The organism is Neobacillus niacini NBRC 15566, assembly GCF_001591505.1.
Lineage (GTDB): Bacteria > Bacillota > Bacilli > Bacillales > Cytobacillaceae > Neobacillus > Neobacillus niacini.
Genome location: NZ_BCVA01000031.1, coordinates 1 through 57671, shown reverse-complemented (window position 1 = coordinate 57671; position 57671 = coordinate 1). Strand labels below are relative to the sequence as shown.

42 protein-coding genes are annotated in these 57671 nt (G+C 40.1%); 37 read left to right on the top strand and 5 right to left on the bottom strand.

What is annotated here, in order from left to right:
- The first annotated feature begins 389 nt into the window (after positions 1 to 389).
- The 9 genes from BANA01_RS19750 (at position 390) to BANA01_RS19710 (ending at position 13329) form a co-directional block, all read left to right on the top strand.
- Positions 390 to 2660 (top strand): helix-turn-helix transcriptional regulator, encoded by a 2271-nt coding sequence (locus BANA01_RS19750; protein WP_063254372.1) that lies wholly within the window; start codon positions 390 to 392, stop codon positions 2658 to 2660.
- 306 nt (positions 2661 to 2966) lie between these two features.
- On the top strand, positions 2967 to 3953 hold the full coding sequence (locus BANA01_RS19745; RefSeq protein WP_082799601.1) for an ABC transporter permease: 987 nt from the start codon (positions 2967 to 2969) through the stop codon (positions 3951 to 3953).
- 8 nt (positions 3954 to 3961) lie between these two features.
- Positions 3962 to 4834, top strand: coding sequence for a carbohydrate ABC transporter permease (locus BANA01_RS19740; RefSeq protein WP_063254371.1), 873 nt, complete (start codon positions 3962 to 3964; stop codon positions 4832 to 4834).
- A gap of 81 nt (positions 4835 to 4915) precedes the next feature.
- On the top strand, positions 4916 to 6451 hold the full coding sequence (locus BANA01_RS19735; protein ID WP_063254370.1) for an extracellular solute-binding protein: 1536 nt from the start codon (positions 4916 to 4918) through the stop codon (positions 6449 to 6451).
- Positions 6452 to 6539: 88 nt separating this feature from the next.
- On the top strand, positions 6540 to 8432 hold the full coding sequence (locus BANA01_RS19730; RefSeq protein WP_063254369.1) for a DUF2264 domain-containing protein: 1893 nt from the start codon (positions 6540 to 6542) through the stop codon (positions 8430 to 8432).
- Positions 8432 to 9634 (top strand): glycoside hydrolase family 88 protein, encoded by a 1203-nt coding sequence (locus tag BANA01_RS19725; protein WP_063254368.1) that lies wholly within the window; start codon positions 8432 to 8434, stop codon positions 9632 to 9634. The genes BANA01_RS19730 and BANA01_RS19725 overlap by 1 nt, the downstream gene beginning before the upstream one ends.
- Before the next feature lie 26 nt (positions 9635 to 9660).
- The gene (locus tag BANA01_RS19720) at positions 9661 to 10299 is read left to right on the top strand and encodes a YesL family protein (protein WP_063254367.1); all 639 of its coding nucleotides are present in this window, start codon (positions 9661 to 9663) and stop codon (positions 10297 to 10299) included.
- Between the two features lie 40 nt (positions 10300 to 10339).
- On the top strand, positions 10340 to 12031 hold the full coding sequence (locus tag BANA01_RS19715) for an alpha-L-fucosidase (protein ID WP_063254366.1): 1692 nt from the start codon (positions 10340 to 10342) through the stop codon (positions 12029 to 12031).
- 23 nt (positions 12032 to 12054) lie between these two features.
- Complete coding sequence (locus tag BANA01_RS19710; protein WP_063254365.1) at positions 12055 to 13329, top strand: Gfo/Idh/MocA family protein; 1275 nt, start codon at positions 12055 to 12057, stop codon at positions 13327 to 13329.
- Positions 13330 to 13754: 425 nt separating this feature from the next.
- Here BANA01_RS19710 and BANA01_RS19705 read toward each other — a convergent pair whose 3' ends face one another.
- Together BANA01_RS19705 and BANA01_RS19700 are read right to left on the bottom strand one after the other, a co-directional pair.
- Entirely contained in the window at positions 13755 to 14438 is a 684-nt protein-coding gene (locus tag BANA01_RS19705; RefSeq protein WP_063254364.1) for a response regulator transcription factor, read from the bottom strand.
- A gap of 39 nt (positions 14439 to 14477) precedes the next feature.
- Entirely contained in the window at positions 14478 to 15980 is a 1503-nt protein-coding gene (locus tag BANA01_RS19700) for a sensor histidine kinase (protein ID WP_063254363.1), read from the bottom strand.
- A gap of 113 nt (positions 15981 to 16093) precedes the next feature.
- Between BANA01_RS19700 and BANA01_RS19695 the strand changes: the two genes are divergently transcribed.
- The 10 genes from BANA01_RS19695 to BANA01_RS19650 all read left to right on the top strand — a co-directional run bounded on the left by BANA01_RS19695 (position 16094) and on the right by BANA01_RS19650 (position 34512).
- The gene (locus tag BANA01_RS19695; protein ID WP_063254362.1) at positions 16094 to 17395 is read left to right on the top strand and encodes an ABC transporter substrate-binding protein; all 1302 of its coding nucleotides are present in this window, start codon (positions 16094 to 16096) and stop codon (positions 17393 to 17395) included.
- 74 nt (positions 17396 to 17469) lie between these two features.
- The gene (locus BANA01_RS19690; RefSeq protein ID WP_063254361.1) at positions 17470 to 18369 is read left to right on the top strand and encodes a carbohydrate ABC transporter permease; all 900 of its coding nucleotides are present in this window, start codon (positions 17470 to 17472) and stop codon (positions 18367 to 18369) included.
- A 44-nt stretch (positions 18370 to 18413) separates the two neighbouring features.
- Positions 18414 to 19295 (top strand): carbohydrate ABC transporter permease, encoded by an 882-nt coding sequence (locus tag BANA01_RS19685; RefSeq protein WP_063254360.1) that lies wholly within the window; start codon positions 18414 to 18416, stop codon positions 19293 to 19295.
- Between the two features lie 20 nt (positions 19296 to 19315).
- Positions 19316 to 22723, top strand: a complete 3408-nt coding sequence (locus BANA01_RS19680) for a polysaccharide lyase family 8 super-sandwich domain-containing protein (protein ID WP_063254359.1) — start codon at positions 19316 to 19318, stop codon at positions 22721 to 22723.
- 15 nt (positions 22724 to 22738) lie between these two features.
- Positions 22739 to 24154 (top strand): sulfatase family protein, encoded by a 1416-nt coding sequence (locus BANA01_RS19675; RefSeq protein ID WP_063254358.1) that lies wholly within the window; start codon positions 22739 to 22741, stop codon positions 24152 to 24154.
- A gap of 208 nt (positions 24155 to 24362) precedes the next feature.
- Positions 24363 to 25562: a glycoside hydrolase family 88 protein gene (locus BANA01_RS19670; RefSeq protein WP_063254357.1), complete on the top strand. Its 1200-nt coding sequence runs from the start codon at positions 24363 to 24365 to the stop codon at positions 25560 to 25562.
- 24 nt (positions 25563 to 25586) lie between these two features.
- Positions 25587 to 26180 (top strand): YesL family protein, encoded by a 594-nt coding sequence (locus BANA01_RS19665; RefSeq protein WP_063254356.1) that lies wholly within the window; start codon positions 25587 to 25589, stop codon positions 26178 to 26180.
- 12 nt (positions 26181 to 26192) lie between these two features.
- Positions 26193 to 28823 (top strand): polysaccharide lyase 8 family protein, encoded by a 2631-nt coding sequence (locus BANA01_RS19660; protein WP_063254355.1) that lies wholly within the window; start codon positions 26193 to 26195, stop codon positions 28821 to 28823.
- Between the two features lie 69 nt (positions 28824 to 28892).
- The gene (locus tag BANA01_RS19655; protein WP_063254354.1) at positions 28893 to 30401 is read left to right on the top strand and encodes a sulfatase family protein; all 1509 of its coding nucleotides are present in this window, start codon (positions 28893 to 28895) and stop codon (positions 30399 to 30401) included.
- A gap of 241 nt (positions 30402 to 30642) precedes the next feature.
- Positions 30643 to 34512, top strand: coding sequence for an endo-alpha-N-acetylgalactosaminidase family protein (locus BANA01_RS19650; protein WP_235847184.1), 3870 nt, complete (start codon positions 30643 to 30645; stop codon positions 34510 to 34512).
- Between the two features lie 70 nt (positions 34513 to 34582).
- On the opposite strand, the gene BANA01_RS19645 is transcribed toward BANA01_RS19650, so the two are convergent.
- The gene (locus BANA01_RS19645) at positions 34583 to 35449 is read right to left on the bottom strand and encodes a helix-turn-helix domain-containing protein (protein WP_063254353.1); all 867 of its coding nucleotides are present in this window, start codon (positions 35447 to 35449) and stop codon (positions 34583 to 34585) included.
- Positions 35450 to 35619: 170 nt separating this feature from the next.
- Between BANA01_RS19645 and BANA01_RS19640 the strand changes: the two genes are divergently transcribed.
- The 17 genes from BANA01_RS19640 (at position 35620) to lacD (ending at position 55260) form a co-directional block, all read left to right on the top strand.
- Positions 35620 to 36957: a carbohydrate ABC transporter substrate-binding protein gene (locus BANA01_RS19640; protein ID WP_063254352.1), complete on the top strand. Its 1338-nt coding sequence runs from the start codon at positions 35620 to 35622 to the stop codon at positions 36955 to 36957.
- A gap of 77 nt (positions 36958 to 37034) precedes the next feature.
- On the top strand, positions 37035 to 37925 hold the full coding sequence (locus tag BANA01_RS19635) for a carbohydrate ABC transporter permease (protein ID WP_063254351.1): 891 nt from the start codon (positions 37035 to 37037) through the stop codon (positions 37923 to 37925).
- Between the two features lie 14 nt (positions 37926 to 37939).
- A complete protein-coding gene (locus BANA01_RS19630) occupies positions 37940 to 38821 on the top strand; it encodes a carbohydrate ABC transporter permease (RefSeq protein ID WP_063254350.1) in 882 nt (293 codons plus the stop codon).
- A gap of 37 nt (positions 38822 to 38858) precedes the next feature.
- Positions 38859 to 39026, top strand: coding sequence for a DUF6903 family protein (locus BANA01_RS29995; RefSeq protein ID WP_169803725.1), 168 nt, complete (start codon positions 38859 to 38861; stop codon positions 39024 to 39026).
- Between the two features lie 39 nt (positions 39027 to 39065).
- The gene (locus tag BANA01_RS19625; RefSeq protein ID WP_063254349.1) at positions 39066 to 41609 is read left to right on the top strand and encodes a beta-galactosidase; all 2544 of its coding nucleotides are present in this window, start codon (positions 39066 to 39068) and stop codon (positions 41607 to 41609) included.
- Positions 41610 to 41721: 112 nt separating this feature from the next.
- Positions 41722 to 42453 (top strand): GntR family transcriptional regulator, encoded by a 732-nt coding sequence (locus BANA01_RS19620; protein WP_063254373.1) that lies wholly within the window; start codon positions 41722 to 41724, stop codon positions 42451 to 42453.
- Positions 42454 to 42768: 315 nt separating this feature from the next.
- Positions 42769 to 43815, top strand: coding sequence for a LacI family DNA-binding transcriptional regulator (locus BANA01_RS19615; RefSeq protein WP_063254348.1), 1047 nt, complete (start codon positions 42769 to 42771; stop codon positions 43813 to 43815).
- An 84-nt stretch (positions 43816 to 43899) separates the two neighbouring features.
- The gene (locus tag BANA01_RS19610) at positions 43900 to 45174 is read left to right on the top strand and encodes a Gfo/Idh/MocA family protein (protein WP_063254347.1); all 1275 of its coding nucleotides are present in this window, start codon (positions 43900 to 43902) and stop codon (positions 45172 to 45174) included.
- Between the two features lie 226 nt (positions 45175 to 45400).
- Positions 45401 to 46654, top strand: coding sequence for an ABC transporter substrate-binding protein (locus BANA01_RS19605; protein ID WP_063254346.1), 1254 nt, complete (start codon positions 45401 to 45403; stop codon positions 46652 to 46654).
- Between the two features lie 59 nt (positions 46655 to 46713).
- A complete protein-coding gene (locus BANA01_RS19600; protein ID WP_063254345.1) occupies positions 46714 to 47661 on the top strand; it encodes a carbohydrate ABC transporter permease in 948 nt (315 codons plus the stop codon).
- 89 nt (positions 47662 to 47750) lie between these two features.
- The gene (locus BANA01_RS19595) at positions 47751 to 48509 is read left to right on the top strand and encodes a carbohydrate ABC transporter permease (RefSeq protein ID WP_235847186.1); all 759 of its coding nucleotides are present in this window, start codon (positions 47751 to 47753) and stop codon (positions 48507 to 48509) included.
- Positions 48510 to 48795: 286 nt separating this feature from the next.
- The gene (locus tag BANA01_RS19590; protein WP_063254343.1) at positions 48796 to 50040 is read left to right on the top strand and encodes an anaerobic sulfatase maturase; all 1245 of its coding nucleotides are present in this window, start codon (positions 48796 to 48798) and stop codon (positions 50038 to 50040) included.
- 27 nt (positions 50041 to 50067) lie between these two features.
- Positions 50068 to 50937: an ROK family protein gene (locus BANA01_RS19585; RefSeq protein WP_063254342.1), complete on the top strand. Its 870-nt coding sequence runs from the start codon at positions 50068 to 50070 to the stop codon at positions 50935 to 50937.
- Between the two features lie 16 nt (positions 50938 to 50953).
- Entirely contained in the window at positions 50954 to 52120 is a 1167-nt protein-coding gene (locus BANA01_RS19580; RefSeq protein WP_063254341.1) for an SIS domain-containing protein, read from the top strand.
- 19 nt (positions 52121 to 52139) lie between these two features.
- Positions 52140 to 53306, top strand: a complete 1167-nt coding sequence (nagA, locus tag BANA01_RS19575) for an N-acetylglucosamine-6-phosphate deacetylase (protein WP_063254340.1) — start codon at positions 52140 to 52142, stop codon at positions 53304 to 53306.
- The gene (gene lacC / locus BANA01_RS19570) at positions 53303 to 54238 is read left to right on the top strand and encodes a tagatose-6-phosphate kinase (protein WP_063254339.1); all 936 of its coding nucleotides are present in this window, start codon (positions 53303 to 53305) and stop codon (positions 54236 to 54238) included. The genes nagA and lacC overlap by 4 nt, the downstream gene beginning before the upstream one ends.
- A gap of 14 nt (positions 54239 to 54252) precedes the next feature.
- A complete protein-coding gene (lacD, locus tag BANA01_RS19565; protein WP_063254338.1) occupies positions 54253 to 55260 on the top strand; it encodes a tagatose-bisphosphate aldolase in 1008 nt (335 codons plus the stop codon).
- Positions 55261 to 55308: 48 nt separating this feature from the next.
- On the opposite strand, the gene BANA01_RS19560 is transcribed toward lacD, so the two are convergent.
- Together BANA01_RS19560 and BANA01_RS19555 are read right to left on the bottom strand one after the other, a co-directional pair.
- A complete protein-coding gene (locus BANA01_RS19560; protein WP_063254337.1) occupies positions 55309 to 55851 on the bottom strand; it encodes a chromate transporter in 543 nt (180 codons plus the stop codon).
- Between the two features lie 18 nt (positions 55852 to 55869).
- Entirely contained in the window at positions 55870 to 56481 is a 612-nt protein-coding gene (locus BANA01_RS19555) for a chromate transporter (protein ID WP_063254336.1), read from the bottom strand.
- A gap of 157 nt (positions 56482 to 56638) precedes the next feature.
- Here BANA01_RS19555 and BANA01_RS19550 point away from each other — a divergent pair, with 157 nt between their 5' ends.
- Entirely contained in the window at positions 56639 to 57538 is a 900-nt protein-coding gene (locus BANA01_RS19550) for a LysR family transcriptional regulator (RefSeq protein WP_063254335.1), read from the top strand.
- Positions 57539 to 57671: the final 133 nt, after the last annotated feature.

Below are 57671 nucleotides of genomic sequence, written 5' to 3'. Positions count from 1 at the left end.
TTGTAATGATGTCACTACCAGTGTGTCCGTTATAATTGAGCCAAATGAAAGAATGCTAGGGTGCACTGAAAAATGGTCTTCTAGTAAGTTTTTCTTATGGATGTTATGATATAATTACCAGTAACTTTAACGCAGCATCAAAACCGTTCATGAAAAGCAACTTACTAATTTTTGAACGAACCCTCCTTAGTTTTTTTTTTTTGTAAGTGTTTTCACTGTAAACTAAATTAACATCATCAGTGGCGGAAATCAATTCTAAATTTTCAAAAAATACAAAATGGTAAATTACGCCTATTTCTCTTTAGTATGTATTCTGATATTTTCGTGAAAAGACGCCATACAAGGGAAATCTTACCGATCATTGCGTTAATAATATTAAGGAGGTAAAAATGAAAAAGAGAAAACTATTTTGGCAGATGCTGATGTACTTCGGTGTTTTTATTATTTTATTTTCCTCCGTTACCACCTTCCTTTTATACAAAGACAGCAGTGAAGTGTACCAAAAAGAGAGAAGTCAGCATCAGAAAATTCTGCTGGAGCAGGCGAAAGAAAGTATCGATACTAGAATCCAGGTAGCTTTTAATGCCTTGATGCAGCTGCAAAACAGCCAGGAATTTAAAGATTATATTAGGCCAAATCAAAAAAATGAATATTATTACCGAATGCTGCAAGTATTGAAACAGTTGAAAATCAATAATTCTGCCTTTGCTAATTTTGAATATAAAAGCGGGATACTGAATCTTGCAGATAACGTAGTCGTCACACAAGATTCAACGATGAACAAAGACTTGTTCTTTAAGGAATTAGGATTTTCTAAGAAGAATATTGCAGCACTAGAGGAATATGTACATAAATCAACCCCGCAATACGGCAATCATCAAGTCATGATCCTTTCGAACGAAAATAATAGTGATTATTTAACTTTAATTAAAAAGGAAACAAGTTTTCATAACGTAGAAACATTGTTCTTTATTTCTTTTTATGCAAAAAGCTTTTTTTCCTTTGTAGAAGGAGAGGGCAAGGAAGGCTTTGGCCTGGTAACAAAGGATGAAATAAAATATTTGCAGACCGACTTAGAATCCGCCAAGGTGGAGGAGATTCTTGCACCTAAGGAATTAGCTAAATTGGATAAGCTTAGTTTTGAACACGGTTCTGTCACATTGGGTAAGGCAAGGTATGATATTCATCTTACACAGTCAGATATTCTCAGTAATTTAAATTATGTTTATTTTTCACCGAAACCCGCTTTGATTACAGCGATGAAAGAGGTGTATGTAAAAGCCTTTTTGATTGGCCTTTCGTTGTTAGCAGCAGGAATTCTATTAGCAGCTTATTTTGTGAATCGGACGTATCGACCGATACAACATATCATTCATCATTTGTCCCAATACCAAAAATATGAAGGGAATGATGAACTTTCTTTTATAAAAAGTACGACCGATCAAATTAGCACAATGAATGAAAATCTGAAGCAGACCATCGAGCTCAATAGGCTGCCTCTCAAACAGCAATTCCTCAACGAAATGGTTGTAGGACCCATGAACCAAAAAGAGTTTACAGAAAAACTAAACCGCTTTCACCTAAAGGTCAAACAGGAGGACTTGAAGGTTATCATCATTGAGGTCGATTCCAATGTCGTGCTTCAGGAAAGACTTTCTAAAGAGGGGATCCTGACGGTAAAGCAGCAAATCCTTGGCATTCTTAAAAAGGAAATTGAGCCAATGTTTGCCTGTGAATTATTTGAATATGGCTATGAAAAAATCGTACTGATCATACATCAGGAAGATGTGGAAAATATTGTTTCAAAACTGGGAAAATTATTCTCCACGATGAACAGAGAATTAGAGCTTAATATTATTACAGCTGTTGGCCAGCCTGTTGCAAAATTGGAATATATCTATCATTCATTTGAAAGTGCACTGAAAATCTTAGAGAGTAAATTCGCCTTGGAGCGGAATACAGTCCTCTCCTACGAGGATTTTAAATATTTGGATCAGACCAACTTTTATTTTCCGTTTGAAGTCGAACGGAGCCTAATTCAGCTAGTTGTTCAGGGAAACATTGAAAAAGCGGAAATAATTCTGAATCGTGTTCTTGAAGAAAATTTACATTCTAAGAAGTTGACAAAGAATGCACTCTCCCAATTTGTATTTGCGATTAGAGGAACGATTAACCGGATATTGCAGGCGGCCAATAAAACATCAAAAGAGATTTTCGGTGATGAAATTTCCACTTTTCATTTTGAGCTTCAGCAAATTCATGATAAAGACCAACTAGAGGAAAGAATCCGTTTGATCTTTTCCGTGCTGTTAATGCAAATCAGTACGACGGAGAGTAAGGAAGAAACGTCAATTGCGACGAAGTTTTTGAAGTATATTCAGCAAAACTATGAAAAGGATATTTCTCTCCATGACCTCGCTGACGAATTTGGATTATCTACCAGCTATATCAGTACCATTTTTAAAAATCATACCGGTGAAAATTATAAAGATTACTTGAATAAATACCGAATATCCAAAGCACAAGAAATCTTAGAAAATAGAGAGATAAAAATAAAGGAACTGGCCGGAATGGTAGGCTTCAACAATGTAAACACATTCATCCGTACATTTAAGAGATATGTAGGACTGCCGCCGGGACAATATGAGAAAAGCAGTTAATTTTTTGGCATGGAGGGGATTTAAACATCCGGTTCATGCCTTTTTTTATTGGGCTGTCACGTTGATGGACGTGAAAATAGTATATTCATTTTTTTAAAATATCTACAAAACTTTCAAAATGGAAGAAAACAAAACCGCTACATCACTCGTTTTTTAAAAATTAAGTGAATATTCGCATATGTATCTTGAAAAATGAAGATAGAAACCTGACCATCGGTTTTTTATGATGAGAATTAACAGAGAGAAGGAGGGGGATTTTCATTTGGATGAAAGAAAGCGCATTCACTGGGAGTAAACGCGGGAAGGATGGTTGTAGTGAATAGTCCATTGTCAGAAGTAACAGAAACGAGTGTACAAGCAAACCGATCGGAATTTGCTTTGAAGCTGCAGGCCGTAAAAACGATTGTCTGGCGGGATAAATACCTCTATTTAATGTTAATTCCGTTTATTCTATGGTATTTAATTTTCGCATATAAGCCGATGTACGGTTTGCAAATTGCATTCAAAGATTATAGCTTATTTAAGGGGATAACAGAAAGTCCCTGGGTGGGTTTTGAAAATTTTGAACGTTTTTTTCGCAGTGAGTATTTTATCAGAAACTTAGTGAATACGTTTATGATCAATTTTTGGGGATTAATTTTTGCTTTCCCTGCACCCATTATTCTCGCATTACTGTTAAATGAAGTGAAAAATATGATGTTTAAAAAGACAGTTCAGACGATTACTTATCTTCCACACTTTATTTCAGTTGTCATCATCGCAGGTATCGTCACCAATTTTCTAGCGCCAACGAATGGGATTGTGAACATTATCATTGAAAAATTTGGGGGAGAAAAAATCAATTTTCTTGCGATGCCGGAATTCTTTCGCACCATTTATATTGGATCGATGCAGATTTGGAAGGATGTAGGCTATAGTGCCATTATTTATTTAGCGGCTATTGCCGGCATCAATCCGGCCCTTTATGAGGCAGCAAAAATGGATGGGGCGAACAGGTGGAAGCAAATGTGGCATATCACCCTTCCAGGCATGCTGCCAACGATTATGATTTTACTAATCTTAAATCTAGGCAGCTTTCTTGAAGTAGGTTATGAATCAATTATTCTGTTGTACCAGCCTGCTACCTATGAGACAGCTGATGTGATTAATACCTATGTTTACCGTGCGGGTCTTCAAGGCGGAAATTATGAGATAGGTGCAGCGGCGGGCTTGTTTAACTCTGTTGTAAGCTTAATTTTAGTAGTCCTGGCCAACCGTTTAAGTAAAAAAATGACGAACGTCGGATTATGGTAGGTGATGAGATGAAACGATCATTTTCTGAAAAACTATCGTCGATCTTTATTGCAACAATCCTAATTTTGCTATCCATTGTTTGTTTATATCCCTTTGTATATGTCTTTTCCGCTTCATTTAGTTCGGGAAACGCCGTCATTACGGGGGAAGTGTTACTGTTTCCGAAGGACATCACACTTGATTCCTATAAGTCGATCTTAGCAAAAGAGGGGTTATGGCAGGCTTATGGCAATACCGTTTTCTATACTGTAGCCGGAACGGCGTTTAGTATATTGTTGACCATTTGCGGGGCCTATCCCCTGTCGAAAAGCCGGCTAGTGGGCAGAACCTTTGTCGCTTTTTTTATAGCGTTTACCTTGTGGTTTGGTGCGGGGCTTATTCCGACTTACTTAAATTTTAAAGAATTGGGGTTACTGGACACAAGGACAAGTATCATTGTAGGATTTGCGGTTTCAGCCTTTCTGGTCATTCTCTTGAGAACTTTTTTTCAATCCATTCCTGATTCATTAGAGGAATCAGCTAAAATGGACGGTGCCAATGATTTGCAAATCCTGAGGCACATTTATTTGCCATTGTCCAAGCCTGCGTTAGTGACCGTAGGACTCATTTATGCTGTTGGTAAATGGAATAGTTACTTTTGGGCGATGGTTCTTTTAAACGATGAAAGTAAAATACCGCTGCAGGTACTGCTGAAAAAAATGATTGTCGAAATGAGTTTAAATGAGGAATTGACAGGTTCGATGAATGCCGCCAATGCAATGTCACAAGAAACGTTTATTTATGCCACTATTATTGTGTCGATCTTGCCGATTGTGTTGGTTTATCCCTTCCTTCAAAAATATTTTGTGAAAGGTACAATGATTGGCGGGATAAAAGAATAATTTTTTCATCGGGTAGTGAATGAATAGCATCTATAATGAAAGCTTTAGCAGGTAAAAACATGAAAATCGGGGGGCAATAAAATGAAGAAGAGAAAATTAATGGTTCCTTTACTTGCAAGTATGATGATGTTAGCAAGCGGGTGCAGTGATGCGGCTTCCACCAGCAACAAAGAGAAGGATTCGAAAAAAGATGGGAAAGTCGAAGAACTAAAGGTCTTTATGCATGCATCCAATGGGTATTTTATTTTCAATGACGATTGGGCCACTTTTAAAGAAGCTGCTGAAAAGACGGGAATCAAACTAAAAGGTACGGCACCAAAGTCGTCTACCAACAGTACAGAGGCGTTTAACTTGATGATCGCTTCTGGCGAAATTCCGGATTTGGTCCACGGTCAAAAGAAATACTTAAATAAATACGGAATGGAAGGCGCCTTTCTGCCGCTAAATGATTTAATCAAAAAGCATGCACCGAATATCCAAAAATACATGAAAGAGAAAAAGGATTTTTTAAAGGCAAATCAGGGACCAGACGGAAATCTTTATATGGTGCCTTATATTTCCGATGGGCTGGTAGCGGAAACGTATTTTATCAGGCAGGATTGGCTCGATAAGCTCAAGCTTCAAATGCCGCAAACGGTAGACGAGTTTTACACTGTATTGAAAGCGTTTAAAGAACAGGATCCGAATGGAAATGGGAAACAAGATGAAATCCCTTATTTTTCGGAGGACAATATCCTTGGTCTGGGTACGTTATGGGGAGCATTCGATGGACTTTACCTTGAAAATGGTGATATTAAATATGGACCATATGAAGCGAAGTTTCAAACGGCAATGGAAAACCTGTCCAAATGGTATAAAGAAGGGTTAATTGATCCGGAAATTTTCACTAGAAAAAAGGCAAGAGAATATTTGTTAGGTAATAACCTTGGCGGGGCATCCCGTTATTATCCTGGAAGTACAGCAGGCTACAATGATGCCTTAAAGGATTCTATTCCAGGTATTAATTTTATTGTGATGGCGCCGCCTGAAAATGTAGACGGTAAACGAATTGAACCGACGAAAAGATCGGATTATGGAAATAATCTCGGGGTTGCGATTAGTTCACAAATCGAAAATCCTGAAAAGGTTATTAAGTATCTCGACTTTTTCTACAGTGAAGAGGGCCGAAGACTGATGAACTATGGGATTGAAGGCGAAACCTATGAAATCAAGGATGGTAATCCAGTGTTTACTGACAAGGTTTTAAAGGCGAATGATGGGAATATTGTTGAAAACCTACGGTCTTACGGCTCTCAAGTTCCGTTCTCCTTCCATCAAGACTTTGAATATGAAAAGCTATGGATGAATCCAATTGCCGTGAAAGGGATTGAGGAATATACAAAGGGAAATTACTTTGCCGAACAAATTCCGAACTTGACATTTACGGAGGAAGAAGAGAAAGTTCTTACCGATATTGGAACGCAAATTACAACTTATAAAGACGAAACGGTGCAAAAGTGGATCATGGGGTCAGAGCCTGTGAACCTTGAAGAATTCAAAAAGCGATTAGATGAAATCGGCTTTAAAGAGTATATCAAAGTTTACCAAAATGCTTATAAGCGTTATCAAGAAAGCTAAGTTCTTCATTTAAATCGATGACCCTGAGGTGTTAGTTCTCCATTTTTGAACTAACACCTTCCTTACATGCTGAGGATAGGAGAAAAATATGAAATATAATCAAATTCCGATAATGGAAAATCCGCTAAAAACGAGAAAAGATGTTATGGAGGCAATAAGACAGCTTTGTCTGCCATTGGTTGATTTTTACTCAGACGGTAAGTCTTTATTAGATGTTGGAAGAACAAGCGCCATCTCAAGAAATCAAGTCATTCAAATGGAGGGATTTTCACGGCCGTTATGGGGGCTTGTGCCTTTTTGGAAGGGCGGCGGCGAATGTCCTGTTTTAGAGGAGATTTATCTAAAAGGGATTCGAAACGGCTCCAATCCGGACCATGAAGAATATTGGGGACCGATTACGGATGTTGACCAGCGGATGGTTGAGATGGCTGCTCTCTCACTGGGGCTGATTCTCGTTCCGGATAAACTGTGGCATCCTTTAACTGATCAGGAAAAGCAAAACTTATATCTGTGGTTAAATCAAATAAATGAAAAACAACCTGTCGATAATAATTGGCTATTTTTTAGAGTCATGGTGAATACTGCGTTTGATACGTTGGGGTTACCCTATAACCAAAAACTTCAAGAGAAAACGTTAACGAGATTAGAAGAGTTCTACTTGGGAATTGGCTGGTTTTCAGATGGCAAAGCCCCGCAGGTTGATTACTATATTCCGTTTGGGTTTTATTTTTATGGGCTTATTTACGCAGAAGTCATGAAGGATAAGGATCCGGAACGTTCTAAGCGATTTAAAGACCGGGCAAAGGTTTTTGCGAAGGACTTTATTTATTGGTTTTCCGAGGATGGTTCATCGATTCCCTTTGGCAGAAGCCTAACCTATCGATTTGCTCAAGGGTCATTTTGGAGTGCACTGGCATTTGCCGACTTGGAAGTTTATTCATGGGGCGTGATGAAAGGAATTATTCTGCGCCATTTACGCTGGTGGCTAAGCAAGCCAATCTATCATTCAGATGGTATTTTAAGCATCGGGTATGCTTATCCAAATTTAATTATGGCGGAAAAATATAACGCCCCCGGTTCACCCTATTGGGCGCTTAAAATCTTCCTGCTGCTTGCTTTGGACGAAAATCACCCGCTCTGGGCAGCGGAAGAGGAACCGCTGCCTGAACTGGAAAAAATGAAAGGTTTGCTTCATCCGAACATGATTATTTCAAGGGATAGAGACCATGTGTATGCTTTAACTTCCGGACAGTATGCATTATTCGAACCTGCCCACACAGCTGAAAAATATGCAAAGTTTGCTTATTCGACTGCCTTTGGATTCAGCGTGCCAAAAAGCAACTATGATCTGATTCAGGGAGCGTTTGACTCGATGATTGTCTTCAGTGAGGAAAATATGTATTATCGCGGCCGCAGAAAATGTGAAGAAGTAAGGATGGAGGACGCAGCTATTTTTTCACGCTGGAAGCCATGGAGTAATGTCGAGGTGAAAACCTGGCTTATTCCACTGGAGGGGTGGCATGTAAGAATTCATAAAATTCAAACGGAAAGACAGCTTATTACAGCTGAAGGCGGGTTTGCGATTGCCCGTGAAAAGGAAATTAGTCTTCAACACTTCCATCAGGAATTAGTAGATGATGATGGTATTGCTACACTTTGCCCATGGGGTTTTAGTGGAATCATCAATTTATTTGGAGAACGGTCGTCTTCCTTAGTATTGGCTGACCCAAATACAAATGTACTACATTCTTCTACTTCGTTCATTCCTACTTTACACGGACAAATCAACCCTGGCACGCATCTATACGTAACAGCCGTCACAGGTCATGGTGATTCTGAACGTGGAAAATGCCATTGGGAACGTAAGCCCGGGTTCGTTTTAAGAAATGACAATCTGATCATTGTGAGCCAGGATAATAAAGAAGTTTACGAGATTAAGGGAATTGTACCGCATCAACTGTTAGAGGAGGAGAGAACGTGATGATTAATCAAATCAATAAAACTGTTATAGATGAAGGTATTCAGCAAAAAGCTCGTTATGCAAACAGGCCGGCGTTTTCGAGAGAAGAGGCAGAAAACGCTATTCGCCATGTGTTAAAAAAAATTGATCAAAAGCTCCCGCGTTTTACTGAGCAATTTCCAGCCCCTTGTACAACAAACCTTTGCTATGAAGCGACTGAAAATCTTGAGTGGACGCCGGGGTTTTGGACAGGAATGCTATGGCTTGCCTACGAAGTAACGGGTGATATGAAATACCGTGAAGTTGCGGAAATTCAGTTGGCTAGCTACCGGGAAAGAATTGAAAAAAGAATAATGACCAATACTCATGATCTTGGCTTTCTATATACCCTCTCCTGCATGGCTGCATATAAATTGACGGGTAATCAGGAAGCACGGATGCTTGCCTTAAAGGCAGCAGACCTCTTGCTTGAAAGATTTCACGAAAAGGCCGGAATTATTCAAGCGTGGGGAGATTTAAGCAATCCGAAGCAGCGAGGCCGGATGATTATCGACTGTAATATGAATTTGTCGTTACTTTATTGGGCTTCAGGCGAAACCGGCGACCCAAAATACAAACGAGCTGCCTATCAGCATATTCTTCAAGCGTTTCATTTTATTGTCCGCGATGATGCGTCTACATACCATACGTACTATATGAATCCGGAAAGCGGCGAACCAATAAAGGGCGATACCCATCAAGGATTTTCCGATGAATCCTGCTGGTCACGAGGGCAGGCTTGGGGAATGTACGGATTCCCCTTGAGTTATCTCTACACAAAAGATGAACAGTTCCTCTCCGTGAGCAAAAAATTAGCACATTATTTTCTCAATCGACTGCCGGAAGATGATATCTGCTACTGGGATTTGATTTTTACCGAGGGAGAAGAGGAACGTGACAGTTCAGCAGCGGCAATCGCAGCATGCGGATTACTAGAAATGGTCAGACAGCTTCCGATTTTGGATGAGGACCGCAGGTACTATGAACATGCAGCCATAAAAATCATTTCTTCTTTATCAAAACAATATGTCTCAAGTGAAGATGAGGCAGAAGAAGGGGTATTGCTTCATAGTGTGTACAATAAAAATTTCAGCCACGGGATCGATGAAAGCTGTATGTGGGGTGATTATTTTTATTTTGAAGCGCTTGTCAGACTGACGAAAAACTGGACACTATACTGGTAGTTTGAAAGGAATGGGTGGTTTTCATCATGGAATTAAACGGGGTAATCGGCAGGCTATATAACGGAATGGACTGGATTGCAAAGCTTGTATATGTACAATTTCTATGGCTTCTTGGAAGTGTGGTGGGTCTTGTCATTGGCGGGGTTTTTCCTGCAACGATGGCCATGTTTGCGGTACTCAGGAAGATGATCCAACGCGACGAGGAATTTTCCTTTTTCAAGACGTTTTGGACCCGTTTTCGAAGGGAATTTTGGAAGGCCAATGCATTAGGCGGAATCATCACCCTTTTAGGGTTTATCCTATATTTCTATCTCGTTTTTCTAAAGGCACATGGCGGTGCAGTTTCGTTGATTCTTTATATCCTTGTGCTGTCGATTACCTTTGTCTTTTTGATTACGAACCTGTTCTTAGGTCCGGTTTTTGCTCATTATCAACTGCGTTTCTTTCAATATTTGAAAATGTCACTTTGGTTCTGCCTTTCCTGCCCGTTTCATGGGATTTCCATGATCGGCGGGCTTGTCGCATTTTACTTCTTTATTACGTATATCCCAGGCCTGCTGCCATTCTTAAGTGTGAGTTTATTGGCGTGGTTTTTAATGTTCATGGCAAACCTTGCCTTTGAAAAAACAAAACAGGAAGAAGCTGAAGAGAAACGATCAATCTGATATGTTACTTTAGTTAAATATAGGGGAAAAGGGTGATTTTATGAAGGAACTGATGGTAGAAAATAGGAGTTCGGTCGGCTGGTTTACTGATGCGAGATTCGGGATGTTTATTCATTGGGGGTTATATGCCGCAATCGGTAAAGGGGAATGGGTGATGTACGGCCAAAAAATTCCCGTGAAAGAGTATGAACAGCTTACGGAGACATTTAATCCCCATCTATTTAATGCGAAGGAATGGGTAAGTTTGGCTAAAAGAGCGGGGATGAAGTATATCGTCATTACTGCAAAGCATCATGATGGTTTTGCAATGTTCCACTCGAAGGCAGACAAATTTAATATTGTAGATTCGACTCCGTTTGGCAGAGACCCGCTAAAAGAGCTAGCCGAGGAATGTGCACTCCAAGGGATGAAGTTGTGTTTCTATTATTCCCATGTCATCGACTGGCACCATCCTCATTCGATTCATGACTCTGCTAACAATATTTGGGATTATCATTTGGAAGAAAAGGCCTTTTATCACTATTGGAACCGTTTGGTCAAACCACAAGTTACAGAACTTCTAACAAAATACGGCCCCATTGGTCTTATATGGTTTGATACCTCAGGTGGTCTTTCCAAAAAAGATAGTGAGGAAATGGTTCAATTGGTCAAAAGCCTTCAGCCTGATTGTCTAGTGAACAGCAGGGTCAGCCATTGGCCGGATTTTGGAGATTTTCAATCAAAAGGTGATAATGAAATCCCCATGAGTGGGGAAGATACAAAACCTTGGGAAACACCGATGACATTAAATAAATCCTGGGGTTACAGTGCCGGTGATAATCATTATAAATCTACTGATTCGATCATTAGGAAAATGGTGAACATAGCCAGCAAAGGAGGAAATCTGCTTCTTAATGTAGGGCCTGACGAGCGTGGGGAAATTCCAGAATTTTCAGTAGAAAAATTGAAGGAAATAGGAGACTGGATGGATAAAAATGGCGAAAGCATCTACGGAACAAAGGGAAGTCCATTTCCCTATGAGTTTGATTGGGGAGCGGTAACACTAAAGGAAAATAAAGTTTTCCTTCATATTCATAATCAGAAATGGTCATCCAGTTCGTTGTGCATTAATGGCTTTAAAACCAAAGTACATCAGGTCTATATTCTTTCAAATCCTCAACAAAAGATTTCTTTTATGCAGGAGAATAGTGAAAATGATGGAGTATACCGTTTACAATTGGAGCTGCCGGAAGAGCCTCCATGCGAATTTAGCTCAGTTATCGTTTTAGAATTAGCCGAAGAATTAAAGATTGACCCTGCTTTCATTGAACAATCTGGTGTCATTAAACTGGATTTCGGTCATGCAAAAATAGAGAGGGAGCAGCAGCAAAATGCTGCGGAATGGCAAGTGAAAATTACGGAAAAAGGAAAGTATGAGGTTCATCTGATCGCCTATAAAAGAACAGGTGTAGATTGGAAAAATGAATTTGCAGATAGTATGAAAATAGAAATTGGGAATGAGTCAAAAAGCGTGATGCCAAATGAGGATGATATTATTGAAGATTCGGAGACTTGCCAGCATCCATATACCGAAATTCACAGTCATTTAGGAATCTTTGAGATTGAACGACCAGGACTTTACTCCTTACGACTACACTCAAGTAGAGTAAGGGAAAAACCAAAAGGACCGGAGATTTGGCAAGCAGCTGCGGTAAAACTCAGAGCAGTAAAAATGATAAAAATAGAAAGCTGAAAACGAAGGAGGTAGAGTTTAAGATGAAGCCAATGACCGCTATCATAATTGGGGCAGGTGACAGAGGGCTAAGAGCTTATGCTCCATATGCGTTAGAGTATCCGAATGAACTAAAGATTATCGGTGTGGCAGAACCGAATAGTGAAAGAAGAATAAAATTTCAACAAGCACATCATATTTCCAACGAACATTGCTATGAGACCTGGGAAGACGTATTGAATCTAGATAAGAGAATTGCAGATATTGCCATAATCTGTACACTTGACCGCTTTCACTTTAAACCGACTATGAAAGCATTGGAGTTGGGGTATCATGTTCTTTTGGAAAAACCGATGTCCCCTGATCCAGTGGAATGCATTGCGATGGAACAAGCCGCCCAAAAATACAATCGACAGCTTACAATCTGCCATGTATTGAGGTATACAGAATTTTGGGCGACGATTAAAAAGATGATTTCTCAAGGAGAAATAGGTGAAGTTGTATCCCTGCAATTAAATGAAAATGTAGAAGTGATGCATATGTCTCACAGCTTTGTACGCGGTAATTGGAATAATAAAGAAAAGTCGAGCCCGATGATTCTGCAAAAATCTTGTCATGATATGGATATTATTTCTTTTGTGCTGGGCAAGGAGTGTAATAGGGTTAGTTCCTATGGATCCCTCATGCATTTTAAGGAAGAAAATGCCCCCATCGGAGCACCAATGCGATGTTTAGATGGATGTCCGGCTGAATTGGAATGTCCTTTCCATGCTGGTAAGTATTATCTAGGTGAAGGCAAAGGATGGGCAAGGAAATTCACAGAAGACCATACGAATGAAGGTATCATAAAAGCATTGAATGAAACACCTTATGGAAGATGTGTATACCGCTCCGATAATAATGTGGTGGACCATCAAGTCGTCAATATGGAATTCGAGGGCGGGGCAACGGCGACGTTTAGTATGTGTGGTTTTACGAGGGAACAAACACGTATGGTCCAAATTATGGGGACAAAAGGCGAGATACGTGGAAACATGGAAGAAAACAGTATTTCCATTTTTGATTTTCTATCAAAACATGAAACTGTCATTCACTTTAACAAGCCGATTGGAGGGCATGGCGGAGGAGATAAGGGGATCATTCGAACGTTCCTGAGAGAAATTCAAAATGGCAGCAAACGGGATAGTGTTTCTTCCGCATCGGCATCGGTACGAAGCCACCTAATGGCTTTTGCTGCTGAAGAATCAAGGTTAAATCATGGTCAATCGATTGCGATTGATGATTACTATCATAGATTGATTGAAAATATCCAATTATAGTAGTATATTTCAGTGTCTAAAATTTTGTTCATTTTTTAATATGATCACATGTTACTGATACGATCAGGCATGGTGGTAAAGTTGAAAGAAAATCAATTCTTTTGATTCGATACCTCCATGCCTTTTTTGTTTATTTAAAGAGTGTATTAGTAAGATATAAAAATAGGTAAAGGAGATAAGTAGGGATTTTTATGAACAAACGTTCAAAAATGAGATTGTTACTTGCTGTTTGCTACGTGTTTAAATGTATTACTTATCGTCATGTTCGATGCAACACCTATTAAAATAGTGAAAGCAGAAGAATCTGCTCCAACACTGAAACTCGCATTATATAAGCCTGTGACTTATTCGGGGGTTGTAGGTGATTGCGTTTCAAAATGATTGATTTAAAAAAAGAGGTAACACACCATAATCCGTGGTTACCCCTACGAAATATCTTTAATCATATCAAATAGCTTCAGCTCGGTGACATCGATGACGATTTCCTTGGTCGAATTCTTATCAAATTTTTTCAACAAGCTGCTGATTTGCTTTTTTATCGTTTCTACCTCTACGGCGCGTGCTTCCGCTATTTCTTTCCGTTTCATCCCGCTGCAGAGAAGTTTCAATACCTCTAGCTCAGAGGGTGTTAGATTGGCAATGATTTTAAAAAAATGGGTTAAATGATCTTCTGATTTTTTAATTCGTGCGAACTCTTGTCTGATTTTCTCTGCTATAATCGGACGAATCGGCGATTGGTTGTTGGCGGCTGAATAAATCGCTTCGATAATCTCTTCCTTTGGCGCAGATTTCATTAAATAATCGACAATGCCTGTTTGAAAGGCAGCAAAGACAATATTATTATCCTGATGAACAGTGAGCATGACAATTTTGGTATTTGGTAATATTTTATTAATTTCAGAAGCGGCCTTCACTCCGGCCATCTGACTTTCCATTTCGATATCCATTAAGACAATGTCCGGTTTTTTGATCGCCGCATAGGCAACGGCTTCATATCCACTTTTGGCAGAGGCGACTAGTGAAAGGTTTCCGACACTATTGATAATTCTCTCAAGCCGCCTGCGGTGGGCTTCCATATCATCGGCAATTAATATTTGAATGGTCTCCATTTACATCACACTCCACGAAAATTTAATAAGGGGTATTTTTTATACCCTTTTTACAAGCGGCAATAAAATATCAAATTGAGTGAATTTTCCTTTCTCACTCGTCACTTCAATTTTACCTCCATGACCTGTAATCACTTTATGGCAAAAAGAAAGCCCAATGCCCCAATTGGTAATCGATGGTTTGGTTGAAAAAAACGGAGTGAAAATTTCATTCACATTTTCGGAATCAATCCCCGGACCATTGTCCCGAATGGTAACCGTGCCCCATTGATCGACTTCGTTCATCTGAATCCAAATATCGCCATTGCTGCTCTCAATTGCTTCGATGGAATTTTTAAGGATATTATAGATGGCTTCTTGAATTTGATCTTCATCAATATAAACGTAAATATTAGAAGCGGGCTTTTCGTAATGAATGTTCACTTTTAACTTGTTTGTATGGAAACGATCGATTGCTCTTTCAATGGGATTGTTCAAGGAGACTGACTTCATACTTAACGTAATCTGTTTAAGCATATTATTTGCTTCATTAATACTTTGAAACGATTGTTCACAAGAGTCCATAATGAGCTTCAAGCTATATAACGCATCTTCATCATCCGCAAACTTTTCTTGTAAATACTCCGATTCTGAACGAATGGCAAGCAAATGGTTCTTGATAGCATGTGTGAAAGCCCGAATCCCGAGGGAAGCCGTATCGATTTTTTTCTTGGTAATGATATTGATACTGGAATACCTTGCCTCATTCGACTTGTACTTATATACATTGAAAATCATAATGGCGATGGCCAAGAAAGCAATGAGTGGAAAGAAACGATACTCCAATAAATACAGATTGATTGCAGGCTGTTGATAGTTTATATAGCTCTGGCTATAGGTTGTTCTGACAAAGTTGGATGGCGCCCAGTAAAAAATAAATAGGTGTACAATGGTCAGCGGCAGTAAGCTGATTAAATTAAATAAAGTATGATCACGGATATATCTTAGACTGTAGTAGAGGATGTAATGGTAGATAAATAATCCAATACTTATTAGTAAATATGCGATATTTACAACCTGAAATACCAAATCTACAGTGTGGTTGAAGTTTTTGTATTGCGGAAAGATACCAGCGTCTACAGCATAATTTTGGAACCACAGATTGACGCTTGGATCATAGAAAAGATATTGGAATAAACCGATTACACCAAGGACTGTGTAAAAATACCACTGTCTTCTGTTTACCTTTAGACTGCTGACAAACGAAATGGAATAGCTTAAAAAGGAAAAATAAAAAAGAATAATGCCAACATTAAATAACCGAATCAATGTATTTGTATTAAAGTTTTTAAGGACAAGGCTGTTCCATGTCCCCGGACTAAAATCAATAAATTGATTCACAATACTATAGTAATTAAATTTTGATAGGTAGAGTGTAAAAGATATGTAAGCTAAAATCCAGCCTATCGTTAACGTACATAAAAAGAAGATCGAACGGCTATTTAAATTTTTATAGATAAAAGAGATTAAAAAAACAATACAAATTAAGAAGAGAAAAATCACAGAAGTCACTCCTAATGAAATAAAAAAGGGGAAAGAAACTTTCTACTTATTCAAAAAACTGAAAACCCTTACACTCAGTATATAGCAAAATACCAAAAAGGGGGAGAAACAAAATGAAAAGATTATTCAGTTTAATAGCCATCTTGCTAGTATGTTTCAGCCTGCTGGTTGCCTGTTCCAGCGGCGGTACCGAAAAGGGTAGTTCCGAAGCGGAGAAGCCAAAGGATACCAATGAAAAAGTTAGTTTGAAAATGGCGGTATTTCCAGCTGATGAGGAAGTGTTTAAAACAGGTTACGAAAACTTTAAAAAGGATCACCCGAATATCGAAATCACTTTTGAAACTTTTCCACAGCAGCAGTATTATGAAAAAATCCGGATGCAGCTCTCCGGCGGCGAAGGATATGATCTATTCACTGGGCAGATGGACAATATGATTGATACCGGAATCCTGGAACCACTTGATAGCTATATTAAAGAAAGTGAAGTGGATGTTGCCGGCTACGGAACGATGTATGACAGCTTTAAAGCAGATGGTAAAGTGTTGAGTCTGCCTTATCGTAAATCCAATTGGATGCTCTACTATAATAAAACGTTATTTGATGAAAAAGGTGTTGATTACCCTAGCGATGATATGACCTGGGATGATTTCCGCGAATTAGCGAAGAAAATGACAAGCGGAAGCGGAGAAAGTAAAGTATACGGTGCTTATCTGCAGCAATGGCCGCAAACATGGTATATGAGTGCTGTTCAAGACGGTGCCTCCATCATTGATAAAGATTTAACACCATTTAAGGATGCCTTACAAATTAGGATTGACCTTGAAAAAGACGGCTCGATCATGAAGTGGTCAGAACAGGTAACAACCGGAGCTCATTATAATGCAGCCTTCCAAAAAGGTAATATTGCCATGAATCTGATTGGCGATTGGCATGTTGCTCAGCTTCGCCAGGCTGAAACAGAAGGAAAATTAAATTTTGATTGGGACGTTGTGCCAATTCCACATCCAGAAGGTGTTGCGAAGAATACGTCACTCGCATTACCTGTTTCTATCATGATGAACAAAAACACGAAGCACCCACAAGAAGCCTTTAAGTTCCTGCAATACATGACGGGTAAAGACGGTGCAGAACTGCTAGCTTCACAGGGTTATTTAACTGGTTATATGGATGAGGATGTTGAAAAGGCGTACCTTGGCGATGGAACACAAAAGCCAGAAAACCTTCACTATTTCTTGGAAACAAAAGAATACCCTGAGTACCCTATGCTCCCTGGAGTAAAAAATATTGTAGCAGAACAAATCTTTAAGCAAGAAGGAGAACTGGCTTTACTTGGTCAGAAATCTGTTGATGATGCGATCAAAGAGATTACGAAACGTGTGAAAGATGAATGGGCAAGTAAGTACGGAGATAAATAAAAGTGAAAAACGAGGCACTGCTGCTAGATTGAAACTCAGCGGTGCCGAGTTTTTTCATAGAAAGGACTGACATTATGAAGCAAAAAAGAAGGTCATCATCTACAACGATTCGACGAAACCGTTTGGTCGCTTATACATTTCTATTACCTAATATCATCGGTTTTCTCTTATTTATCCTTATTCCGGTTATTGCCTCTTTTTTTATGAGTTTTACATCATGGAATGGCTTTGGAGTGATTGAATTTGTAGGAATAGAAAACTACAAGAATCTATTACATGATGCGAATTTCCGGATTTCATTTATTAATAGTATTCTTTTTACCTTAATCTCTGTTCCCGTTACCTTGTTTCTATCCATCTTAATTGCTATTGCCTTAAATCGAGGAATCCGCTTTGTAAAGGTATTCAGGACTGCTGTTTTTTTACCGTATGTTACAGCAACGATTGCCGTTGCGGCAGTCTGGCAGTTGATTTTCAACCCAACAATGGGTCCGATTAATGGAACATTGATGAAGCTGGGCATCGACGCTCCCCCTGGCTGGCTGTCTTCGCCAAGCTGGGCATTAGTATCCGTCTCTGTGGTCTATATTTGGCATTCAGTTGGCTATTATATGATTCTCTTTTTGGCAGGACTGCAAAATATTCCTGATCACCTTTATGAAGCGGCTGAGTTGGACGGTGCGGGACCAATCGCGAAGTTTTTCAATGTCACTTTACCAAGCCTGTCACCCGTTATCTTCTTCACCATGATTATTGGGGTCATTAATTCCTTTAAAGTCTTCGATTTAATCTACGTGCTGACAGGCGGGGGACCTGGAAGATCGACGCATGTTCTTGTGTACGATATTTACAACACCGCCTTTAAGCAATTCGAGTACGGATACGCATCGGCCATGGCGTATGTGCTATTCCTGCTGATTCTCATCTTCTCCTTTATTCAATTTAAAGGACAGAAAAAATGGGTGAATTATTAATTTGCCTGGACTACCTATGAAAATGAAAGGAGCTGAAGTGGTAAATGAATATTGCAACCGGAACGAAAACAGAAGCTGCCATTTATACACCTGCACCCAAAGCACGTAAAATATCAATCAAGCAAATTTTAAAATATCTTGCGATAATCATCGTTTCATTGATGATGGTTCTGCCATTTGTTTGGATGCTCTCTGCATCCTTGAAAGCAGAATCGGAAATCTTCGGTTTTCCGATTAAATGGATACCGGAAACCTTACATTGGAGTAATTACAAAGATGTTTGGACAAAAGTACCCTTTCACATTTATTACTTAAATACATTGAAAATTGCTGTCATCACAACCATTTTAGTGATTATCAACAGTTCGCTTGCCGGTTATGCTTTTGCCAAAATTAAATTTCCGGAAAGCAACCGTTTGTTTTTCATCTATATTGCTACGATGATGATCCCGTATCAGGTTATGATGATTCCACAATTTATGCTGATGAAGGAGCTAGGATTGGTCAATTCGCACTGGTCTCTCATTTTACTGGGAGCCTTCAATCCCTTTGGCGTTTTCTTATTCCGCCAATTTTTCATAAGCATTCCAGATGAGCTGCTTGAGGCGGCAAGAATTGATGGTCTGAATGAATTCGGCATTTATTGGAGAATTATTTTACCTTTGTCAAAACCAGCGATTGCGACGTTAGTTATTTTTTCTTTCATGCATTCCTGGAATGATTTCTTAGGGCCTTTGATTTATCTTACTTCCGATCATTTATACACGCTGCAGCTTGGAATTCAGCATTTTATTACGGAATACAACACAGAATATGCGTTGCTAATGGCTGCTGCTGTTTCAGCCATCGTGCCAACCATCATTGTTTACTTCTTAGCTCAAGACCACTTTATCAAGGGAGTTGCCAATACCGGAATTAAAGGATAAAAGGAGCGAATCGAATAAACATGAAAAAGACGCGAAAAAAAGGATTGTCACTCTTTATCATTTTTTCATTACTAGTAGCCATGACCGCCAATGTGCCGTTTACCTTTGCCAATGAATCTACTTTACTATTGAATACCGGTTTTGAAGAAACGGAGGCGCCAAAATCAGGCTGGGATCAATTAGGTGCTCTAAAATGGGGTGTCTGGAAACCTACCGGAAGCCCCGTCGTTTCCATTGCTAAGGATGCAAGCCGGTCGGGAGAGTACGGTTTAAAAATCACTGCGGATCAATCTGCTAGAGCTGCCGTGTCACAGGATGTACCTGTTCAGGGCGGGCAGACGTTTCAGTTAAGCACCTGGCTAAAGACAGAGAATATTGTGAGCGGTCAAGGGGCACGGATGAGGGTTGCTTTATATGAAGGAGGCGTGCAGCTTGGTTTACTTTATTCCTCAAGACTAACCGGGACCCACGATTGGTCGCAAATTAAAATGGAGGTTAAGACTCCTGTTAATGCCGATAGCATCAGGGTACAGCTTTTCTTTGAAACGGGAACGGGTACTGCCCTGTTTGATGATGTTTCACTTGAGCTCATCCAGCCGGCCACGTCCATTTCTATCGAAGAAAGTGAACTGACCATCAAGGCGCAGGAAACGGGTTTATTGCATGCAAAGATGGTTCCTGCTAATGCCAGCTCCAAATTATCTTGGGTTTCGGCAGATCCATCGATTGCCACAGTGGATAACGGTACCGTAACGGGAGTAAATCCTGGTGAGACAACGATTATGGCTTTCACCGATAACGGCCTTACTGCAGCTAGTACCGTAAAGGTTATCAAAAATGGTGGAATTGAACTACCGGCGGCGACCGAGCTGGACCTAGAGCCAAAGGAACTCAAGCTTGAATCAGGTCAAGTCCGATTGCTTCAGGCAATCATCGCACCAGCAAATGCTGATACAGAAAAGCTGGTGTGGAGCTCTTCTAATGAAACAGTTGCTACTGTTCAAAATGGTCTTATTGAAGCGAAATACCCGGGAACTGCTGTAATTACCGTAGAAACGGAAGATGGCAGATTAAAGAGGGAAAGCCAGATTACCGTCACCGACGCGGTCCAAGATGAATATGTTCAACTTCGGGAAAAGTGGAAAAGCCTGATGACTGGACTTGATTCGTATGACCCGTCGAATGAGCGGATGAACGAAATGATTAAGAATCAGACAAAGTCAGCGGAAAACCTTTGGAGAACAATGTTTAAAAATAACGATCGTTCATTCTTATGGATTAACTTTGCAAGCACTGACAATTCTGCTGATATTCGCGACAGCTACCGGAATCTAACGACCATGGCCAAAGCATTTACCAATGAACAATCCAGCCTTTATCGAAATCCGCAATTGTTAAAGGATATCACGGAGGCGCTTGAATGGCTGTACCAACATCGCTATAACGAAACTATTGCTCAATATAGCAATTGGTGGCATTGGGAAATCGGTGTCCCAAATGAATTAAACAGTTTAATGGTTCTTCTTTACGATTATTTGGATCAAGAGCGTATTCATCGTTACTTGAAAGTAGTCGACCACTTTCAGCCAGATCCAACGAAATCCGGAGCTACCACCCCTGAGAAATACCGGGAAGCTCTTGGCGCCAATCGAATTGATGTCAGCAAGGTAGTCGGTGTGCGGGGAGTGATTGTGAAGGATGCCGCAAAAATTGCTGCTGCAAGGGATGCCTTAAGCCAAACCTTTGAAAACGTGACAGAAGGAGACGGTTTTTATGAAGATGGCTCCTTCGTCCAGCATGAAAATATCGCCTATAACGGCTCATACGGCATTGTTTTAATTGAAGGCTTGACTGACATGCTTGAACTCTTAAGTCATTCTACTTGGCAAGTGACGGACCCTAAGGTTACCAATGTTTATGACTGGATTGAAAATGCCTATGAACCATTTATGTATAAAGGTGCTTTAATGGACATGGTGAGAGGAAGAGCCATTTCACGTAATTTCCTTCAGGATCATCAGGCTGGTCATACCATTATCAAAAGTGTCATTCGAATGGCGCAATTTGCTCCAGAGCCTTATGCCCAAAAGTATAATTCCATGGCAAAATACTGGCTAAAAGAAGATACGTACCTGGATTATTTTAAAAACGCGGGCAACTTCCGCGATATGACTCTTGCAAAGCAGCTTTTGGAAAAACAAGAGGTAACCCCTCGCGGAGATCTGGATTTTCATAAGACCTTCGCCTCCATGGACCGGGTTGTCCACAGAAAACCAGGCTATGCGTTTGGTATCAGTATGTATTCAAACAGGATTCAAAATTATGAAGACATGAATGATGAAAACCGTAAAGGCTGGTATACCGGAGAAGGGATGACCTATTTGTATAATGGGGATCTCGCTCAATATAGTGATGATTTCTGGCCGACGGTGGACCCTTACCGCCTGCCAGGGACAACCGTTGATACGATGAGACGAGCGGATGGAAGTGGCGAGCACAGGTCGCCGGAGTCGTGGACGGGCGGTTCAACGCTTAAGAACTTTGGCGCTGCAGGAATGTCTTATGATGCTTGGAATAGTTCATTGGTTGCCAAAAAGTCATGGTTTATGTTCGATAACGAAATCGTTGCCCTTGGTGCAGGGATTAGCAGCAGTGAAGACCGGAATGTTGAAAGTATTGTCGAAAACCGAAAGATTCGAAACGACGGTTCCAATCAACTGGTCATCAATGGCGAAACGCTGGATTTAAGCAGCGGTCAAAACCATACGCTGGAAGCTAAATGGGCTTTTCTTGAAGGCAATGTCTCAGGAGCCGATATTGGTTACTTTTTCCCAGAAGGTAAAACACTGACGATTAAAAAAGAAGAACGCACCGGTGCATGGAAGGATATTAATTATGGCGGTCCAGCTGAAGCGATCAAGCGAACCTACACAACGATGTGGTTTGACCATGGTGTCCGTCCTAATCAGGATACGTACTCCTATGTTCTATTGCCAGGTTTAAATAAGGAACAAACACACCATTATTCCCAAAACCCTGATATTACGATTTTACGAAATGATTCCGCAGTTCAAGCGGTACAGGACGTAAAAGAGAATATCATTGGCGCTAATTTCTGGATGGATGAAAAGGAAAGTGTTGGTCCGTTAACGGTTTATCAAAAAGCCTCCGTGACCATGCAGGAGAAGGATGGAGTCCTTGAGATTGCTGTTTCGGATCCGACGATGGAGAACAAAGGTTATATCGAAATCGAAATTGATGGCAAGGCGTTCAAGATTTTAGAAGCTGATGAAAATATCACGGTAGAAAATACAAAGCCGTCAATCAAGTTGAAGGTCAATGTGAATGAGGCAAAAGGGAAAACGTTCACAGCGAAATTGAAAATGATACCGAGCCAAAAGGGCAACAGCCCGAATTCAATCAGGTAATAAGGAGAGGGAATAATGGAGAGTAAACAGCAGCCGAATCTTATTTATATTTTTGCAGATCAATGGCGGCGGCAGGCGGTCGGTTATGAAGGCGAAGATCAAGTTATCACCCCTGCGATTGATGCTTTTGCCGAGGAGAGTGTTGTTTTTTCTAATGCTGTCACCTGCTCTCCATTATGCTCGCCTCACCGGGCATCGCTCTTGACAGGGCGGTATCCGATGAGCACCGGGGTGTATACCAATTGTAAAATTGGCGCCGATGTTATGCTGCGTCCTGAGGAAACTTGTATAAGTGATGTGCTCCTAGACTCTGGCTATCAGACGGGGTATATCGGGAAGTGGCATCTTGATTTACCAGAACTAAATGTCACAGATGAACCCGAATCAGGTGCAAGGGATTGGGATGCGTATACTCCTCCCGGACCAAAGAGGCATGGTTTCCAACACTGGTATTCCTACGGGGCATGGGATGAGCACCTTGCCCCTCATTACTGGAAGGATAGCCCGGAGAAGATTCAAGTGAACCAATGGTCTGTGGAACATGAAACGGACCAAGCGTTAAATTTTATAAAAAATCGCAGCAGTAATCAGCCATTTGCCCTCTTTCTATCGTGGAATCCACCGCACAGTCCGTTTGATCAGGTTCCTGAAAAATATAAGCAGTTATACAAGCGGGAACAAATCGTGCTGAGAGAAAATGTGAACCAAGAAACATTTGGTGTTCATACAGGTGAACCAGTTGATGGCGGTTTGGAGGAATTAAAAGAGAAGCAGCTGAATTATTTTGCCGCGATATCCGGAATCGATGATCAATTCAGCAGGATTCTGCGTTTGTTGAAGGATGAGGAGCTCGATGAGAATACGATTGTTGTTTTAACCTCGGATCATGGAGAAATGATGGGCTCCCATGGTTTAATGGCGAAGCATGTCTGGTATGAGGAATCGATTGGTGTCCCTTTTTGTATTCGCTGGCCAAAGGTGTTACCGCAAACCAGAACGGATGTATTGCTTAATAGTGTTGATATTATGCCGACACTGCTAAGTTTGCTTAGGCTTGAATTTCCCCACTCTGTAGAGGGAACTGATTTATCTAGTTTTATGATTGAGCAACGAAGCGGGGGACCTGAAGCGGCCTATCTCTCCGGATACCCTGGTCGTAAAGAAGCGATTGAGGCGTTCCGCGAGGCAGGTTTGGATAACCGCGCTTATGGATGGAGAGCGGTTCGAACGAAGCAATATACTTATGTTATTCATCATGGCTATGCCCCTGGTGAGGAGAGTATTCGATTATTATACGATCTAGAAAAAGATAAATTTCAGCTCCAGCCTGAAAAAATAGAGGACTCCCTCAACCATCCTATTACAAGCGGGTTGGAACAGAGGCTTCGTACCTGGCTTAAAGATATGAAAGATCCTTTTTTATTAGAGTAGGTTAATTCCAAGTTCATGGAGTCCGAAAAATGGTGAAGTTCGGGTGAAATGGTCGTCATGAAGGATTTATGAAGCCCGAAAAGTGGTGAATTCAGAAAAACGGTCTTCATGGAGGTTTCATGAACCCAAAAAAAGAGCAGAAAACCGACTTCATGAATAATCATGAAGCCCGAAAATAGTTAAATCATAGATTATGAGGTGAATGAACATGACGGTATTTGTTGATGAAATAAAGAAAGAACAAATCCAGAATATAGAACGGTTTGAGGCTGCTCCTGCTGTTGACCGAGCTTTTGTTGAAAAAGCGATTCAGCATGTTTTAGCGAAAATTGATCAAAGTTTAGAAGTTTTCACAGACAAGTTTCCTGATTCCAATAGTGAAAATCTCGTCTATAAACCGATTGAAAACGTAGAATGGACGACAAGCTTTTGGACAGGAATGCTGTGGCTTGCCTATGAATACACAGGTGATGAAAAATACCGCAAAGTCGCAGAAATACAGATTGATAGTTTTAAAGAACGACTGGAAAAGCGGATTGAAGTAGACCACCATGACCTTGGATTTTTATATACGTTGTCTTGTGTCAGCGCTTATAAGCTAACAGGAAATGAAGAGGCAAAAAGCATCGCCATTCAAGCAGCTGATTTATTGATTACTCGATACCATGATAAAGCTGGAATTATCCAGGCATGGGGAGACTTAAACGATCCAGCTCAGCGCGGGAGAATGATTATTGATTGTAATATGAATCTTCCATTACTTTATTGGGCTTCAGAAGTGACTGGAAAAACAATTTATCGAGAAATAGCCGAGAGTCATATTGAGCAGGCAGCGAAATACATTGTCAGACAAGATGCTTCTACTTTCCATACGTATTATATGGATCCTGAGACTGGAAAACCATTGTATGGTAACACTCACCAGGGGTATGCGGATGACTCCTGCTGGGCCCGCGGTCAGGCTTGGGGAATCTATGGATTTCCGCTCAGCTACCACTATACGCAAGACTGGAGTTTAATCGAGTTATCGAAGAAGCTTACCAATTATTATTTAAATCGACTCCCGGAAGATCAAATTTGCTACTGGGATTTAATTTTTACAGATGGGGAAGAAGAGCGTGATAGTTCTGCCGCAGCCATTACCGCATGCGGATTACTGGAGATGACAAAGCATATGCCTTTAACGGATCCAGAAAAGAAAGTTTATGAGAATGCGGCGCTCGTGATGATGCAGTCTCTCTATGAAAACTATACAACGGACATTCAAAGTGAAGCCAACGGTATTCTGAAGCACGCAGTCTATTATAAAGCCGGCGGCCGCGGAGTTGATGAAAGCTGTATTTGGGGAGATTACTATTATTTTGAAGCCTTAATCAGACTGGTGAAGGATTGGAAAATGTATTGGTAAAACTTTAGGAAAAGGGATGAGAAAATGGATGGGAAACTTTATAAATCTATGGAATTTATCATGAATGCCTTTTTGTTAAATCTCCTCTGGCTGGTTCTGTGTCTTCCAATTTTGACGATTTTCCCTGCAACGACAGCGATGTTCGGGGTGGTAAGGGAGTGGAAAAAGCAAAATGATATTCGAATTTTCACTGCCTTTTTTCGCCTGTTTAGGGAGAATTTTAAACAGAGCTTTTTGATTGGTATTCTCTGGCTTGTTTTTACTGGCCTGCTTTTGGGAGATTTAATCATCATCAATCAGTTGAATTCGAGTGTAAAATACATCCTATTTTCATTCTTTTTCCTAATGGGAATCTTGTATTTATTTGTTTCTATCTATATATTTCCTGTCCTTGTCCATTATCAAGTAACGTGGAAAAGTGCGATTAAGAATGCACTGCTCTTATCAATCAGCCGTTTGCATTATACGATTTTATCTATCCTCATCATTGCCGCTTGTCTCGTTCTATGTTTCTATTTTCCAGCGGCCATGATGCTTGGATTCAGCATTAGTGCATATCTTATCTACTCTCTAGTGAGCGGCGGGTTTCACCATGAAAATACGGAAAAAATTTCATAGGGTGGTGTTTTTATGGAAAAAAGTCTAAAGATGATCTTAGCGTCTTCACTCACATTAACAACATTCTTAACGATTCCGATGATTGATTCTACCAACCTTGTCAAAGCCTCTGAAAATCAAATAGTAAGTCAAATGACTACTGTTGATGTTTTAAATGAAATGGAGAAATTAAAAGTAAACTATTCAATGTATCTTGTGGGTAATGAGAGTATCAATCAAAATCCTTTACTAGACAGTAAAATTAATTCTGTCCATAACACAGCAAATACAAGACTTTCTGCATTCCTTGCGCCGGAAGACAGAGAAACTTCCTTATTTAAAAATCTTCCTCTTGGAGAGAATGATACGAATTTAAGTAATTCCTACTTATACTTATATCAAATGGCGGTGGCTGCAAAAACCTATAAACGGCCAGATTTAAGCGGTGTCAATTTTTATGAAAATCAGGAAACGATTCATAAAGTCATCGATGGCTTAGATTGGCTTTACAGAAACTATTTTGAAAATCAGGAAAAGGGATATTACGGAAATTGGTACTCGTGGGAAATAGGGATGCCAATGAATATCACGAAAACTTTACTTCTTTTAGAAGATGAGATTCGCAATGTTAAGCCGGAATTAATCGATACTTATGTGAAGTCCATGGATCTGTATTTAAGAAATGGAAAAGATGGTGATATTGATTTAAATTCCCGCTTTTATACCGGAGCCAATCTTGCTGATATTGCCACCAACCGAATCATTCAAGGGGCACTGATTGGTAATGAGGAAAGGGTATCAAAGGCAGTAGACAATATTCTAACTGTTTTTAAGACCATTGATCCTAACCAACTTATTAATGGGAATACAGATGGATTTTATGAGGATGGGTCGTTTATTCAGCACCACAGAGTTGCCTACACTGGTTCCTATGGGAAAGTGCTGTTAAACCGAATTATCCAAACAATGAAGATTTTAGATGATAGTCAGTATAATCCAAAAGAAGTCTTGGTTCCAACGGTAAAAGAATGGGTATACAAAGGGTTCTCACCGGTTATTTTTGAAGGCTATATGATGGAAATCGTAAAGGGCAGAGCATTATCAAGGACTGGCACAGGGTACCAAGATGTCACTAGTATCGTTGAGGCAATGGTGGATTTGAGTAACTATCTGGGTGCTGAAGAGAGTAAAGCGCTAAAATCACATATTAAATATATCGCTGATTCTTCTAAAGGGAAGCTGTCCAGCGGTTCCTTTATCTCATACGATACGATTATTCGTTTTAATCAAATCATGGAGGATTCCGGCCTTGAAGCTAAAAATGGGCTTGAAGAATCTGCCCACTTTGCCTTTAACCTTATGGATAAAACTGTACATTTAAGAGATTCGTATGCTTTTGCTTTTTCGAGAAGCTCTGATCGAATCAGTAAGTATGAATATATGAGTGGAGAAAATTTAAGGCCTTGGTTCCTTGGTGACGGTGCTTACTATTTGTATCTGTCTGGGCGAGACCAAACGAAGCAATTCGGGGCAAATTACTTTGCCACCATCAACCCTTATAAACTCCCTGGGACAACGGTTCCTGTTGAAGAGAGAAAAACGATTCCAGAACTCTATGGTGGAAAGCTATTCTATGAAAATACCACACATCCTTTAAACTTTTATGCCTCATCAACCTCACAAAATGATTATGTGTATTTTCCAGTAGGAACCAATATTTTTTCTGGCGGAGTAAAGCTTGGTAATTATGGTGTTTCAGGTATCCAGCTTGGGGATGAAATCGGCTATAAGGACAAACAGGATGGGCTGTTACCTGAGGATTTTGTGGTCTATAAAAATACAGAAGCCAATAAGTCAGCGTTTATGTTTGACGATGAAATCGTATTATTGGGATCTGGTATCCAAGATCAGCTGGGCAGAGAGGTTATTTCTACTATTGATAATCGAATGTTTGAAGCCAATGAAACGAGCACAATAGTTGGAGGAACTTATGATGGTCAATCATTAACTGATCCGGTTAATGGTGAATATAACTTAAAATGGATGAATTTTAATACAAATGCTGAGGGAACACAGGTAGGCTATTATTTTCCTGAGACCGCTAGTATTAATGTCTCTAAAGAGACTGTTACGGAGAGTCTAAGAAACATTCGTACCTCAAACCCCGATACAAAAGTAACGAAGAATTTCTTTACATTGGGACTGGATCATGGAAAGAATCCACAAAATGCATCTTATGCTTATGTGATACTACCTAATTTTAACGTGAACCAAACAGAAGAATATGCGAAGAGCCCGAGCATTCAAGTACTATCCAATACGGAAGATGTTCATGCCGTTGAAAATACGAAGCTTGGTATGAAGGGATTTAATTTCTTTGGTGATAAAAAGAAGACGGTTAGTAATGTCACATCCTATAATCAAGCTTCTATTCTTGTGAAAACTGAAGGTGACATCATCACAATTGCAGTATCTGCCCCGACTTTTAAGCTGGATAAAATGAAGCTCGAAATAGAAGTACCTAACCCCACCGTTATAGCGGCTAGTGAAGGTGTAAAAACCTCAGTATCTAGCAAAAAAGCGTTGATTCATATTGATTCTATCCATTCAAATGGTAAGAGTTTTGAAATAAAGCTTAAAATGATGGAAAAAAATGGACAATAAAGGGGATTTTTTCGAATCGCGTTTATGATCGTCCAAAATGATTTTCCAAGTTTAAGAGGAGTATTCTCTATGAAAAAACCAAACATTTTATTAATCACAAGTGACCAGCAGCATTTTGATACAATAGGAGCCTTTAATCCAGAAATTTCTACACCTAATCTCGATCGATTAGTAAGAGAAGGAACGACGTTTCAGCGCGCTTATTGTCCGAATCCTACCTGTACCCCTTCAAGATCTTCTATCATTACGGGGATGTATCCAAGTCAGCATGGAGCGTGGACGTTGGGTACTAAGTTAGGTGAAGATAAACAAACTGTAGGGGATGTATTGAGGAAAAACGGCTATCGGACGGCTCTCGTCGGAAAAGCCCACTTTCAACCAACTCGCTCAACGGAAGAGTATCCGTCGCTTGAATCCTTGCCGCTACTTCAGGATATTGATTTTTGGAAAAATTACAATCAACCATTCTATGGATTTGAAAGAATTGAATTGCTGCGAAACCATACCAATGAATATTTAGTAGGGCAGCATTATGTTGCCTGGATGGAGGAAAAGGGCTTTTCTGATTGGAAACAATATTATATGGCTCCAACAGGAACAATGGATCCTTCTATTCAATATACGTGGGGGATTCCAGAGGAATATCACTACAATTCATTCATCGCTGAAAAGACGAATGAACTGCTGGAAACCTATCAAAAGCAGGAAGAAAATTTCTTCCTCTGGGCAAGTTTTCCGGATCCACATCCTCCTTATTTGGTTCCTGAGCCATGGGCCTCGATGTATGATCCTGATCAGTTAACTATTCCTGAATTGGTTCCTTTTGAGCATGAACACAATCCACCACATTTTAAAAAGACACAAGAACCTGAACCTGATTTTACGGACCTTGAGGAAACAGGCTTCGGCATTCATGGTTATCACACCCATATAATTCCGGAGGAAGACAGAAAAAAATTAGTCGCTAATTATTATGGAATGATAAGTTTTATGGATAAGTTTATTGGCAGCATTCTCGATAAGCTTGATGAATTGGGTATGGGGGATGATACGCTGATTGTGTTTACAACCGATCATGGCCATTTCTTTGGACAGCATGGCTTACAGTTTAAAGGCGGATTCCATTATGAGGATTTAATCAAGCTGCCTTTTATTGTCCGCTATCCAGGGCAAATCCCGGCACAAAAAGAATCCCATGCCTTGCAATCTCTTATTGATTTGGCACCTACCTTTTTATCATTTGCGAATATTTCTATTCCTGCTTTGATGTCAGGTGAGGATCAAAAACAAGTTTGGCTGAACAATGAAAAGAAAAAAAGGGATCATGTCCTTTGTGAATTTCGCCATGAACCGACGACGATTCATCAAAAGACCTATGTGGATGAACGATACAAAATTACCATCTATTATCAACAGACATATGGAGAAATTTTTGATTTACTAGAGGATCCGAAGGAACTCAATAACTTGTGGGATCATCCTGATTATCAAGTTCTGCAAAAAGAGCTTCTTCTAAAATATGCCTGGGCAGAGCTCCACAAAGAGCAGATGCCGATGCCAAGAATTTCACATGCATAAGGATGTTCTGCGTTGAAATCTTTATTTAAGCGAACAGTCGCTGTACTGTTTGCTTTTTTTATTGTAATAAAAAACAATATTTCTAAAAATTTGGACAATATGTTTATTGTGGAAGACCTTCAATAAAAGTAAGCTAGAGTACGAACAGGTGGTGGTACTTGCTGCTAATTTTTGATTGCCTTTTGCGGGTATCACCATCTTTTTAAAATTTTAAACTAGGAGATTTAAAGGAGGAGAGGAATTGAGCAGTAAGCAATTTAAGAGATTTTCCCATTCTATGCTAGCACTTGGGTTGTTTTTGCCAACGTTTTTAACAGGTTACATTCAGCCAGTACGTGCAGAAGCACCAGTAACAAATTCAGAGAATCCCATTTCATCTGGAGGAAATGACCTAAATGTTGGCGGGCAAGTCCAGCAGGAGGAAGAACTTGTCGACATTACTGATAGCCAACTTGAAGAAGGAGATTTTAAAATCCTATCAGGTGATGGAAGGGTTACCTACAATGAAAATGGTTCAGCAACCTTCCATGTAACCTCTACCCAAAAGAATCGAATTGTCTACAATAATATGAAACCCATTAAAAATGGTACGTTTGAAGCAGATATTACTCCTGGGACGAATGCAATGAACCGGTTTGGCTTCATTTATCGTGTTCAAAATCCATCTGCCTATACGTATGTAGGAACAGGGGATCAGAACAATCAATATTTCGGTGAAATTTTTGGTCCAGCCAACACTTGGACGGCAATGACTTCGGATGTGGCATTAGAAGCAAACAAAACCTATCATTTACTCCTGAAGTTCATGGATGATGTAGCCACCCTTTACATTAATAATAAAAAGGTTACGAGCTGGACATTAACCGGCGGTGTCGACCAAGCAGGATTACTTGGTTTTGAAAAGAGCCGCGGAGCTGCTGACATCACGATTTCAAACATCAAAATAAAAGAATATATTCCCCCTCAACCACCAAATACTCAACCAGTAGAAGATACATTGCGCTCAGATTATATGGATGTCAAGATTGACCAGGTATACCCTCGCGTCATCGAATACCGGGTCGGCGATAAGGTCATGAACGGACAACAATCGCCAGTATACGGATTGAAAGTGAATGGAAATCTCTACTATCCTGAAGTAAGCTTTGAGAAGCTAAGCGAAGGAGAAGCACTTTATACATTAAAAGTGAAGGATGAATGGGAAAAACTTGATGCTGTTTTTAAAGTGTCATTAAAGGTTAAACATAATCAAGTCATTTATACCTTTGAAGAAATCAATAATGCCGATAGTGCAAAAATTGAAAGTGTTGAATTGGCTGATTTGAACTTTATCTCGGTCGATTCGTCCCAAACCAATGCGAAAGCCAAATTAACGAATCTTAGCAGCGATGTTACCAAACCAGGAGATGTCGATGTTTCTGTCGATGCATCCATGGGAGGCATTGGAACTTCAGAAAGATATTATACTGCGTTCCTATCAACCGACACATTGAGTGCAGGTGTATGGTCTAATTCAGAGGTCAATGGCTATCGTAACTTAGTTGCGAATCGTTATCAGAATGAAGATGGCACGAAAGCCGTTGGTATCGGTTCTAGTTTGCTCTATTACCAGAGAGAGTTTATGCCGAAGCCGCAGTCTGAAAAACCGACTGTGAAAATTGCCATCGCAGAAGATGCCAATCATGATCAGGAAGTTGACTGGCAGGACGGTGCGATTGTTTACCGTGATATCATGCAGGATATTCCTGGGTCGAACAATGTAAACAATATTGTCGGCACACGGATTGCAATGAACTTTGGATCACAAGCACAACAGCCATTCTTAAAAACATTAGATAATGTAAAAAAGGTAGCACTTGCTACAGATGGATTAGGGCAGGCTGTACTGTTGAAAGGCTATGGAAATGAAGGTCATGACAGCGCGCATCCGGATTACGGTGATGTTGGTGAACGAATCGGCGGTGCGGCTGATTTAAAAACTTTAATTGAAGAAGGTCACAAGTACAATTCTGAATTTGGGGTCCATATTAATGCTCAAGAAACTTATCCTGAAGCGAAGGCTTTCAGCGATGATTTTATTGACGGTCCCAATTCAAGAGGCTGGGGCTGGTTAGATCAATCTTATACCATCAATAAATTAAGAGATTTGTACTCAGGAACACGTGCAAAAAGACTAGACGAATTAAAAGCTGCGGCACCGGGTCTTGATTTCGTCTATTTAGATGTATGGTATCAAGATCAGTGGGAATCCAATCGAATCTCAGAGCAATTTATTGACCGTGGCTGGAGGGTAACAACAGAGTTTGGAACGTCAGTAGCCAATTATTCAACTTGGCAGCACTGGGCTACAGATAAGAACTATGGCGGACCTGCCAGCAAAGGGATCAACTCAGAGGTACTTCGTTTTATCAGTAACCATCAAAAGGATTCATGGGTGTTGAATTGGCCTGAAGCAGGCGGTACGGCAGATCATCCATTACTTGGCGGATTTGAATTAGCCGGTTTCGAGGGATGGCAGTCAGATAAAAACTTTGATCAATTTATCCGAATGACGTTTGACACCAATGTACCAACTAAATTTCTACAAAAATATTATGTTACGGATTGGACAAATGTAGAAGGTGACAAACAAAAAACGAACTTGGAAAAAGAGATTAAATTAACAGATCCAAGTAACGGTGATGTAGTGGTTGTAACTAGAAAAGACAATTCTAGAGAACGTATCATTACCCTTAATGGCAATGTTGTTCTGGATGGGCATTCCTATCTGATTCCATGGGTAGAACAAGATTTTGAAAAAACAACTCCGGATTCTGAAAAACTCTATCACTGGAATTTGGAAGGCGGGACAACGACTTGGACACTTCCAAACGAATATGCCGGTACATCTAAAGTATATGTCTATAAACTAACCGATCAAGGTCGAACAGATGTACAGAAAGTCAAGGTGGAAAATAATCAGGTGACATTGACTGCGGAAGCAGCCACTCCATATATTATTGTTCCAGATAAAAAGGGCAAGGGACTGCAAGTTGACGACTGGAGCAAGGGTGCTCAAGTCTATGACACAGGATTTAATTCAGGAACCGTAAAAGATGAATATACAAAAGTGGCTGGAAACAAAGAAGCTGTTAGTGTGATAAGAACGAATCAAACAGGAAATGCACGTAATTTAAGCAGCGGCGACTATTACTTGAATATGGAAAGTCCATCAGACTTTACAACTGTTAGCCGTACGATTACAGACCTTGAACCTGGCAAGGATTATGTGGCAGAGGTGTATATTGAGAATAACAGTGATGTTAAGGCTGGAATCCAAGTAACAGGCGGGGAGAAGGATGTCAGTAATTACACACTGCGCAGCCTGCAAAAGAACTACGTTAAAGCAGACTCACACGCTTCCAATGATGGATATACTAGCAAAATGCAAAGGATTCAAGTAAGCTTTACGGCTGTATCTAAAACAGCAAAATTAACGCTCAGCCGGGAGGCAGGAGAAGGAAATACAAGGTTTGATGACATCCGAGTGGTTCAAAAAACGTTGAAAAACGAGGTATCATCAACAGTCTTTGAACAAGATTTTGAATCGGTCGTACAAGGAATCTACCCATTCGTGATTGGTAATACAGAAGGGGTAGAAGACAACAGAATTCATTTGTCTGAATTACACGCTCCATATACACAAAAGGGATGGGCAGGCAAAAAATTAGTAGATGATGTTATAAAAGGTAAATGGTCGGTTAAAGTGAACACAGGAAACAAAGGGTTAGTGTATCGCACCATTCCGCAACACTTCCGCTTTGAACCGGGAGTAACCTATAAAGTTTCCTTTGACTATCAAACAACAGCTAATTCTTATCGTATCATCTCTGGCGATGAGGAAATTGATGTGCGGGATATTTCTGCAGCAAAAGGTTTGACTACAAACACTACACTGCCGGCATCGACTGAGACCAAAACGGCTGAATTTACTGTCACTGGTTCTCTGAATGGGCAAACATATATTGGAATTTTCAGTGATGGAACTGGTTTGAATGGAGATACTGGGGCAGGAACATTTATTTTAGATAATCTTCGAATTGAACAGGTGCCTGTCACCGCAGGAAATTAGGAAAAGATCTGATTTACAAAAAAGACGATTCGGAAGGTAACACCGAATCGTCTTTTTGAATAGTAAGTTTTCATTTACTCGATTTGGATTTTCTAGTTTTACCTTTTTTTGAATTCTGGGCATTGCGGTATTGTGAAGGAGAAAGATTCGTTACCCGTTTAAAGGATTGTGCAAAAAAGGACTGGGAGGAAAACCCAATAAAGGCCGATATATTAGAAATTGGGTAGTTGGTAGTTTCTAATAATATTTTACTCTCCCGGATACGGATTTGAATTAAGTATTCAATTGGTGAAACGCCGAATGCTTTTTTAAAGGAATGGGCAAGGTAGTATTTATTGATATGACCAACCTCTGCTAAAGTATCCAAATTAATTTCTTCTCGAAAGTGCTGCTTAATATAATTTTTGACAAAGGCGACATCTTTACTGATTTTTTCCGAAGAGGTTTTCTCCATGTTAAACGCCTTTTTCCTCATCATCTTCAGCAGTAATATTTCTACTATGTTTTGAATAATCAACTCATAATCTTCTTTTTGGCTTTCCACTTCCTCTATTAATTCGTACAGGTAAGAGAGATAGACTTTATGTTCCTGTTTATAATTGAAAAATGTAACTTGTAAACATGGATCATCAGGGGATGAAAAGGCAAGACCCTGGATTCCAAGTGCAATATATTCGAGCGGGTAATCGGAACCGGACTTTTCTGTGTGTTCGATATTTGGGTTAATGACAATCAAATCATGTTCCTTAATAGGAACTTCTTTATTGGAATAAACAAAAGTCCCTCTGCCCTTGGTAATATACAAGAGTTCGGTAAAGTGATGAGTATGATTGGTACTGTGCCAATCTTTATCATATTTAGATTTTGTTACATAGAGGAGTTTTACAGGAAGATGACCTCGTTTCGATTGCGGAACCTCATAAATATCATTAGACAAATGTTTCCCTCCTTTATCAAGCAAGCTTCTCTCTTAAAGTATAGAATTTTTAGTGAATTATTACAACGGAAAGCAAGATATCTAAAAAACTGAACAAGATGTTTATTGTGTAAGCGTTTTTTCATCACTATACTTTAGCTATAAAATCAAAAACGAGGGGGACGAGCAAGATGAAAAAGAAAGTTTTGTTAGCAGGGATGTCAGCATTGTTATCTGTTAGTTTAATAGCTTGTCAAAGTAGTAAGGTTGATAATTCGAGTGGCGGAGAAACCTCAGGTGAAAAACAAACCCTCCATGTAGCGGCTCTAGAATCGGCATATGGCAGTGATATGTGGACCAAAGTGATCGACGCCTATGAAGCGGCAAATCCGGAAATCGATGTGGAATTAACCGTGGATAAAAATCTCGAGGATGTTATCAGCCCAAATATGAAAGCGGGAAATTATCCTGACGTGGTATTATTGGCAACCGGAAGAAAGCTGGCACTAACCGAAAATCTAATCAAAGATAAAGCATTAGAAGATATCACTGGTGTTTTGGATATGAACGTTTATGGTGAGGATGTCAAAGTTAAGGATAAGTTGGTACCAGGTTTTACGGATACGCTGGCAACCAGCCCGTATAATGACGGCAAAACTTATATGGCACCCATGTTCTACAGTCCAACTGGGTTGTTCTATAATGCCAATTTATTAAAGGAAAAAGGCTGGGAAGTACCGAAGACTTGGGATGAGATGTGGGCACTGGGTGAAAAGGCGAAAGCAGAAGGAATTGCTTTATTCACGTATCCTACAACCGGTTATTTTGACGCATTTTTCTTCTCCTTACTATTAGAAGCGGGAGGACCTGACTTATACAATAAAGCGATGAATTATGAAGATGGTGTCTGGGAATCTTCAGAAGCAACAAAAGCCTTTGAAATTGTCGGTAAATTGGCAAAGTACACAGAACCAACAACGGTTGCTAACGCCAACGACAAAGACTATACGAAAAACCAACAATTAATTCTAGATAACAAAGCACTATTCATGCCAAATGGAACATGGGTCGTTGGTGAAATGGCTGAAGCGCCTAGAGCGGATGGCTTTGAGTGGGGGATGACGGCTTTACCAGCTATTGAGGATAACGGAGACCGTTACGCTTTCACCTTCTTCGAACAAATGTGGGTCCCATCAGCAGCTAAAAACAAAGAGGCAGCGAAGGAGTTCATGACGTATGTTTATTCGGATGAAGCAGCCGACATTTTTGCTGAGGCTGGAGCGATTCAGCCAATTGAAGGCATCTCTGAAAAGTTAACAGGAGACAATAAGCTTTTCTATAGTATTTATGATTCAGGCGCAAAAGCTGGTATGGGTGGTTTTGCCACAACAGAAGCTGTAGAGGGTGTCAGCATGGCAGATACATTATTTAGAACGATTGACAGTATTGTTTCCGGAGATAAAAACGTAAAAGACTGGCAAAAAGCAGTTGAAAAAGTGAGTGATCAATTGCGGTCAGCGTTAAAATAAACTAGTTTTATAGTTTTCACTTATATAACGGTGAGTAAACTGCCTCACCGTTATATTTATTAGCTGAGGTGATAGTGATGAATAAAACAACAGAAAAAAGGATATTTATCTTTACTTGTACGGCACCCGCAGTGCTTTTGTTATCGATATTTATGATTTTCCCTACCATTGAGGTATTTAGAATGTCCTTGTATAAGTGGGGCGGGTTTTCTAACAATAAGGTTTTTGTCGGGTTCGATAACTTCAAAATCTTATGGAATGATATGAATTTCATTCGATCTCTTCAAAACAGTATTGTATTGATTGTTATTGTCACAATCATCACGATGATGGTGGCAATCCTGTTTGCTGCATTGCTTACAAGAGAAAAAATGAAAGGCAACAGCTTTTTTCGGATTATTTTCTATATCCCTAATATCTTATCCATTGTGGTCATAGCCGGAATTTTTTCAGCTGTTTATGATCCAACCTCAGGTTTGTTAAATAATTTTCTTGCTTTATTTAACCTTGAAAAACTTCAGGAAATGTGGCTCGGCAATCAAAAAATCGCCATTTACAGCATCGGTGGAGCCCTTGTATGGCAGGCGATTGGCTATTATATGGTGATGTACATGTCAAGTATGGCAAGTATTCCGGAAAGCTTTTATGAGGCATCTGCTTTGGAAGGTGCTGGACGGATCAGGCAATTTTTTAGTATTACGTTACCGTTGATTTGGAATAACATCCGTACAACGTTAACCTTCTTCATTATTAGCACGATTAATTTGAGCTTTCTTCTTGTCCAAGCAATGACCGGAGGCGGACCTGACGGATCGACGGAAGTCTTTTTAAGCTATATGTATAAACAAGCTTACACCAATTCATCTTATGGCTATGGTATGACCATTGGCGTGGTCATTTTCTTATTTTCTTTTGCATTATCTGCCATTATCAGCTTTGTTACAAAACGTGAAGTACTGGAGTATTAGGGGGTCTATGAACGATGAAAACACAAAAAGGAATGAGTGCTGAAACAGCTTATCGCCTGTTTATCTATGTCGCTCTAATTACATTAGCCATCTCTATCATTATCCCTGTAGCTTGGGTTTTCTTAGCCTCTGTGAAGCAAAACTCTGAATTTTACGGAAGCCCTTGGGCATTGCCAAAAGGTTTCTATTTCCAGAACTTCATCGATGCGTTTCAAAAGGCAAACATGGGTACCTATATGTTAAACTCTGTTATCGTGACGGCTTTGGCACTTCTCATATTATTGGTCATCGCTTTGCCAGCAGCCTATGTGCTTGCGAGATACACCTTTAGAGGCAGTCACTTCATGAATGGTTTGTTTAAAGCGGGATTATTTATCAATGTGAATTATATTGTCGTTCCCATTTTCTTACTGTTGTTGGACGGAGATAACTTCTTACGGGGGCAATTTGGTGATGGATTTTTGCTGGATAATATATTTATTTTAGCTGTGGTTTATGCCTCGACTGCTCTCCCTTTTACCATTTATTTGTTGTCGAGTTATTTTCAAACACTGCCTTCTACCTATGAGGAAGCGGCGCTTGTCGATGGTGCAGGCTATTTTAAAACTATGTTTAAAATTATGATTCCAATGGCACGACCAAGTATTATTGCCGTTATTTTATTTAATTTTCTTGCTTTCTGGAATGAATATATTATTGCTCTAACCTTAATTCCAGGTCCAAATAAAACATTGCCGGTTGGACTCATGAACTTAATGGCAGCCCAAAAATCTGCCGCTAATTACGGACAAATGTATGCGGGTATGGTGCTTGTTATGCTGCCAACCTTAATTTTATATATAATCGTTCAAAAAAAATTAACACAAGGAATGACCCTTGGCGGATTAAAGGACTAATACCGCCCTATTGAAAACAGATTGGAGGGCTTATCCAATGAAAACTGCTATTTTCATTATCTTAAGAATCATTGTTCTGATCATTTGTCTTTCATTGATTTTCATTGGTCAAAAGACGGTCGGTAAGTCTGAATTGGGCATAATGTTGCTCGGATTAGCTGGTCTCTTAGGGCTGCTATATGATTACAATCGAAAATATGTGTAGATAGCGACTGAAAATCAACTCATTTGTGGAGGCGTTTAGATGATTACCTATGATAATAAGAGCTGGAAGATTCAGAATGAAAGAATCTTTATACTATCTGCTGCCATCCATTATTTCCGTCTTCCAAGAGCGGAGTGGAGCGAAGTCTTAGACAAGGCGAAAGCAGGAGGATGCAATACAATCGAAACTTACATACCGTGGAATTTTCATGAATTCTATGAAGGAGAATGGGATTTCTCTGGAGACAAGGATTTAGCGTATTTTCTTCAGTTATGTGCTGACAAAGGACTTTATGTGATTGCAAGACCGGGGCCGTATATTTGTGCAGAATGGGATTTTGGAGGATTACCTTGGTGGCTCTCTACGAAAAAGGGAATTCAGTATCGTTCTGCTGACCCACTTTTTCTATACTATGTAGATAAATATTTTGATCAAGTTATGCCAATCATTGATGAATTTCAGTTAACAAAAAGCGGGACCGTCATCATGGTCCAAATAGAAAATGAGTTTCAGGCCTATGGTAAACCAGATAAAAAATATATGGAATACTTGCGGGATGACATGAAAGAAAGAGGTATCGAGGTCCCGCTTGTAACCTGCTACGGAGCGGTTGAAGGTGCTGTGGAGTTCCGCAATTTCTGGTCCGGTGCGAAGCACGCCGCTGAAATTTTAGATGAACGGTTTGCTGATCAGCCGAAAGGGGTTATGGAGTTTTGGATTGGCTGGTTTGAACAATGGGGCGGAAACAAAGCGGATCAAAAAACACCGGAGCAGCTTGAATATGAGTGTTACCAGCTGCTGAGTAATGGATTTACGGCTATCAATTATTATATGTATTTTGGCGGTACCAATTTTGATCATTGGGGCGGCCGGACAGTAGGAGAACAGACCTTTTCTACAACATCGTATGATTATGACGTTGCCATTGATGAATATTTACAGCCAACAAGAAAATATGAAGTATTAAAAAGGTTTCATTCCTTTACAAAATGGCTTGAGCCGGTCTTCACAGATGCCGAGCAAGAGGGTATAAATTTAAAGCTTCCTAGTTATTTAAAATCCCAGCGGCTCGTCAGTCCTTATGGCGAAGTGCTATTTATTGAGAATCATAGACAGGAAAGAGTTCAATCGCAGGTTTTACTTGAAGGGGAAATGATTCCGTTTACGATTGAGGCCAATGCGATTTTACCGATTGTTCGTCATGTGAACGTAGGAACTCAGTTTACGATTCAATCGCTCACTGGGCAGACTACTGGGTTCGAGTCCAATCAGGCGGTCATCTATCATGAGGAGGGGCAGCGTTCACTATTAAAATTACAGCTTACTAGAAAGGCTGAAATTCATTGTCCAATGCCAAACCGCTTTGAAACCGAAGAAGACGGTAGCATTACGTTTCACTTGTTTCATGGAAGTCAGCCCCAAAACGTACAGCTATCCTTCGAGGATGGTACCAGCTATTCAATTGAAATCGTATCAAGAGTATCGCTCGAAAATGCGGTTACAGTGTTGGAAAAAAGCACTGCCTATCAACCATTACAGTGGCAAGCGGCAGATGAAAAGCTTTGTTTTTTAAGCGGAAATATAAAAGAGGCTGAAAAACCACTTGATTTCAGCACCTTCGGCCAGTTTAGCGGCTATTTAGGATATGAAAGTGAATTTTATGCAGAGGAAGCAAAGCATTCGACGATTGTCTTTCCAAGAATTGAGGATCCCGTCATGGTTTTCTGTAATGGTCAATATATTGGAAAGCTTAGCAAAATCGGGGCTGCAGCGATTGATATTCCGGCTGAGAAGGGGAAGAATACGCTAACCTGCCTAGTTCAGAATATGGGACGGTTCAACTTTACTGAAGCAATTGGCGAACCAAAAGGAATGAGTGAGGCACCTGCTCTTCATGGAAGGTATGTATCATTACGGGAAGGATGGCAGGTGGAAGGCAGTGGCGTTCGGCACTCATTATCCAACATTCCAGAAATTGAAGGACGAATTGGATTTTTAAACTCTTTCCTTAATGACGGCTATGACCGGGCGATTCTTGTTGGTGAGGGTGTTTCACGGGTTCAGATTAATGGAAGGTCTGTAAAGATGTTGATGGAGAGTCAAACGGCTTGGTCTAGGGACAGTGCTGTCTATGGGATAGCTGACATTAGTGCTGCCTTACAATATGGAGAAAATGAAATCGATCTAGACGCCCAGCATCTTTCTAGTATTCGACGGTTTGATCTCTATCTATTTAAGGAAGAGGAACAAATTAAAAATTGGAAAACAAAATCTTTTGCTCAGCTTCATGAGGAAAAGGAATGGACAGTCGAGAATCCACAAACAATTTCTCCACGCTGGTATCGAAGTCGTTTTGACTGGAAGCCTGAAGACGGTCCGATTGTAAAAATTCGGTTTGATCATATGAGTAAAGGTTGTTTTTGGGTCAATGGCCATTGTTTAGGACGGTACTGGAACATTGGACCGCAGGAGGAATATAAGATTCCGGCCTCGTTGTTAACAGCACAAAATGAAATTGTTGTTTTTGATGAAGAAGGATTAAGCCCGGATCATGTGGTGGTTCAGTCTTACCTTCCAATGTGAAGAATATAAGAGTTTATTACGTATGGATATATAAGTTGTTGGGTTGACTCTACAAGCAGTGGTGATATAATTTACATGGAGTATGTATATTTTGGAAGGCAGGCATATAAACATGGAACCATTGCAACACGAAAGTTTAATTCCACTTTATCACCAATTGATGGAAAGATTAAAAAAATCGATTGAACAGGGACAATGGACACCTGGTGATAAAATCCCATCGGAAAATCAGTTAATGGATCAATTTGGGGTTAGCCGCAATACGGCAAAAAAAGCGATTGAGGAGCTTGTCCAAGTGGGAATCCTTTACCGAATCCAAGGAAAAGGGACATTCGTGGCCAAACCGAAGCTACAGCAGTCATTGATGGGTTTCTACAGCTTTAGCAAAGTATTAAAAGAAAAAGGTTTGAATCCTAAGGATATCATTTTAAAAATAGAAGAAATTAAGCCGGATGCCAAAATCAAAGAAGCATTACAGCTGGGTGAAGATGAGAATGTCATTGAAATGAAACGCCTTCGCTGTGCCAATAATGAACCATATATTTTGGAATCATCTTTTATTCCGAAAAGGGTGGTTTCAGATATGGAACAGCTTAAGAAAGTGGGCGACATTTCCTTATATGATTTATTCTCACAACAGTTTAATACCGTTGTAACGAGAGCAAAAGAGGCATTTGAGCCCGTCCTCATTCGCGAGGATGAAAGTAAGCATCTTCAAACGGAGGCAGGCCGACCAGCACTGTTGCTGGAACGAACAGCCTTTGATCTAGGTGGGATTCCAGTTGAATTTTGTATATCCATTGTGCGGGGCGATCGCTGCCGATTTTACACTGAACTAACATAAACATTGAATCACTTATGGTATTTAAACCATAAGTGATTCATTCATCTAAGCATTGAAAATAATTTCAACTTGATGGGTTGACAGGTTAATGCTGAAAAGTTATATTCTTAGTAGTTGCAATTTTCAGTTAGTGGTTTTAATTTTTAAAAATACTTGTACCTATAACCCGTCAATTTCGTGAGTAGATGGATTTGTTCTATAAAACTTCTCTTACAATACAGATAAAAATTTAACAAGTATTTTCCGGAATAGGGTGAAAATTTGTTATCCTATGAAAGAAAGCGCTTAATTGCATAACTAAGAGGTGTTTTAATAGTGATAAGATTAAAGGATATTGCCGAGCACGTTGGTGTATCAATTTCTACTGTTTCGAGAGTCATTCAAAATGACCAGACCAGAAATGTTAACTCGGAAACAAAAGCAAAAATTTGGGAGGCTGTTAAGGAGTTAGGATATATACCCAATCAGCATGCCAGGAATTTAGTTACCAACAAGCAAGAGAAAAATAACACAAGAACAATGAAAATTGGCTGGGTTGCCAATCCAAAACAAGCAGAAACGAATCCTTACTTTGCAACTATTTATACTGGTATTCGTGATTCATTATCGGACCATGATTACACCCTGATTAGTATTACGAAGGATGAGATTGAAAACGAGGTACTGCTTCTTAAGACCATTCATGACCTAGGGATTGAAGGACTGCTTCTTATCGATAAGATTGAGGATAGCATTATCGAGTATATTCAACAAAATATCCCTGTAGTAGGGCTGGACTTTTATTATACTGATAAAAATATGGCGATCATCGACTACGATCGCGAGGCTTCAATCAAAATGGTGGTTCGGCATTTAGTTAAACAAGGACATCGCGACATAGGGTTTATTGGTGGCGGTCATGAAAACTTTGAAGATTTACATACTGAGCATCGTTTTAAAGGTTTCCAATTAGCGATGAAAGAAGCAGGGCTGGCTATCCAATCTGATTGGGTAATCAATACACAGTGGAAAATGGAAAATAGCTATGAAAAAATGAAAAGTTTGATTAAACGAGACCCATTGCATTTACCGACAGCCATGGTTTGTGCCAGTGACTTAATGGCTATCGCTGCTATGAGGGCTGTAAGAGAAAATAATCTTCGAATTCCAGAGGACATCGCTTTCTTCGGGGTTGATAATCTTGAGATGGGAAAATATTCATCCCCACAGCTTTCAACGATAGATATCCCTAAATACGAAATGGGAAGAATGGCGGCTAAAACCATTATGGAAATGGTAGAAGGAAAAATTAAGCTTCCAATAAAAATAACATTGCCTTTTGAATTAGTCTTGCGGGAATCATCTAATATAAAACGAACCTAAGTGGTTCTTTTTTTATAAGTTATTGGAAAACGTTTGGATAATAACGGGAAAATGATTGGAAAATAAAAAATGGGAGTGTTTAAAATGAAACCAATGACGGCAATCCTTATTGGAGCAGGGGACAGAGGGGCAAGAGCATACGCACCTTATGCCTTAAGTCATCCGAATGAACTTACTATTATCGGTGTGGCAGATCCGAACCAAGAAAGAAGAATGAAAATTAAGCAGGAACATCAGATTTCCGAAGCACATTGTTATGAGTCCTGGGAAGAGATATTAAAACCAGAATCAAAAATAGCAGATATCGCGATTATTTGTACACTTGACCGAAATCACTATAAACCGACTATGAGGGCATTGGAGCTAGGTTATCATGTTCTTTTAGAAAAACCGATGTCCCCCGATCCAGTGGAGTGCATTGCGATGGAACAAGCAGCTAAAAAATACAATCGGCAGCTAACGATAGGTCATGTTTTGAGGTATACAGAATTCTGGTCTACGATTAAGAACATTATTTCCAAAGGAGAAATCGGTGAGGTAGTCTCCCTGCAATTAAATGAAAATGTAGAAGTCATGCATATGTCTCACAGCTTTGTACGCGGCAATTGGAATAATAAGGATAAGTCGAGCCCGATGATCCTTCAAAAATCTTGTCATGATATGGATATTATTTCTTTTGTGATGGGGAAGGATTGTAAGCGGATTAGTTCCTATGGCTCTCTTATGCATTTTAAGGAAGAAAATGCACCTCTTGGGGCACCGAAGAGATGTTTAGAGGGCTGTCCTGCCGAACTTGAATGTCCTTTTCATGCTGGAAGGTATTATCTTGGTGAAGGCAAAGGATGGGCGAAGAAATTTACGGAAGACGATACGAATGAAGGGATCATAAAAGCCTTAAATGAAACACCTTATGGAATTTGCGTATACCACTCCGATAATGATGTAGTGGATCATCAAGTAGTGAATATGGAATTCGAGGGTGGGGCTACAGCGACCTTTAGTATGTGTGGTTTCACGAGGGAACAAACACGAATTGTTCAAATTATGGGAACAAAAGGTGAGATACGTGGAAATATGGAGGAAAATAGCATTTCGATATTTGATTTCCTCTCGAAACAGGAAACGGTCATAAAGTTTGACAATCCTATTGGAGGACATGGTGGAGGAGACAATGGAATTATGAGAACATTCCTGCGGGAAATTCAATATGGAAATAACGAAGACAGTGTTTCTAATGCGTCTGCGTCAGTAAGAAGTCACCTAATGGCATTTGCTGCGGAAGAATCTAGGATTAATCATGGTCAATCGATTAATATTGACGATTACTATACTAGTTTAGTAGAAAGTATAAAATCTTAATTTGTTCACCTCCTGTTTTTCAGAATGTCTCAATAAAAACAGCTGTTTAAGATTGTTACCTAGGGAGGTGGTTATCGTTATCCAAACCAGATTTCGTATGTCTTTCTAATTTAATTTAGCTAGAGTAAAAATGAAAAAATGTAAGGGTTATCAAAGGGGAATTCTAGTACTAGAAGTATTTCGCTAGTAATCTACTAAAAACATTATATGAAAGAAGGGAAATAGGATGAAAAAGTGGCTACTATTGCTTTTAACTGTCATTTTCGGATTAATTGGGTTAGCTGGATGCAGTGATAGTGATACAACTTCAGGTAATACAAAAGATGAAAAAGTGGAAATCACATATGGTTTTTGGGATAAGAAGCAAGTTCCTGCCATAGAAGAAATCGTTAAGTTATTTAACGAAGAAAATCCAAACATTAAAGTGAAAACAGAGCTAACTCCGTATGGTCAGTATTTCCAAAAGCTTGAAACAGCAGCCACTGGGGGTGCCTTGCCAGATGTTATGTGGATGAATGGTGCACATGTTGAGCAATATGCTGAAGGGAAGGTTATTCTTCCGCTTAGTGAGCTTGCAAAGCAAGATAACTTTAGCTTAGATAATTATCCGGAATCATTAATTGATCTTTATACAGTCGATGGAAAAGTATATGGTATTCCAAAAGATTTTGATACAACAGGCTTATGGTATAACAAAAAAATCTTCGATGAAGCAGGTGTGCCATATCCAGATGAAACTTGGGATTGGGACAAGTTAAAGGAAGCTGCTGAAAAACTGACAAATAAGGATAAGGGTATTTGGGGTTATGCAGCTTTAATGGGCAACCAAGGCGGTTATTATGATTTCATTTGGCAAAATGGCGGTTATATTATTTCTGAAGATGGCAAATCTGTAGGTTTTGATAAACCTGAGGCAATTGAGGCACTTAAATACAATATCAGTTTTATTAAAGAAGGCTTATCTCCAACCCAAGCGCAAATGACGGAAACAGCTGCTTCTGAACTCTTCGCTTCAGGGAAAATCGCGATGATGTTTGATGGACCTTGGATGGTTCCAGAGTATAAGCAAAATCCTGATTTGGACGTTGCTGTTGTGCCAAAAGGCAAACAGCGCGCGGTAGCTATTCATGGGTTATCCAATGTTATTGCAGCGAATACAAAGCACAAGGATGCTGCATGGAAGTTTGTCCAGTTCCTGGGCTCCAAAGAAGCAGCAGAAGTGTTTGCAAAAACAGGTACCGTTATTCCTGCTTATAATGGTACACAGGAAGCTTGGATTCAAGCCGTTCCAACTTTAAACCTTCAAGCCTATATTGATGGTGTTGAATACTCTGTTCCACTGCCGAGTGTGAAAAGCACAGGGGAAATCTGGCAGTATGAAACAGATGTGCTTAAGAAGGCATGGAGTGAGGAAGAAAGTGTCGAAGATGCTGTAAAAGAGTTAACGAAAAAGGCAAATGAGGCTTTATCAAAGAAATAGAAAAATTGAAGAGGAGAATTAAATTCTTCTCTTCTTTTTTCTAAAAAGGAGGGAATATAGTGAAGGAACTTCCTTTAGAGGTTGAAGTAAAAGCAAATCAAAAATTTAAGGTTTCTAATTTAGCAAAGACAAGGAAACGATCGGATTACTTTTGGGCTTATCTTATGATTACTCCTCTCATGTTAGGCCTGGTTATTTTTTACCTGTGGCCCATCATTCAGACCTTTTACTTTAGTTTTACCGAATGGGGAGCATTTGGACAGTATGAGTGGACGGGGTTAGATAATTATAAGCGGATGCTTGAGGATACGAATCTATTAAAATCGTTCAAGAATACAGCAATATATATTATTTTTACTGTCCCAATTGGAATTTTCCTTTCTATTTTAATAGCTGTTCTCCTGAACCAGAATATTAAGGGGAAATCGGTTTATCGGACATTGTATTTCTTGCCGGTCATTACCATGCCGGCTGCGATCGCGATGGTTTGGAAATGGCTTTATAATTCCGATTACGGCCTGCTAAACTATCTTTTATCATTAATCGGAATTAAGGGACCACAGTGGGTGAGTGATCCGAAAATTGCCTTATATTCGATTATTGTGGTAGCCATCTGGAGTGGAATCGGTTATAACATGGTCATTTTCCTCTCTGGGCTTCAAGGAATTCCGAAGACCTATTACGAAGCAGCGGAAATGGATGGGGCCGGTCCCATCAGGGTGTTCTTTAAAATCACACTGCCACTGCTTTCTCCTGTTATTTTCTTTGTAAGCATTATGTCGCTCATTGGGGCATTTCAAGTATTTGATTTAATTTTCATGATGATTGGAAAAAGCAGTACAGCATTGGAAAATACACAATCGATTGTGTATTTATTCTATCAGCATGCGTTTGTATTAAATGATAAGGGATACGCTGCAGCTATCGCTGTTCTCTTATTAGCTGTTATCCTGATCATCACAGCGATTCAGATGGTCTTACAGAAAAAGTGGGTTCATTATGACTAAAGGAGGGATAATCATTGGAAAGATCGAAACAGCTTTTGAATAATAAAACATTCCTTATCCATTTTGTCCTTATAGTAGGATCGGTGGCAATGGTCTTACCTTTTTTATGGATGATCTTAACCTCATTAAAAACCTATGCTGAGTCTATTCATGTCCCGCCTGTGATTATTCCGGAGGATTTCCAATGGGGGAATTACAAAGAGGTCTTTGGGCTGCTGCCCTTTTTCGAATTTATGTATAATACCTTTATTGTGACCATTTTACGAACCGCAGGGCAGTTGTTTCTCTGTTCGTTGGCTGCCTATGCTTTTGCCCGGATTGAATTTCCAGGCAGGAATATTTTGTTTATGCTCGCCTTATCTGTGCTAATGGTTCCTGGACAAGTGTTTTTATTACCGCAATATATGATTATGGTGAAATTAGGGTGGTTGAATACTTTGCAAGCGGTGATAGTCCCTGGATTGTTTAGCGCTTTCGGTACGTTCCTGCTACGTCAATTTTTTATGGGACTTCCAAAAGAACTGGAGGAAGCAGCTAGACTCGATGGCTGTAACCACTTCCAAATCTACTGGAAGATTATGCTTCCTCTCGCCAAACCTGGATTGGTTGCATTGGGTATTTTCACTACTCTTTGGAGTTGGAATGAATTAATGTGGCCGATGATTGTGAATAGTTCTCCTGAATCGATGACTCTTTCTGTGGGGTTGTCATCGCTGCAAGGTCAATATTTAACTAATTATCCGATCCTGATGGCAGGTTCCTTCTTAGCTATCCTGCCAATGTTGATTTTATTTATCATCTTGCAAAAACAATTTATTGAAGGAATTGCCGTCACAGGCGGAAAATAAATAGACAAGCATTCAAAAGTCAAAAAGATCAAAAAAGTTCTTTTTCGTTGGGTTGACCCAACAAGTTTTGTGATGTAAAATTAACCTTAATAAGATTGAAAGTTTCGGTTTGAAGGTCATGTTTGCGGCCATTTCAATTCTGAATAAATGATATTCTAAAAAACTCATAGTCTGGTGTCTATGAGTTTTTTAAAAAGATAACTTGTACCAACAACCCATCCCCCGCAAGGGTGGGCGGATATGATGAGAATAGTAATCTTCATTTTCTGTAAGGAGAGGACCAAAAATGGCGCAAGCATGTTTAACTTCCAAGAATCATGGCCAAATCGGTGTCATGTGGAAAACTGTTTCAGAGGCTTGTAATCTCGCATGCGATTATTGCTACTATAGTGGCTGCGGCGGGCAGCCAGGAAAAATAGACAAAATTGATCCGGTCGTTCTTGAAAAGTTTATAAAAGAATACATGTCCCTATCCAATGGCGTTGCTTCCTTTGCTTGGCAAGGGGGGGAGCCTCTTCTTGCCGGGCTGGAGTTTTTCCAACAGGTTGTTTTCTTACAAGCTAAGTACGCACCTAAAAATACCATCATTAGTAACGTGCTGCAAACCAATGCAACCCTTATTACCGAGGATTGGGCAAAGTTCTTTAAACAGTACAATTTTTTAATTGGTGTCAGCCTCGATGGACCGAAGGATATCAATGATGCCAGAAGGGTCACTGGTCATGGAATGGGCAGCTATGACCGAGTGATGCGCGGGATCGATTTCTTACGAAAATATCAGGTAGAGTTTAATATTCTCACTGTCGTCCAAGAAAACAATGTTGGGCGGGCAAAAGAACTGATGGAGTTTTATCAGAGTGAAGATTTTTCACATGTTCAGTTTATTCCTTGCATGGATTTCCGCGCCCAAGAACCAAATAAGCCAGGGCGATATTTGATTTCCCAAGAGCAATATGGCCAGTTTTTATGTGAGGCCTTTGACCTTTGGTATAACGATGGTAATCCGACGACCTCTGTTCGGTTTTTTGATAATATGCTGAGTGTTTATTTACACCAGGAAGCTGAATTGTGTGTACACCGCCAATCATGCCCGAAAACGCTTATCCTTGAACAAAACGGAGATGCCTATCCTTGTGATTTTTATATTAATGATGACTATAAGCTGGGGAATGTTGGGGAAGATGACCTTTCGGATTTGTTAACTAGTCCGATATATTCTGAGTTTTTAAGTTTGAAACCAAATTTACCGGATAAATGTAAAAGCTGTAAGTATTTGAAGTTATGCCACGGAGGTTGCCCGAGAAATCGGCAAATGGATGAAGCCATCCACCCGGATTATTTTTGCAATAGTTATCTCCAAATTTATGATTATGCACATGAAAGAATGGAAAGGCTTGCAGAAAATATAAAACGGCAATGGCTGAGCAATCATCTTCAATCAGGTCGTAGGAAGCCCGAAAGGAACGATTATTGCCTTTGTGGCAGCGGGAAAAAGTTTAAGAAGTGCTGTGAAGCGCTGCTAATAAAATAGACAAATTGGATTGTTGAGGTGAGAGAGATGAAAAAGGCCATCGGGCTTGATATCGGCGGGACAAAGATTGCAGCGGGAATTATTTCGGAAGCGGGAGAATTGCTTTACCGTCAGGAAGTGAAAAGCGATCCTTCCGACCGAGAAAGTATGTTTAAACAAGTCGTATCAGCGGTAGAACAAGTTCTTCGTGGAACTTCATTTTCAGAAATTGAAGGTATCGGCGTCGGGGTACCAGGAAAGGTTGATCGCGAGAACGGTATCGCTATTTTTCAAAACAATTTACCTTGGCAGCAGTTTCCGATTGCTGCTCGCCTGCAGGAGCAATTTGGCTCCATACCAACCACCGTGGACAATGATGTCTATATGGCAGCATTTGCGGAGTGGAAAGCGGCACAAGGAAAAAGTAATGAAACCTTTGTCTATGTGACGCTCAGTACAGGAATCTCTTGTTCTATCATCCATAATGGTTCCTTTTTGAGAGGAGCTGGATTCGCCGGTGAACTGGGGTTGATTCCGGTTCTTTCGAAAGAGGGCAATGAACGGCTGGAAAAAATCGCCGCCGGTCCAGGGATTCAAAATATAGCAGGGGTTCCGACTAAGGATGTCTTTACTGGATTTGTAAACGGGTCAAAGGAATTTCAGTCCATCATCGATGAGGCAGCCAATCATTTAGCACAAGGGCTCTATTCCATTTCTAGTTTAATAGACCCGCACAAAATGGTATTTGGCGGCAGTGTTATTGTAAATAATCCTTTTCTGCTTGAGTTAATCAAGAGAAAGCTAAAAACCTATCAAATTTCTGAACAGCAGCACCTATTAGACCAAATGAGCATCAGTACACTGGCGCAAAATAATGGGGTTATTGGTGCAGGATTGCGCGTATTCGAAAGAATCTAATAAGGAGTGAGTCATTATGTTTACATTAAGCAGTGAAAAATTAGTGCCATTAGGTGCATCGGTCACAACGGCAGAGATAAAACAACAGCCAGAGTTATGGGATGAAGCCTATGCCTTGTATACAGAAAAAAGCAGAGAGATAGAAGAGTTTTTCCTGAAATTATCGATGAAGCATGCTAGAGTGCGAGTCATTTTTACAGGCGCTGGAACATCTGCTTATGTCGGTGAAACGGTCACACCTTATCTAAAAGGCAAAATTGATGAAAACCAGTGGGGAATTCTCAGTATTCCGACGACCGATTTAGTGTCAAATCCTTACCAGTATTTAAAAGCAGAGTTTCCAACATTACTGGTTTCGTTTGCTAGAAGCGGCAACAGCCCGGAAAGTGTCGCTGCCGTACAATTAGCTGAGCAAATCGTAACCGACTTGTATCAATTGACCATTACCTGTGCAAAGGATGGTAAATTAGCACAACTGGCTAAAGGTGATGAGAATAATTTATTGCTCTTGATGCCTGAAAGATCGAATGATCAGGGATTTGCCATGACCGGAAGTTATACTTGCATGGCGTTAACGGCCTTACTTGTTTTTGATCCTTTGTCGATGGAAGAGAAAGGGTCAATTGTGAAAACCATTCGTCAAATGGGTGAAAGTGTTATACGAAGAGAAGAAGCTATTCAAGAAATAATCGATTGTGATTTTGACAGAATCATTTACTTAGGCTCTGGCAGTTTAGAGGGATTAGCAAGAGAATCGCAATTGAAAATACTAGAGTTAACCGCGGGAAAAATTGTTACGGCCTATGATTCACCATTGGGATTCCGCCATGGCCCTAAATCATTTGTGAATGACAAATCATTAGTGTTTGTATTTGTTTCCAACCACCCTTATACACGTAAATATGATTTAGATATTTTAAAAGAAATGCAGCAGGATAACATGGCCAGTTACATTTGTGCCATCGGTGTGGATGGAGACATCAATTATGATGGGCACACATTCTCATTCGGCAGCGAGGCCGGGTCGATACCAGATGCCTACTTGGCATTACCTTTTGTCATGATTGGGCAAACCGTTTCATTGCTTGCTTCGATAAAGGTAGGGAATACACCGGATACCCCTTCCCCGACAGGAACGGTAAACAGGGTGGTTAAAGGCGTAACGATTTACGAATATCAGTAACATGATAGGGGAAATAGGCATGGAACGTTTTATCTACGCAGATAAGTTTTTTCTTGAGGGAATGGTTACAGGTCCTGGTTTTTTAAAAATAAAAGACGGAAGATTCGGTGATTTTTCGGAGGTTTTGCCAGATAAGGCAGCAGAAATCATTGATTACACAGGTCATTGGATTGCTCCTGGTTTAGTGGACACACATATTCACGGATTTTTAAATCACGATATTATGGACGGTGATTTTGAAGGGTTGAATCAGATTTCTGAGGGGCTCCTTTCCTGCGGAGTAACGTCCTTTTTACCGACAACCTTAACCTCCTCAGCAGAAAACTTGAATACTGTGGTTGAAATGATTGGTACCCACTACACAAAAGTTCGTGGAGCAAAAATTAAGGGGATATTTTTAGAAGGGCCGTTTTTTACCGAAAAACATAAAGGGGCGCAAAACACGAAATATTTTTGTGACCCTTCAATTGAAAAATTAAAAACATGGCAGAAACAATCCAAACAATTGGTTAGAAAAATTGCGATTGCCCCCGAAAGAAAGGGTGCAGCAGAATTTATTGAATATGCTGTTCGAGAAGAGATTGCAGTGGCGTTAGCGCATAGCGATGCAACGTATGAACAAACAAAACATGCAGTTGAAAAAGGCGCAACCATTTTTGTTCATACCTTCAATGGAATGAGTCCCCTGCACCATCGTGAGCCGGGGATGGCTGGTGCAGCAATGAACCTAAAAGATGTTTTTGCCGAAATCATTTGTGATGGACACCATGTTCATCCTGCTGCGGCCAACATCTTAATGAATGCCCGCGGAAGAGACCAAACTCTACTGGTAACTGATTGTATGATGGCTGGAGGCATGCCGGAAGGAAACTATCAGCTAGGGGAATTCCCTGTAGAGGTGAAGGACGGAGCTGCCCGAATACCAGGAGGCAGCTTAGCAGGCAGTATTTTGCAATTAAAGGATGCCGTTAAAAATGTCGTCGAATGGGGAATTGCGACACCCGAGGAAGCCATCTATATGGCGAGTACAGCTCCCGCTAAAAGCATTGGGATGGATGGGGAATGCGGGAAGATTGCCGCTGGCTATAGTGCCGACTTTATTGTGTTGAATCCTAATCTCGAATTACTTGCAACGTACCTTGATGGAGTATGCCGTTATCAAGTACAGAAAGAGGGAGTGCGATGATTTTAGCGGTCACCATGAATCCATCTGTTGATATTTCCTATCACCTCCAAGCATTCAAGCTAGATGGTGTGAATCGTGTGGAAAATGTGCGGAAAACGGCGGGAGGCAAGGGCTTAAATGTTGCCCGCGTGATCACACAAATGGAAGAAGATGTCCTGGCAACGGGGGTACTCGGCGGAACAATCGGCGACTACATCGTTCAAGAATTAAATAAAAGCGATATTCCCAGTGACTTTTTAAAAATTGAAAAAGAATCGAGAAATTGTATCGCCATTCTTCATGAAGGCATGCAAACGGAAATCTTAGAATCTGGGCCAACCTTAACGAAAGAAGAAGGGGCAGATTTTCTAGGGAAGTTTAATGACCTGTTGTCTAAGGTTTCATTTGTGACGATTTCAGGCAGTTTACCAAAGGGGCTGGAGGCTGACTTTTATCAACAAATGCTAACGTTGAGTCAGAAAAAGGGAGTTCCCGTTCTACTAGACACCTCTGGTGAATCATTAAGAAAAGCCTTGTTACATAAAGAAAAACCATTGGCGATCAAGCCCAATACGGAGGAATTGTCTCAACTTCTTGGCTTTGAGGTAGATGGCAGGATCAGCAGTTTGAAACATGCTTTGGATCAGGGGTTATTTAAAGGAATTGACTGGATTGTCGTTTCGATGGGTAAGGATGGTGCATTTGTAAGGCATGCTGGTGATGACTACCGGATTGCCATCCCAAAAATAGATGTGGTGAATCCAGTCGGCTCTGGAGACGCTACCGTTGCAGGGTTAGCGGTGGCACTGAATCGGAATCTGCCTGTCGAGGAAGTTCTTAAAACCGCTATGACGACAGGAATGCTTAATACGATGGAAGCAGGAACCGGTTCAATAAACATGAACAAGTTTGACCAATATTATGATTTGGTAATGGTTGAAAGAATAGATTGATAGGAGGAATACCAATGATAGAAGTAACACAAAACAAACTAGCAGCTTTAAAACGTTTATCCGATGAAAATGGTGTGATAGGAGCTTTAGCAATTGACCAGCGCGGGTCATTAAAAAAAATGATTGCAGCGGGAAGTACGAATAATGTCGGAGATGAAGGCATTATCACCTTTAAAGAATTGGTTTCGGAAGAATTAACACCCTACTCTACTGCGATTCTATTAGATCCAGAATATGGACTTCCGGCGGCAAAAGTCCGCAGCAAGGACGCTGGATTATTAGTTGCCTATGAAAAGACAGGATATGACGCTACAGCCGTGGGCCGTTTGCCTGATTTATTACCAGAATGGTCTGTGAAACGATTAAAAGAGGCAGGGGCCGACGCCATTAAATTTTTATTGTACTATGATGTGGATGAAAATGAGAAAATCAATGATTATAAACATGTTTATATGGAACGAGTCGGAGCGGAGTGTGTGGCTGAAGATATTCCGTTTTTCTTAGAAATCGTATCGTATGACGCCGAGAATGAGGATGTAAAAAGTAAAGAGTATGCCAAAGTGAAGCCGCATAAGGTGATTGAGGCGATGAGGGAATTTTCCAAACCGCAGTACCATGTGGATGTCTTGAAAGTAGAAGTTCCTGTCAACATGAACTTTGTTGAAGGTTACACGGAAGGTGAAACCGTCTATAGTCAAGAAGAAGCTGCAGCGTATTTTAAAGAGCAAAGTGAAGCAACAGACCTGCCATTTATCTTTTTAAGTGCGGGAGTAAGTGCTGAATTATTCCAAGAGACCTTGAAATTTGCTAAGAAATCAGGTTCCAGCTTTAATGGCGTATTATGCGGCCGTGCAACTTGGAAAGAAGGTGTGGCTCCTTTTGCTTCCGGCGGAGAACAAGCAGGTCGTGAATGGTTACAAGTCGTGGGCAAAAAGAATATTGAAGAACTTAATGTTGTTTTGAAAGAATCAGCGAGCTCCTGGTTTGATAAGGTTCAAAATAGTAATCTTGTATCTTCTTAAGCTAGTAATAAGGCCGGTTCATTAAGAACCGGCCTTTCGTTGTTTGTCTTATGAATAGAGCGTTATTCCTATCAGCCCAGAAAGAACAATTACATAGATAGGATTCCAACGAAGTTTTAATAAGGCGAATAAGGATAGGACAAAGATGATCCATAAGCTTATGGAACGAAAAGATCCATTGATGGCAACAAGGTGATTAGATTGGGCAAAACTTATTGCGGCGAAGATAATTAAACTAGTAACAAGCGGCTTTAACCCATAAAACATTGCTTCTACCAAGGGATTGTGGTGCATTTTTACAAAAAAGGCAGCTGCAATGAGGACTAAAATCAATGAGGGAAGTAAGATGGCTGCAGCAGCTATTATGGCACCGCTGATTCCTGCTGTTGAATAACCTATTAGAATCGCACTATTGGCAGCGATTGGACCCGGGGACATACCAGCAATCGCAATCATATTGGTTAACTGTTCGGAGGACATCCAGCCGTATTTTGTAACCGCTGCTTCGATAAAGGGCATCATGGCGTATCCTCCTCCAAAGGAGAAAAACCCCATGTAAAAAAATGTGTGGAATAGTTCCCATAACACCATGCTTAGTCCTCCTTGTTCTTAGATTCCAGCCCCCATAAAATAATCAGGGTTCGTGGCAGGATCCTTTTTCTTCTTATGTTTGTAGCCCATTCTTTTCTTTGAAAAAACCACTACAACACCGGTTAAGGCTCCGAGCAGAATGGCGGCGGTTGGATGAACAAAAAACAATACCGGAACCCCTGTAAGCGTAATAAAGAAGGTGGTTTTGTCAACAATCGCTGTTTTGGCGATTTTAATGGCTGCATAGATAATAATGGCTACAATGCTGATTCTTATCGATACAAATGCCGCTTCTAGCTTTGGATGATCATGAATGAAAAGGTAGGACGCTCCTAAAGCGAGAACGATTAAAAAAGTGGGCAGTGAAACCCCGATCATTGCGGCTAGTGCTCCTTTTACTCCGCCAACTCTATAGCCAACAAAAGTGGCACAGTTAATGGCCACCGATCCGGGAATCGTTTGCGACAAAGCAAACACATCTGCTACTTCCTCACTGTCCAGCCATTTTCGTTTTTCTACTATTTCTCTTTCGATGAGAGGGACCATGGCAAAGCCCCCTCCAAACGTAACAGGGCTTATTTTAAAAAAGGTCCAAAAGATTTCAATCAGTGTTTTCCAACTTTCTTTCATGTTTATCCCTCCTGTGCGGGAATAAGAATCTATATACTTAGGTTATCAGACCTGGCTTGAAGGGTAAATTGCAATAAATTTATGGGCTATAACCAAAACGTATAGCCTGTGGAATATAATACTAGAGAAGATAGTTGTTTTGTGGAGGTTGAGTTTTTTGAATATAGAGAGTCTGCAAATGTTTTGTTTAGTCGTAGATGAAGGAAGTATTAGTCAGGCTGCAAGATTAAGCTATGTCTCTCAGCCTGCTGTAACAAGACAAATTCACCAGCTGGAAAATTTTTATGGTGCATTGTTATTTGATCGAACCGATGGAAAGCTGAAGGTAACAGGTGCTGGAAAAATGTTATATCCATTTGCCAAATCCATTGTTCATGATTTTCATCGTTCCAAGGAAAGCATCAAACAGGCAATGGGTGAGTATCATACAAACCTCCATGTCGGTGCATCCTTTACAATCGGTGAGTATTTATTACCGAGCTTATTAGGGCGTTATAAAAAACAAACACCCGATATTAAAGTGACGTTAACTATAAAAAACACGCCAGGAGTATTGGAAGACTTATCGAATGATGTCATCGATATGGCCCTGGTAGAAGGACTGGTTGAGAATAAGGAATTTATCGTTGAGAAATTCGCTGACGATGAACTCATTGTGGTTTGTTCACCGGAACATGTATGGGAAGAACAAATCCAGATTGAAGAGCTGATTCATGAACGGATGATTTGGCGGGAATCTGGATCTGGAACACGACTGATTGTGGAGAACTCCTTAAGAGAACATGGGATAGTAGAAAAAATGGAAAGCTATATGGAATTAGGCAGTACGCAGGCAATCAAAAGTGCCGTCGAAGCAGGACTAGGAATCAGTATTCTGCCAAGATTAACGGTTGCTAGAGAACTGCAGCTTGGATTGTTACGAGAAGTAGGGATTGAAGGTGTCGTCATATCTAGGAACCTATGGCTTGTTAAAAAACAGCAACGCTTTAATAAGATTGGCGTTTCGCAGTTCTTAGAGTTCATTCAAAATGGTGGGGGTCACTCCTCGATATCGTAGCACTACTCGATATCGTAGCTTTTTTACGGTGTCAGCAATACATAGGTTAAGACTGCAGGCAAAGTGGGTCTTGAGGACAAATCGGCTGAGTGAGAAGAAGGAAATGTCCTCAATGTGGGGTATTGAGGACAAA

Bases quoted from the DNA above. Each gene is read 5' to 3' on its own strand.
- BANA01_RS19750 (WP_063254372.1), top strand. From the start codon at position 390: ATGAAAAAGAGAAAACTATTTTGGCAGATGCTGATGTACTTCGGTGTT.
- BANA01_RS19745 (WP_082799601.1), top strand. From the start codon at position 2,967: ATGGTTGTAGTGAATAGTCCATTGTCAGAAGTAACAGAAACGAGTGTA.
- BANA01_RS19740 (WP_063254371.1), top strand. From the start codon at position 3,962: ATGAAACGATCATTTTCTGAAAAACTATCGTCGATCTTTATTGCAACA.
- BANA01_RS19735 (WP_063254370.1), top strand. From the start codon at position 4,916: ATGAAGAAGAGAAAATTAATGGTTCCTTTACTTGCAAGTATGATGATG.
- BANA01_RS19730 (WP_063254369.1), top strand. From the start codon at position 6,540: ATGAAATATAATCAAATTCCGATAATGGAAAATCCGCTAAAAACGAGA.
- BANA01_RS19725 (WP_063254368.1), top strand. From the start codon at position 8,432: ATGATTAATCAAATCAATAAAACTGTTATAGATGAAGGTATTCAGCAA.
- BANA01_RS19720 (WP_063254367.1), top strand. From the start codon at position 9,661: ATGGAATTAAACGGGGTAATCGGCAGGCTATATAACGGAATGGACTGG.
- BANA01_RS19715 (WP_063254366.1), top strand. From the start codon at position 10,340: ATGAAGGAACTGATGGTAGAAAATAGGAGTTCGGTCGGCTGGTTTACT.
- BANA01_RS19710 (WP_063254365.1), top strand. From the start codon at position 12,055: ATGAAGCCAATGACCGCTATCATAATTGGGGCAGGTGACAGAGGGCTA.
- BANA01_RS19705 (WP_063254364.1), bottom strand. From the start codon at position 14,438: ATGGAGACCATTCAAATATTAATTGCCGATGATATGGAAGCCCACCGC.
- BANA01_RS19695 (WP_063254362.1), top strand. From the start codon at position 16,094: ATGAAAAGATTATTCAGTTTAATAGCCATCTTGCTAGTATGTTTCAGC.
- BANA01_RS19690 (WP_063254361.1), top strand. From the start codon at position 17,470: ATGAAGCAAAAAAGAAGGTCATCATCTACAACGATTCGACGAAACCGT.
- BANA01_RS19685 (WP_063254360.1), top strand. From the start codon at position 18,414: ATGAATATTGCAACCGGAACGAAAACAGAAGCTGCCATTTATACACCT.
- BANA01_RS19680 (WP_063254359.1), top strand. From the start codon at position 19,316: ATGAAAAAGACGCGAAAAAAAGGATTGTCACTCTTTATCATTTTTTCA.
- BANA01_RS19675 (WP_063254358.1), top strand. From the start codon at position 22,739: ATGGAGAGTAAACAGCAGCCGAATCTTATTTATATTTTTGCAGATCAA.
- BANA01_RS19670 (WP_063254357.1), top strand. From the start codon at position 24,363: ATGACGGTATTTGTTGATGAAATAAAGAAAGAACAAATCCAGAATATA.
- BANA01_RS19665 (WP_063254356.1), top strand. From the start codon at position 25,587: ATGGATGGGAAACTTTATAAATCTATGGAATTTATCATGAATGCCTTT.
- BANA01_RS19660 (WP_063254355.1), top strand. From the start codon at position 26,193: ATGGAAAAAAGTCTAAAGATGATCTTAGCGTCTTCACTCACATTAACA.
- BANA01_RS19655 (WP_063254354.1), top strand. From the start codon at position 28,893: ATGAAAAAACCAAACATTTTATTAATCACAAGTGACCAGCAGCATTTT.
- BANA01_RS19640 (WP_063254352.1), top strand. From the start codon at position 35,620: ATGAAAAAGAAAGTTTTGTTAGCAGGGATGTCAGCATTGTTATCTGTT.
- BANA01_RS19635 (WP_063254351.1), top strand. From the start codon at position 37,035: ATGAATAAAACAACAGAAAAAAGGATATTTATCTTTACTTGTACGGCA.
- BANA01_RS19630 (WP_063254350.1), top strand. From the start codon at position 37,940: ATGAAAACACAAAAAGGAATGAGTGCTGAAACAGCTTATCGCCTGTTT.
- BANA01_RS29995 (WP_169803725.1), top strand. From the start codon at position 38,859: ATGAAAACTGCTATTTTCATTATCTTAAGAATCATTGTTCTGATCATT.
- BANA01_RS19625 (WP_063254349.1), top strand. From the start codon at position 39,066: ATGATTACCTATGATAATAAGAGCTGGAAGATTCAGAATGAAAGAATC.
- BANA01_RS19620 (WP_063254373.1), top strand. From the start codon at position 41,722: ATGGAACCATTGCAACACGAAAGTTTAATTCCACTTTATCACCAATTG.
- BANA01_RS19610 (WP_063254347.1), top strand. From the start codon at position 43,900: ATGAAACCAATGACGGCAATCCTTATTGGAGCAGGGGACAGAGGGGCA.
- BANA01_RS19605 (WP_063254346.1), top strand. From the start codon at position 45,401: ATGAAAAAGTGGCTACTATTGCTTTTAACTGTCATTTTCGGATTAATT.
- BANA01_RS19595 (WP_235847186.1), top strand. From the start codon at position 47,751: ATGGTCTTACCTTTTTTATGGATGATCTTAACCTCATTAAAAACCTAT.
- BANA01_RS19590 (WP_063254343.1), top strand. From the start codon at position 48,796: ATGGCGCAAGCATGTTTAACTTCCAAGAATCATGGCCAAATCGGTGTC.
- BANA01_RS19585 (WP_063254342.1), top strand. From the start codon at position 50,068: ATGAAAAAGGCCATCGGGCTTGATATCGGCGGGACAAAGATTGCAGCG.
- BANA01_RS19580 (WP_063254341.1), top strand. From the start codon at position 50,954: ATGTTTACATTAAGCAGTGAAAAATTAGTGCCATTAGGTGCATCGGTC.
- nagA (WP_063254340.1), top strand. From the start codon at position 52,140: ATGGAACGTTTTATCTACGCAGATAAGTTTTTTCTTGAGGGAATGGTT.
- lacC (WP_063254339.1), top strand. From the start codon at position 53,303: ATGATTTTAGCGGTCACCATGAATCCATCTGTTGATATTTCCTATCAC.
- lacD (WP_063254338.1), top strand. From the start codon at position 54,253: ATGATAGAAGTAACACAAAACAAACTAGCAGCTTTAAAACGTTTATCC.
- BANA01_RS19560 (WP_063254337.1), bottom strand. From the start codon at position 55,851: ATGGTGTTATGGGAACTATTCCACACATTTTTTTACATGGGGTTTTTC.
- BANA01_RS19555 (WP_063254336.1), bottom strand. From the start codon at position 56,481: ATGAAAGAAAGTTGGAAAACACTGATTGAAATCTTTTGGACCTTTTTT.